General features: G+C 62.2%; 52 protein-coding genes, 3 pseudogenes and 1 riboswitch (2 of these 56 running past the window's edge). Of the genes and pseudogenes, 20 read left to right on the forward strand and 35 right to left on the reverse strand.

Going from position 1 to position 55,340, the window contains the following annotated elements:
- On the forward strand, positions 1-413 hold the end of the coding sequence (locus tag ACF8EA_RS21355; protein WP_330508941.1) for a sensor domain-containing diguanylate cyclase. Its footprint begins 1,078 nt before the window's first position; the window shows 413 of its 1,491 coding nt (coding positions 1,079-1,491); its start codon lies beyond the left edge, outside the window; it ends in the stop codon at positions 411-413.
- On the opposite strand, the gene ACF8EA_RS21360 is transcribed toward ACF8EA_RS21355, so the two are convergent.
- On the reverse strand, positions 410-886 hold the full coding sequence (locus tag ACF8EA_RS21360) for a PA2169 family four-helix-bundle protein (RefSeq protein ID WP_003247307.1): 477 nt from the start codon (positions 884-886) through the stop codon (positions 410-412). The two genes, ACF8EA_RS21355 and ACF8EA_RS21360, sit on opposite strands and share 4 nt — an antisense overlap.
- A 200-nt stretch (positions 887-1,086) precedes the next feature.
- Between ACF8EA_RS21360 and ACF8EA_RS21365 the strand changes: the two genes are divergently transcribed.
- Complete coding sequence (locus ACF8EA_RS21365) at positions 1,087-1,308, forward strand: DUF3820 family protein (RefSeq protein ID WP_021781730.1); 222 nt, start codon at positions 1,087-1,089, stop codon at positions 1,306-1,308.
- A 59-nt stretch (positions 1,309-1,367) separates the two neighbouring features.
- Here the strand turns inward: ACF8EA_RS21365 and ACF8EA_RS21370 are convergent, their stop codons facing one another.
- Genes ACF8EA_RS21370 through ptsP form a run of 3 tightly spaced genes read right to left on the reverse strand, consistent with a single transcriptional unit; the run spans position 1,368 to position 6,907 of the window.
- Positions 1,368-3,110: a PTS fructose-like transporter subunit IIB gene (locus tag ACF8EA_RS21370; RefSeq protein WP_103443503.1), complete on the reverse strand. Its 1,743-nt coding sequence runs from the start codon at positions 3,108-3,110 to the stop codon at positions 1,368-1,370.
- Entirely contained in the window at positions 3,107-4,054 is a 948-nt protein-coding gene (gene pfkB, locus ACF8EA_RS21375; protein ID WP_279934860.1) for a 1-phosphofructokinase, read from the reverse strand. Before pfkB ends, ACF8EA_RS21370 begins: the two co-directional genes overlap by 4 nt.
- Positions 4,055-6,907 (reverse strand): phosphoenolpyruvate--protein phosphotransferase, encoded by a 2,853-nt coding sequence (gene ptsP, locus ACF8EA_RS21380; protein ID WP_392523154.1) that lies wholly within the window; start codon positions 6,905-6,907, stop codon positions 4,055-4,057.
- A gap of 284 nt (positions 6,908-7,191) precedes the next feature.
- On the opposite strand from ptsP, the gene cra reads away from it, so the two are divergent.
- Together cra and ACF8EA_RS21390 are read left to right on the forward strand one after the other, a co-directional pair.
- A complete protein-coding gene (gene cra / locus ACF8EA_RS21385) occupies positions 7,192-8,187 on the forward strand; it encodes a catabolite repressor/activator (protein ID WP_021781726.1) in 996 nt (331 codons plus the stop codon).
- Positions 8,188-8,189: 2 nt separating this feature from the next.
- Complete coding sequence (locus ACF8EA_RS21390; protein ID WP_392523155.1) at positions 8,190-8,966, forward strand: TatD family hydrolase; 777 nt, start codon at positions 8,190-8,192, stop codon at positions 8,964-8,966.
- Positions 8,967-9,010: 44 nt separating this feature from the next.
- Here ACF8EA_RS21390 and ampE read toward each other — a convergent pair whose 3' ends face one another.
- The 3 genes from ampE to ACF8EA_RS21405 all read right to left on the reverse strand — a co-directional run bounded on the left by ampE (position 9,011) and on the right by ACF8EA_RS21405 (position 12,658).
- Positions 9,011-9,841 carry a regulatory signaling modulator protein AmpE gene (gene ampE, locus ACF8EA_RS21395; protein ID WP_021781724.1) on the reverse strand — a complete coding sequence of 277 codons (831 nt, stop codon included), beginning with the start codon at positions 9,839-9,841 and terminating at the stop codon, positions 9,011-9,013.
- Complete coding sequence (ampD, locus tag ACF8EA_RS21400; protein ID WP_021781723.1) at positions 9,838-10,410, reverse strand: 1,6-anhydro-N-acetylmuramyl-L-alanine amidase AmpD; 573 nt, start codon at positions 10,408-10,410, stop codon at positions 9,838-9,840. The genes ampE and ampD overlap by 4 nt, the downstream gene beginning before the upstream one ends.
- Positions 10,411-10,498: 88 nt before the next feature.
- Positions 10,499-12,658 carry a DUF1631 domain-containing protein gene (locus ACF8EA_RS21405; protein WP_392523157.1) on the reverse strand — a complete coding sequence of 720 codons (2,160 nt, stop codon included), beginning with the start codon at positions 12,656-12,658 and terminating at the stop codon, positions 10,499-10,501.
- 242 nt (positions 12,659-12,900) lie between these two features.
- On the opposite strand from ACF8EA_RS21405, the gene nadC reads away from it, so the two are divergent.
- On the forward strand, positions 12,901-13,749 hold the full coding sequence (nadC, locus tag ACF8EA_RS21410; protein WP_021781721.1) for a carboxylating nicotinate-nucleotide diphosphorylase: 849 nt from the start codon (positions 12,901-12,903) through the stop codon (positions 13,747-13,749).
- A gap of 75 nt (positions 13,750-13,824) precedes the next feature.
- Here the strand turns inward: nadC and trxB are convergent, their stop codons facing one another.
- The gene (trxB, locus tag ACF8EA_RS21415; RefSeq protein WP_003247318.1) at positions 13,825-14,787 is read right to left on the reverse strand and encodes a thioredoxin-disulfide reductase; all 963 of its coding nucleotides are present in this window, start codon (positions 14,785-14,787) and stop codon (positions 13,825-13,827) included.
- A gap of 330 nt (positions 14,788-15,117) precedes the next feature.
- Between trxB and cysZ the strand changes: the two genes are divergently transcribed.
- Positions 15,118-15,846 (forward strand): sulfate transporter CysZ, encoded by a 729-nt coding sequence (gene cysZ, locus ACF8EA_RS21420; RefSeq protein WP_103463248.1) that lies wholly within the window; start codon positions 15,118-15,120, stop codon positions 15,844-15,846.
- 45 nt (positions 15,847-15,891) lie between these two features.
- Here the strand turns inward: cysZ and ACF8EA_RS21425 are convergent.
- The 5 genes and pseudogenes from ACF8EA_RS21425 to ACF8EA_RS21445 all read right to left on the reverse strand — a co-directional run.
- Positions 15,892-16,509, reverse strand: a pseudogene (locus ACF8EA_RS21425) (GAD-like domain-containing protein).
- 342 nt (positions 16,510-16,851) lie between these two features.
- On the reverse strand, positions 16,852-17,475 hold the full coding sequence (locus tag ACF8EA_RS21430) for a GAD-like domain-containing protein (RefSeq protein WP_021783463.1): 624 nt from the start codon (positions 17,473-17,475) through the stop codon (positions 16,852-16,854).
- A gap of 91 nt (positions 17,476-17,566) precedes the next feature.
- Positions 17,567-17,797: pseudogene (locus ACF8EA_RS21435) on the reverse strand (glycine zipper family protein); the annotation flags it as partial.
- Between the two features lie 224 nt (positions 17,798-18,021).
- Positions 18,022-18,453 carry a methyl-accepting chemotaxis protein gene (locus ACF8EA_RS21440; RefSeq protein WP_370626866.1) on the reverse strand — a complete coding sequence of 144 codons (432 nt, stop codon included), beginning with the start codon at positions 18,451-18,453 and terminating at the stop codon, positions 18,022-18,024.
- Between the two features lie 156 nt (positions 18,454-18,609).
- Positions 18,610-19,359: pseudogene (locus tag ACF8EA_RS21445) on the reverse strand (PAS domain-containing protein); the annotation flags it as partial.
- 157 nt (positions 19,360-19,516) lie between these two features.
- Between ACF8EA_RS21445 and ACF8EA_RS21450 the strand changes: the two are divergent.
- Positions 19,517-20,707, forward strand: a complete 1,191-nt coding sequence (locus tag ACF8EA_RS21450; RefSeq protein ID WP_103443495.1) for a glycosyltransferase family 1 protein — start codon at positions 19,517-19,519, stop codon at positions 20,705-20,707.
- Positions 20,708-20,771: 64 nt separating this feature from the next.
- Here ACF8EA_RS21450 and ACF8EA_RS21455 read toward each other — a convergent pair whose 3' ends face one another.
- Positions 20,772-21,254 carry a glutathione peroxidase gene (locus ACF8EA_RS21455; RefSeq protein WP_003247324.1) on the reverse strand — a complete coding sequence of 161 codons (483 nt, stop codon included), beginning with the start codon at positions 21,252-21,254 and terminating at the stop codon, positions 20,772-20,774.
- 145 nt (positions 21,255-21,399) lie between these two features.
- Positions 21,400-21,885 (reverse strand): peptidylprolyl isomerase, encoded by a 486-nt coding sequence (locus ACF8EA_RS21460; protein WP_003247325.1) that lies wholly within the window; start codon positions 21,883-21,885, stop codon positions 21,400-21,402.
- Between ACF8EA_RS21460 and ACF8EA_RS21465 the strand changes: the two genes are divergently transcribed.
- On the forward strand, positions 21,884-22,186 hold the full coding sequence (locus ACF8EA_RS21465) for a DUF3565 domain-containing protein (RefSeq protein WP_103443494.1): 303 nt from the start codon (positions 21,884-21,886) through the stop codon (positions 22,184-22,186). The two genes, ACF8EA_RS21460 and ACF8EA_RS21465, sit on opposite strands and share 2 nt — an antisense overlap.
- A gap of 31 nt (positions 22,187-22,217) precedes the next feature.
- Entirely contained in the window at positions 22,218-24,305 is a 2,088-nt protein-coding gene (pta, locus tag ACF8EA_RS21470; RefSeq protein WP_274149826.1) for a phosphate acetyltransferase, read from the forward strand.
- Positions 24,306-24,384: 79 nt separating this feature from the next.
- Here pta and ACF8EA_RS21475 read toward each other — a convergent pair whose 3' ends face one another.
- The 8 genes from ACF8EA_RS21475 to ACF8EA_RS21510 all read right to left on the reverse strand — a co-directional run bounded on the left by ACF8EA_RS21475 (position 24,385) and on the right by ACF8EA_RS21510 (position 36,991).
- Positions 24,385-25,104 carry an OmpA family protein gene (locus tag ACF8EA_RS21475; protein ID WP_003247328.1) on the reverse strand — a complete coding sequence of 240 codons (720 nt, stop codon included), beginning with the start codon at positions 25,102-25,104 and terminating at the stop codon, positions 24,385-24,387.
- A 109-nt stretch (positions 25,105-25,213) separates the two neighbouring features.
- Positions 25,214-25,858, reverse strand: coding sequence for an MBL fold metallo-hydrolase (locus tag ACF8EA_RS21480; protein WP_021783470.1), 645 nt, complete (start codon positions 25,856-25,858; stop codon positions 25,214-25,216).
- Positions 25,859-26,195: 337 nt separating this feature from the next.
- Positions 26,196-26,888: a sensor histidine kinase KdpD gene (locus ACF8EA_RS21485; protein WP_021783471.1), complete on the reverse strand. Its 693-nt coding sequence runs from the start codon at positions 26,886-26,888 to the stop codon at positions 26,196-26,198.
- Complete coding sequence (locus ACF8EA_RS21490) at positions 26,885-28,492, reverse strand: tetratricopeptide repeat-containing response regulator (protein WP_021783472.1); 1,608 nt, start codon at positions 28,490-28,492, stop codon at positions 26,885-26,887. The genes ACF8EA_RS21485 and ACF8EA_RS21490 overlap by 4 nt, the downstream gene beginning before the upstream one ends.
- A 159-nt stretch (positions 28,493-28,651) precedes the next feature.
- On the reverse strand, positions 28,652-31,369 hold the full coding sequence (locus ACF8EA_RS21495) for a LuxR C-terminal-related transcriptional regulator (RefSeq protein WP_392523159.1): 2,718 nt from the start codon (positions 31,367-31,369) through the stop codon (positions 28,652-28,654).
- A 334-nt stretch (positions 31,370-31,703) separates the two neighbouring features.
- Positions 31,704-33,068 (reverse strand): DUF1329 domain-containing protein, encoded by a 1,365-nt coding sequence (locus tag ACF8EA_RS21500; protein ID WP_021783475.1) that lies wholly within the window; start codon positions 33,066-33,068, stop codon positions 31,704-31,706.
- Positions 33,069-33,093: 25 nt separating this feature from the next.
- Entirely contained in the window at positions 33,094-34,977 is a 1,884-nt protein-coding gene (locus ACF8EA_RS21505) for a DUF1302 domain-containing protein (RefSeq protein WP_103443491.1), read from the reverse strand.
- Between the two features lie 331 nt (positions 34,978-35,308).
- Entirely contained in the window at positions 35,309-36,991 is a 1,683-nt protein-coding gene (locus ACF8EA_RS21510) for a fatty acid--CoA ligase (RefSeq protein ID WP_103470144.1), read from the reverse strand.
- A gap of 274 nt (positions 36,992-37,265) precedes the next feature.
- Between ACF8EA_RS21510 and ACF8EA_RS21515 the strand changes: the two genes are divergently transcribed.
- The 3 genes from ACF8EA_RS21515 (at position 37,266) to ACF8EA_RS21525 (ending at position 40,136) form a co-directional block, all read left to right on the forward strand.
- Positions 37,266-38,231, forward strand: coding sequence for a 2-hydroxyacid dehydrogenase (locus ACF8EA_RS21515; protein ID WP_021783478.1), 966 nt, complete (start codon positions 37,266-37,268; stop codon positions 38,229-38,231).
- Between the two features lie 54 nt (positions 38,232-38,285).
- A complete protein-coding gene (locus tag ACF8EA_RS21520) occupies positions 38,286-39,284 on the forward strand; it encodes a class I SAM-dependent methyltransferase (RefSeq protein ID WP_021783479.1) in 999 nt (332 codons plus the stop codon).
- Positions 39,285-39,323: 39 nt separating this feature from the next.
- A riboswitch (yybP-ykoY riboswitch) is annotated at positions 39,324-39,463 on the forward strand.
- Positions 39,464-39,554: 91 nt separating this feature from the next.
- Positions 39,555-40,136, forward strand: a complete 582-nt coding sequence (locus ACF8EA_RS21525; protein WP_172402786.1) for a TMEM165/GDT1 family protein — start codon at positions 39,555-39,557, stop codon at positions 40,134-40,136.
- Between the two features lie 42 nt (positions 40,137-40,178).
- On the opposite strand, the gene ACF8EA_RS21530 is transcribed toward ACF8EA_RS21525, so the two are convergent.
- The 4 genes from ACF8EA_RS21530 to ACF8EA_RS21545 all read right to left on the reverse strand — a co-directional run bounded on the left by ACF8EA_RS21530 (position 40,179) and on the right by ACF8EA_RS21545 (position 42,258).
- Positions 40,179-40,997 carry a M48 family metallopeptidase gene (locus ACF8EA_RS21530; protein ID WP_021783481.1) on the reverse strand — a complete coding sequence of 273 codons (819 nt, stop codon included), beginning with the start codon at positions 40,995-40,997 and terminating at the stop codon, positions 40,179-40,181.
- A gap of 179 nt (positions 40,998-41,176) precedes the next feature.
- Complete coding sequence (locus ACF8EA_RS21535) at positions 41,177-41,797, reverse strand: SOS response-associated peptidase (protein ID WP_021783482.1); 621 nt, start codon at positions 41,795-41,797, stop codon at positions 41,177-41,179.
- A 15-nt stretch (positions 41,798-41,812) separates the two neighbouring features.
- Complete coding sequence (locus tag ACF8EA_RS21540; RefSeq protein ID WP_021783483.1) at positions 41,813-42,073, reverse strand: putative signal transducing protein; 261 nt, start codon at positions 42,071-42,073, stop codon at positions 41,813-41,815.
- A complete protein-coding gene (locus ACF8EA_RS21545; RefSeq protein WP_010951999.1) occupies positions 42,073-42,258 on the reverse strand; it encodes a CPXCG motif-containing cysteine-rich protein in 186 nt (61 codons plus the stop codon). The genes ACF8EA_RS21540 and ACF8EA_RS21545 overlap by 1 nt, the downstream gene beginning before the upstream one ends.
- Positions 42,259-42,380: 122 nt before the next feature.
- Between ACF8EA_RS21545 and ACF8EA_RS21550 the strand changes: the two genes are divergently transcribed.
- Positions 42,381-43,550 (forward strand): 1-acyl-sn-glycerol-3-phosphate acyltransferase, encoded by a 1,170-nt coding sequence (locus ACF8EA_RS21550; RefSeq protein WP_014589682.1) that lies wholly within the window; start codon positions 42,381-42,383, stop codon positions 43,548-43,550.
- A gap of 35 nt (positions 43,551-43,585) precedes the next feature.
- Here the strand turns inward: ACF8EA_RS21550 and ACF8EA_RS21555 are convergent, their stop codons facing one another.
- Positions 43,586-43,846, reverse strand: a complete 261-nt coding sequence (locus ACF8EA_RS21555) for a hypothetical protein (RefSeq protein WP_021783484.1) — start codon at positions 43,844-43,846, stop codon at positions 43,586-43,588.
- Positions 43,847-44,006: 160 nt separating this feature from the next.
- Between ACF8EA_RS21555 and ACF8EA_RS21560 the strand changes: the two genes are divergently transcribed.
- Positions 44,007-44,213: a hypothetical protein gene (locus ACF8EA_RS21560; protein ID WP_031322363.1), complete on the forward strand. Its 207-nt coding sequence runs from the start codon at positions 44,007-44,009 to the stop codon at positions 44,211-44,213.
- Between the two features lie 74 nt (positions 44,214-44,287).
- Here the strand turns inward: ACF8EA_RS21560 and ACF8EA_RS21565 are convergent, their stop codons facing one another.
- Entirely contained in the window at positions 44,288-44,872 is a 585-nt protein-coding gene (locus tag ACF8EA_RS21565) for a YajG family lipoprotein (RefSeq protein WP_021783486.1), read from the reverse strand.
- Positions 44,873-45,017: 145 nt separating this feature from the next.
- On the opposite strand from ACF8EA_RS21565, the gene ACF8EA_RS21570 reads away from it, so the two are divergent.
- On the forward strand, positions 45,018-45,251 hold the full coding sequence (locus tag ACF8EA_RS21570; protein WP_028698060.1) for a hypothetical protein: 234 nt from the start codon (positions 45,018-45,020) through the stop codon (positions 45,249-45,251).
- A 600-nt stretch (positions 45,252-45,851) separates the two neighbouring features.
- Entirely contained in the window at positions 45,852-47,360 is a 1,509-nt protein-coding gene (gene mqo, locus ACF8EA_RS21575; RefSeq protein WP_021783488.1) for a malate dehydrogenase (quinone), read from the forward strand.
- Between the two features lie 159 nt (positions 47,361-47,519).
- On the opposite strand, the gene ACF8EA_RS21580 is transcribed toward mqo, so the two are convergent.
- The 4 genes from ACF8EA_RS21580 to ACF8EA_RS21595 form a co-directional block, all read right to left on the reverse strand.
- On the reverse strand, positions 47,520-47,810 hold the full coding sequence (locus tag ACF8EA_RS21580) for a PA4642 family protein (protein WP_003247360.1): 291 nt from the start codon (positions 47,808-47,810) through the stop codon (positions 47,520-47,522).
- Between the two features lie 68 nt (positions 47,811-47,878).
- Positions 47,879-48,349 (reverse strand): hypothetical protein, encoded by a 471-nt coding sequence (locus ACF8EA_RS21585; protein WP_021783490.1) that lies wholly within the window; start codon positions 48,347-48,349, stop codon positions 47,879-47,881.
- 51 nt (positions 48,350-48,400) lie between these two features.
- The gene (locus ACF8EA_RS21590; protein ID WP_392523161.1) at positions 48,401-48,874 is read right to left on the reverse strand and encodes a WbuC family cupin fold metalloprotein; all 474 of its coding nucleotides are present in this window, start codon (positions 48,872-48,874) and stop codon (positions 48,401-48,403) included.
- Between the two features lie 2 nt (positions 48,875-48,876).
- A complete protein-coding gene (locus ACF8EA_RS21595; RefSeq protein WP_003247364.1) occupies positions 48,877-49,434 on the reverse strand; it encodes a hypoxanthine-guanine phosphoribosyltransferase in 558 nt (185 codons plus the stop codon).
- Between the two features lie 162 nt (positions 49,435-49,596).
- Between ACF8EA_RS21595 and upp the strand changes: the two genes are divergently transcribed.
- Both upp and ACF8EA_RS21605 read left to right on the forward strand, forming a co-directional pair.
- Positions 49,597-50,235 (forward strand): uracil phosphoribosyltransferase, encoded by a 639-nt coding sequence (gene upp / locus ACF8EA_RS21600; RefSeq protein WP_103470146.1) that lies wholly within the window; start codon positions 49,597-49,599, stop codon positions 50,233-50,235.
- Between the two features lie 2 nt (positions 50,236-50,237).
- A complete protein-coding gene (locus tag ACF8EA_RS21605) occupies positions 50,238-51,503 on the forward strand; it encodes a uracil-xanthine permease family protein (RefSeq protein WP_103443485.1) in 1,266 nt (421 codons plus the stop codon).
- Positions 51,504-51,538: 35 nt separating this feature from the next.
- Here ACF8EA_RS21605 and hemH read toward each other — a convergent pair whose 3' ends face one another.
- Both hemH and ACF8EA_RS21615 read right to left on the reverse strand, forming a co-directional pair.
- The gene (gene hemH / locus ACF8EA_RS21610) at positions 51,539-52,555 is read right to left on the reverse strand and encodes a ferrochelatase (protein WP_274118923.1); all 1,017 of its coding nucleotides are present in this window, start codon (positions 52,553-52,555) and stop codon (positions 51,539-51,541) included.
- Between the two features lie 13 nt (positions 52,556-52,568).
- A complete protein-coding gene (locus ACF8EA_RS21615) occupies positions 52,569-53,474 on the reverse strand; it encodes a TIGR01777 family oxidoreductase (protein WP_274118922.1) in 906 nt (301 codons plus the stop codon).
- A 186-nt stretch (positions 53,475-53,660) separates the two neighbouring features.
- On the opposite strand from ACF8EA_RS21615, the gene ACF8EA_RS21620 reads away from it, so the two are divergent.
- A complete protein-coding gene (locus ACF8EA_RS21620; RefSeq protein ID WP_021783495.1) occupies positions 53,661-54,647 on the forward strand; it encodes an NAD(P)/FAD-dependent oxidoreductase in 987 nt (328 codons plus the stop codon).
- A gap of 103 nt (positions 54,648-54,750) precedes the next feature.
- Positions 54,751-55,340, forward strand: the 5' portion of a protein-coding gene (locus ACF8EA_RS21625) for a DUF523 and DUF1722 domain-containing protein (protein ID WP_274118921.1). Its footprint extends 379 nt past the window's final position; only the first 590 of its 969 coding nucleotides appear in the window; the start codon lies at positions 54,751-54,753; the stop codon falls past the right edge of the window.

Consider the following 55,340-nt stretch of genomic DNA (forward strand, 5'->3'; position numbering starts at 1 on the left):
AACGTAACCGTAAACCACTGGCGGTACTGATGGTGGATGTGGACCACTTCAAGGCATTCAACCAGCGCCATGGTCACGCCGGTGGCGACCATGCCTTGCGCGAAGTGGCCAAGGCCATCGAGGCATGCATTCGCCGCCCGGCGGACCTGGCCGCGCGTTACGGTGGGGAGGAGTTTCAGGTCGTGCTGCCGGAAACCGATCTGGCCGGGGCCCAGCTACTGGCTGAACGCATCCGCGCCAGCGTCGAGGCGCTGGCGCCGTTTGCGGATGATGTCCACGCAGTAACCGTGAGCATCGGTATCGGTTTGTCCGACACCCAGCACGACCTTGGCAGGGTGCTGGGTGCTGCGGACGAAGCGCTCTACCGGGCCAAGGCCAAGGGCCGGAACCGGGTCGAGGGCCCGCTCGACTAGGAGCGGGCGCGAGCGGCGTTGCGCAGGGCCTTGACCTGGTCATGGTTGCGCTGCACGCCTTGCAGCTGCTTTTCCACCAGGCTGTAGGTCATGTCGCTGGCAGTGCGGCCCAGTTTCACCAGCTTCTCGCGGGCTTCCTTGTAGGCCTTGAGGGCGTGGTCCTCGCCACGCTCCACCTCGTTCAGCACCGCCTCTTCGTCCTTGCCGGTGACCATCGACTTGAGGTTGACCCAGCCGCGGTGCAGGTCGCCACTGATGCTGGTGGAGGTTTCCGGGTCGCCGCCCAAGCGGCGAACCTCGCCCTGCAATTCACTGGCAGCGTTAGCGCACTCACCCGCGCGCTGGACGAAGAACGCTTTCAGTTCGGGGTTCTTCACATCATCGGCAGAGGCCTTGAAACCTTTCTCGCCATCCTTGCTGTACTCGATCAGGTCGTTGAGTACGTCGATCACGTCTTTGTTGGGGTTGCTCATGGTCGAACTCCTTGGCAGGTGATAGTCCTCTAGGGAATTGCAGTGTTCGTGCCACGCTTACCACAAAAATAAATTACTTTATTTTCAATGAGTTATACAAAAGAGACGACAGCTGATAACGGCGTTCTGCATGATTGCCGCTTGGGGCTTCGTGCAGATTGCAGTATGGTCGGCGCCTTTCCACAGCCAGGTGCGCGACGATGAAGCCGGAAACCCTCGAACTACTGGTGACCCGCAGCATGCCGTTCGGCAAGTACCAAGGGAGGATCATTGCCGACCTGCCAGGAGACTACCTGGCGTGGTTTGCGCGCAAGGGCTTCCCGACAGGGGAACTGGGCGGGTTGCTGGCGTTGATGCATGAGATCGATCACAACGGGCTGGGTGATCTGCTGGTGCCGTTGCGGCAGAAGCATGGGCGCTGAGAGGTCAACGCGGCCTTTGTGGAAGCGACCTTGTGCCGCTCCCACAAAGTGGGGTCAGCTCAGGTACTTTTAACCGGCGTCACCGCCAGCTCCACCCGCTCGCTCTTCTTGATCACGGCATACACCACCGCAGTCAACAAGCTACCGGCCATGATCGCCAACAAATAAAGCAGCGCATGGTTGATCGCGTTGGGGATAAGCAATACGAACAAGCCGCCATGCGGCGCCATCAGCTTGCAGCCAAAGTACATCGACAATGCCCCGGTCAACGCACCACCGGCGATACTGGCCGGGATCACCCGCAATGGGTCCTTGGCGGCAAACGGAATCGCCCCCTCGGAGATGAAGCACAGCCCCAGCGCCAGCGCTGCCTTGCCCGCCTCGCGCTCGCTCTGGGCGAACTTGCGCCGGGCCAGGAAGGTGGCGATGCCCAAGCCAATCGGCGGCACCATGCCCGCGGCCATGGTCGCGGCCATTGGCGCGTAGCTCGACGAGGCCAGCAGCCCCACCGAGAACGCATAGGCGGCCTTGTTGATCGGCCCGCCAAGGTCGACGCACATCATGCCGCCCAGCAACAGCCCCAGCAGGATGGCATTGGTGGTGCCCATGCTGTCGAGGAAGTGCGTCAACCCTTCGAGCATCGCCGCTACCGGCTGGCCGACCACGTAGATCATCACCAGGCCGGTGAACAGACTGGCCAGCAATGGAATGATCAGGATTGGCTTGAGCGCCTCCAGGCTGCTGGGCAAGCGCGCCCATCGGGCAATGGCCTTGGCGCTGTAACCGGCAAGAAAACCGGCGACTATGCCACCGATGAAGCCGGCCCCCAAGGTGCTGGCCAGCAGGCCACCGATCATGCCGGGGGCCAGCCCGGGGCGGTCGGCGATGGACCAGGCGATATAGCCCGCCAGTAGCGGCACCATCAGTTTGAAGGCGGCTTCACCGCCAATCTGCATCAACGCCGCCGGTAAGGTGCCCGCCTCTTTGTAGGCCTCGATACCGAACACGAACGACAGAGCGATCAGCAGGCCACCGGCCACCACCATCGGCAGCATGAACGACACGCCGGTAAGCAAGTGTTTGTACACGCCGGTTTTCTCGCCCTTCGTCGGCGTGGTCGGCGCTGCGGCGTCGGCGCTGTTCTCCACCGTGGCCTGCGCCAAGGCTTTGTCCAGAGTCGCGCGAGCCTGCTTGAGGGCAATGCCGGTACCACAACGGTAAATACGTTTGCCGGCGAAACGTGCAGTGGGAACTTCAATGTCGGCGGCCAGCAAAACCACGTCCGCCGCGGCGATGGCTTCAGCAGACAAGGGGTTGCGCGCACCGACCGAGCCCTGGGTCTCGACGGTGAGCTGATAGCCCAGTTGTTGTGCTGCTTGCTGCAGGGCTTCTGCGGCCATGAAGGTATGGGCTACGCCGGTCGGACAGGCAGTGACAGCTACGATGCGGGTGCCAGCACTGCCAGCGGCGGCGGGGCCATCTGTCACTGCGACCAGCAGCTCGGCGTTGGCCGCCGCTTCGTCGAGAAAGCCTTCGCGATCAGCCAGCGCCTGGGATGGCGTGCTCTGGTACAGGCGTTTGCCGACGAAGCGGGCCAGGTCCACCGGCCCGGTGCTGACCACAAGCACCCAGTCAGCCTCGGCGATCTGCGCGGCGCTCAGTTGCCGCTCGGGATGTTCAGTATTCTGCACTTCGACGCTGGTGCTCCAGCCGCGCCGCTGGGCAGCGGCGGACAGCAAGCGTGCGCTCAGTACACTCGACACCTGGCCATTGGGGCAGGCGGTGACTATGGCAATGTTCATCGGCAACCCTCTTGTTGTTCTGTCAGTTGCACGGCCGCTTCCAATTGCACCAGGTGCACGCGGTCACGTATACCGAAGCCAACCTGGGTAACGGCCTGGGCGGCGATGGCAGTGGCTCGGGTCAACGTCTGCGCAGGCGCCTCGGCCAGCAACAGGCCGTGGACCATGCCGGCCACCAGCGAATCCCCCGCCCCCACCGTGCTGGCAACCCGTACCTTGGGTGGGCGGGCGTGCATGGCCAGGTCACGACTGAACCAACTGACGCCCTGCTCGCCCGCAGACACCACCACGTGTTCAACGCCACTGGCCAGCAGGCGCTTGGCGGCAGCCGTCTGTTGCGCCAGGTTATCCACAGGCAGGCCCAGCACTTCGCCCAGTTCTTCGGTATTGGGCTTGACCAGCCAGGGCGCGCTCTGCAAGCCGACACGCAGGGCTTCACCACTGCTGTCCAGGACAACCTTGAGGCCTTGAGCCTTCAACAGTTCGAGCAACTGGCGGAACCAGTCGGCACTGATCCCGCGCGGCAGGCTACCAGCCACCACCACGGCATCGTGACCTGGGGCAATCTGTTGCAGCCTGTGCAGCAAGGCGTTGCGTGCCGCCTCGTCGACCTCCGGGCCCTGCCCGTTGATATCGGTGACGCGGCCATCGGCCTCGACCAGCTTGATATTGCTGCGGGTTTCGCCCGGCACACGGACAAAGCAGTCGGTAAAACCGCGACCGTCGATCAGCGCCTCGAAGGGCTGCAGATTGTCGCGCCCGAGGAAACCGCCAACGGTTACGCTGTGCCCCAGATCGGCCAGTACCTGTGCAACGTTCAGCCCCTTGCCCGCGGCGTGACTGTGCTGCTCCTGGCTACGGTTGACCTGGCCTGGGCGCAGAGCGTCCAGGCCGATGGTGATATCCAGCGCCGGGTTCAGGGTGAGAGTGAGGATCTTGGCCATTCAGTAACGCTCCACCAGCGCGCGAACTGCTGCGGCGCTGTCCTGTTGCAGGGCCTCGCGCGCCAAGGCGCGGGCTGTCTGATGATCGGCCTGGCGAACCAGTGCCTTGACTTCGGCGATGCTGCGCGCGGAGACGCTGAGTTCGTCCACGTCCAGCCCCAGCAGCACGGCCACCGCTTGCGGGTCGGCCGCCAGCTCGCCACACACGCCCACCCACTTGCCGTGGGCATGGGCGGCGCGCACGGTCATGTCGATCAGGCTCAATACCGCCGGGTGCAGGCCATCGGCCTGTGCCGAGAGGCTGGGGTGGCCACGGTCGATAGCCAAGGTGTATTGAGTCAGGTCGTTGGTGCCGATGCTGAAGAAGTCCACTTCGCGCGCCAATTGCGCTGCCAGCAGGGCCGCTGAAGGCACCTCGACCATAATGCCCAGTTGCAGGTCGGCTACCGGGATTTCTGCGCGCAGGCGTTCCACCATGGCCCGAGCCTCACGCCACTCGTGCACCTGGCCAACCATCGGGAACATGATACGCAACGGGCGCTGGTCGGCGGCCCGCAGCAATGCGCGCAACTGGTCTTCCATCACTTGCGGGCGCTGCAGGGTCAAACGCACGCCGCGCACGCCGAGGAAGGGATTTTCCTCGGCAGCGATCGGCCAGTAAGGCAGCGGTTTGTCGCCGCCGACATCCAGGGTACGCACCACCAGCGGGCGCCCATCGAGGCCATCGAGCACGCGGCGGTACTCGGCTTCCTGGGTAGCCACGTCCGGCGCTTGAGGGTGGGCCATGAAAATCAGTTCGGTGCGCAGCAGGCCCACACCTTCGGCGCCCTGCTCCACCACCTTGGCAATACCGTTGCTGTCACCGATGTTGGCACACACCTCGACAGCATGCCCATCCTGGGTGATGGCCGGCTCGAAGCGGTTGGCCCAGGCGGCCTGCAGGCGTTGCTCGCGCAGGTCACGCTCGGCCAGCGCCTGCTGCAGTTCATCCGCAGGCGGTGCGACGCTAACCACACCACGCTGGCCATCGAGCAGCAGCGGCGTGCCACTGTCCAACAGCAGTATCGACGCACCGGCGCCGACCACTGCCGGTATGCCCAAAGCCCGGGCAACGATGGCACTGTGGGCCGTGGCGCCGCCCTGGGCGGTGACAATACCGGCAACCCGGGTGGGGTCCAGGCGGGCGACATCGGATGGACCGACTTCGGTCATCACCAGCACATAGGGTTGCTCGGGTTCAGCCTGCGCCTGCACACCACACAACTGCGCCAGCACGCGGCGGCCGATATCGCGCAGGTCGGCAGCGCGCTCGGCAAGCAGCGCATCGTGCAATGCCTCTTGCTGACGGGCCGCGGCGTCGATCACGGCCATCCACGCGGCCGCGGCGCTTTCGCCCTGGGCCAGGCGCTGCTCGACATCGTCGGTCAGGGCCGGGTCGGCAAGCATTTCCTGGTGGGTGACGAAAATTTCGCCAATGGCCTTGTCGCTGCGCAGGACCAAAGCCTGCAGTTCGCCATTGACGATGGCCAACGCTTCGCGCAGCTTCTGCCGCTCCTGGGCGCACGATTCACCCCGCAAGGGGTAGTCGAACTCACGCTCGACACAGACATGCGCCGGGCCGCTGGCAATGCCGGGGGCGGCACCCACACCCTGGATACGACTGCCGGCCGCAGGCGCTTGCAGCACTTCGGGTAGGTCATCGGCAATGGGCGTGACGCTCTGCGGGAGCGGTTCCACCTCCTCACCCAGGCCTTGTTCGATAGCGGCCAGCAACACCGGCAAGGCATCGGCAGCGATACTCGGCTCGGCGACCAGTTCCAGTGCCTGACCACGGCGGGCGCCGAGGCTGAGCAGCTTGCTGAGGCTCTTCACCGATACCGCTGGCTGCGCGCTATCGACCAGGCGCACTCGAATTTCCCCTTCAAAGCCTTTGGCCAGTTGTGCAAGCACCTTGGCCGGTCGGGCATGCAAGCCATGTGGATTGGCCAGCACGACACGTGCGCTGGGCCAGTCCGCCGGCGCCTCGCCGACCAGTACTTCCAGTACCGCACGGCTGTTGGTGGCCTGGTAGAGCATCTGCCCGCGGCCTTCGATCAGCACTTCGCAAAGACGCTCAAGCAGGGCCTCGTGAGCGGCGCCAAGGCTGGCCAGGCAGAACAGACCGTTGAGCGGCTGGTCGCGGTAACGCAGCGGCTGCTGCGGGGTGATGAAGGCGAGGCCCGGCTGACGAACCTGGCGCTCGCTGTGCAGCCACCACAGGCCCTCGCCCAGCGGCAGCGGTTCGGCCTGCTGGAGCACGGCGGCAAAGCCACTGTCGACACAGTCGGCACGTTGCAACAGGCGGGCACCGCGCCAGGCCAGTTCGTCGAAGTCTTCAGCCGGCAAGTTCAGCCCCACCAGCTGCGCATCCAGCGCCAACGCTTGTGGCGCGCCCTGCAGCAGCTTGAGCAGCACTTCGGCTGAGCTGGCCCGGCGCAAGGCTTCGGCCAGGTCGGTCTCGCCCAGCGCACGGGTCAACAGCTGCAGCAGGCGCAGGTGTTCGTCGGAGCGGGCGGCAATACCAATGGCCAGGTAGACCATTTGCCCGTCACCCCAGTCTACCCCCTCGGGAAACTGCAGCAGCCGCACGCCGGTGGCATACACCAGATCGCGTGTTTGCGGCGTACCATGGGGAATGGCGATGCCCTGGCCAAGGAACGTGGAGCCTTGTGCCTCCCGGGCCTGCAGCCCTTGCAGGTAACCCTCGGCGACCAGGCCGTCCGCAACCAGCCGATCCGCCAGAAGGCGCAATGCCTCGTCCTTGTCGGCGGCCTTCTGGCCCATGGCTATCTGCTCATTGGCGAGCTCGAGCATGACCTTCTCCTTTTGCAGTTCCCGTTCGGGTACTGGAGTATTGTTGTGAAATTCACATAAGGGGCCAGTTCAGCAGCCTTGCACGGGTGGCAGCCGAGGCAGAAAAATCGGCGGCTGAAACGTTTAATCTGACCAGGCGGCCACGTTACTCGATAATCTGCCCAGTAAAAAGCCCCATCCTGTCGGACAATTGCGACAATGGTCGTCTGCGCGTGATGCCTGTACCGGGTCAAACTACCCGGTCCGGCCTCACAGCCAGCCCCGGTAATAACAAGGAAAATTCGGTGAAACTCAGCGATATCGCCCGTCTGGCCGGTGTGTCCGTGACCACTGCCAGCTACGTCATCAATGGCAAGGCTGAACAGCAGCGCATCAGTAACAGTACTGTCGAGCGGGTACGCGCGGTGGTCGAAGCCCACGGCTTCACCCCCAACCCGCAGGCAGCTGGGCTGCGCAGCCGGCATACCCGCACCCTGGGCTTCATTCTCCCGGATCTGGAGAACCCCAGCTACGCCCGCATTGCCAAGCAACTGGAGCAAGGCGCCCGCGCCCGCGGCTACCAGCTTCTGATCGCCAGCAGCGACGACCAGCCAGACAGCGAGCGCCAACTGCAGCAGCTGTTCCGTGCGCGCCGCTGCGATGCGCTGTTCGTTGCCAGTTGCCTGCCGCCAGAAGATGACAGCTACCGCGAGCTGCAGGACAAAGGCCTGCCGGTGATAGCCATCGACCGCCGTCTGGACCCCGCACACTTCTGCTCGGTGATCAGCGACGACCGCGATGCCAGCCGCCAGCTGGCCGCCAGCCTGCTCAGCGCGGCACCACGTAGCATAGCCCTGATAGGCGCGCGCCCCGAGCTGTCGGTTAGCCAGGCGCGTGCCGGCGGATTCGACGAAGCCCTGCAAGGCTATACCGGCGAAGTGCGCCGCTATCAGGGCGAAGCGTTCAGCCGCGAGTGCGGCCAGCGCCTGATGCAGCAACTGATCGACGACCTGGGTGGCCTGCCTGATGCTCTGGTGACCACTTCGTACGTACTGTTGCAGGGCGTGTTCGACACCCTCCAGGCGCGCCCGGTCGACTCGCGCCAACTGCAGCTGGGTACCTTTGGCGACAACCAGTTGCTCGACTTCCTGCCGCTGCCGGTCAATGCCATGGCCCAGCAGCATGGCCAGATTGCCGCCACTGCGCTTGAACTGGCACTGGCTGCCATCGAGGAAAAACGCTATGAACCCGGCGTGCATGCTGTTGGCCGCACCTTCAAGCAACGCATCTCAGCGACCTGAACATGCGCCTGATCGACACCCACACCCACCTGGATTTCCCCGACTTCGACGCCGACCGCCCGCGCCTGCTGGCCAACGCGGCGGCGCGTGGGCTGGAGCGGATGGTGGTGCTGGGGGTGTACCAGGCGAATTTCCAACGGGTGTGGGAACTGGCCTGCGCCGAGCCGCGCCTGTTCGCCGCGCTTGGCCTGCACCCGGTCTACCTCGACCAGCATCGCCCTGAGCATCTGCTGCAACTGCGCGAGTGGCTGGAGCGCCTGCGCGACAACCCGCTGCTATGTGCCGTGGGTGAGTTTGGCCTGGACTATTACCTTCCAAACCTGGACAAGACTCGCCAGCAGGCGCTGTTCGAAGCGCAACTGCAGATGGCTTGCGACTTCGAACTACCGGCCCTGCTGCACGTGCGCCGCAGCCATGCCCAGGTGATTGCCACGCTCAAGCGCTACAAGCCCGCGCGGGCGGGGGTGATTCATGCGTTTGCCGGCAGCTACGAAGAGGCCCGCGAGTACATCAAGCTGGGGTTCATGCTGGGGTTGGGCGGTGCGGCTACCTGGCCGCAGGCACTGCGGCTGCGCAAGACCCTGGCGCGGCTGCCATTGGACAGCGTGGTGCTGGAGACTGATGCACCGGACATGGCACCGGTGATGTACCCGGGGGTACGCAACAGCCCGGAGCATCTGCCGGAAATTGCCGCGGCGCTGGCGCAAGTGATGGGACTGGATGTCGAGGTGCTGGCACAGGCCAGCACCCGCAATGCTTGCGCGTTGTTTGGCTGGTGAAACCCAGGTGAACGGGATTCCCGTGGGATGCGATTGGCCCGCAATCAGACCAGCACGGTCCACAGCGCAAACCCTGCATACCACAGCACTGCGCAGCGCAACAGCAGTTCCCACAGGCTGTCCAGCCGCCCCAACCCGCGCTGGCTGTCTTCTTCCTCGGGAATGTCATCGGCAATGCGCCCGACCCGAGCCACAAGGTGCCCGGCACTGATGTGCCAATTGAGCACCTCGTGCAGCATCACCCGAGTCACCGCGAGGAAGTTACCCACCAAGGCAAAGCTCAGCGCCAGCGCCCGCACCGGCAACCAGTCCATGATGTGCCGCAACTGCTCGGCACGTACCTTCAGCGCCGGCTGCTTGCTGTGTTCACCACACAGCGCCAACAGTCGATAAGCCAGCGCAGCGCCAGGGCCCAACACGAAATACCAGAAGATCACCGCAAAAAAGCCCTGGTACACCTGCCACAGCAAATTACCCTGCACCCGCACCAGCAGGCTGTGCGGTTCATCGGCCACCAGGCCCAGGTCGCGCTCGGCCACGTGCAGCGCCGCCTGATCGTCTCCCCGCCGCCAGGCATCACGAAACGCCCCCAGCGATGCCTTCGCATCGCCGCGACCCAGGCTGTAGATCAGCACCAGCAGGTGCACCGGCAATGCCAGCAAACCATAGGCCACCGGCTCCAGCACATGCAGCAGCAACACCAGCAGCGCTACTGGTGCCAACACCAGGATGGCCAACGTCCACCATGGGTGCACCTTGCCGTTGCGTTCCAGACGCACCAGTTCGCCAAGAAAGAACCCGTCGCGCTGCACCCGATGGCGCAGGGCTGAAAACTTCTCGACCCACAGCGCCAGCAACAACACCAGAAAACTCATGCCTTGTCCTCGTTGTGCTGCAGCGCCTGGCGGTAGCGCGGCCAGTCGAAGGCCGGGCCGGGGTCAGTCTTGCGCTGCGGGGCAATGTCGCTGTGGCCCTGAATGCGGTTCAGGTCGATGGCCGGCCAGGCATCGCGGATGTGCCGGGTGAGTTGTTCCAGCACCGCATACTGGGCATCGGTATAGGGCAGGTCGTCGGTGCCTTCCAGTTCGATGCCGATGGAAAAGTCGTTACAGCCTTCGCGCCCGTCAAAGCTCGACACACCCGCATGCCAGGCACGGTCATGCAACGACACGAACTGAGTCACCGCGCCGTCACGCTCGACGAACAGGTGCGCCGACACGGTCAGGTGGTTGATGCTGGCAAAATACGGGTGTTCATCAGGGGCCAGGCGGTTCTGGAAGAATTGCTGCACCTTGCCCGTGCCGAAACAGGCCGGGGGCAGGCTGATGTTGTGGATCACCAGCAGGGAAATCGATTCGCCTTCGGGGCGCGTATTGAAGTTCGGCGAGGGGCAGTGGGTGATTCCGATTCCGTGGAACCAGCCAGTGGCACGGTCCAATTGCATGGGCAGATCCTGAAAAACGCCGTGAACATGCCCACAGTATGCCCTGCCGTCAACGCCGTGTGCATGTGAATGATTGTAATGCGTCTGCCTATTGCGCCTGCCCTTGCCGCAAGCTATCAAGTACCGCCTCCAGCGCCCGTTCGAACAACAGGCGGTCATCCAGCACGCGCACTTCGTGCCGCTGAAATGCCTGGGCCAGGCTGACGCTGCTCCACTCGCGCACTTTCATGCCGGTGCGGTTGGCGAACACCAGCCTATCGCTGCTGTCGATGCGCGCGACCAGCTTGCAGCGCAGTGGTTCATCCTCGTCGAGTGCCTCGACCCAGGTGCCGATGCGCAGGCGTTGAGCCTGGCGCAGCGCTGCAGCCTGCCCCTCGGCAGCGTGCAGGGGCACGCAGGCGGGCTCTTCGGCAATCGCCAGCACAATCTCTTCGGCCACCAGCACGTCACCCAAGGATTGGCCCTCACCTGCCGGCAACGCCTCTTTACCTGCGCAGGCGCGCAGGTGCAACTGTTCCAGTTGCAGGAAGAACTCGCGGGTCGCCACCGCGTCCAGGGCTACGCTGGCCAGGCCATCGCGCAGCGCCTTGAGCAGGGCCGGCACCTGCTGCAACAAGGTTTGCGGCTCATGCGGCGGCGTGATGCTGACCAGCAGCATGTCCATCGTCTGCAATGCGTCGCGCCAGGCCTGTGAGGCCTCGCCCTGCTTCAGCCAAGCCAACAGCAGTACCTGGCTCCAGGCCTGCACCAGCATTTGCACCACCACCTGCGGCAATACCCGACCACGCAGGCGCTGGTTGAGCACATGCTGCACCTGCTGCCTGGCCTGCAGTGCCCGGGCACGGCCTTCTTCGGCGTCGCGAGTGCGTTGTTCCAGCAACTCGTTGCGTCGCCGTTCGTCCTGATTGAATGCCAGGAAGTCGTCGAGCAGCTCGGCGAACAGGCTTGCATCGTCGGCAAAATCATTGAGCAGGCGTTGGACGATACGCTCTACCCGCAAATGCAAGCTGTCACGCTGGCCTTCGCTGCCGCACTCCCAGCCAATCGCGGCGCCGGCGATTTCGTTGATCAGCCGGCGCGCCGGATGGCTACCCCGGCTGAACAGCCCCTTGTCCAGTAATGCCACCTTGAGCAGGGGAATATGAAGGCGCGCAATCAGCGCCCGCAGGCTGGCGGGCAGGTTGTCGTCGTTGTGGATGAATGCGAACAGCAAGCCAACCAGGTTGATCACGTCTTCGTCAGCCACTCCAAGGCGCCGACGCGTGCCGCTGCGCACACTCACCCGCAACAACAGTTGCTCAAGCTGCTGGCCGAGCTCGAAGTCATCGGCCTCGTGGGTGGCGGGCACGTAGCGCTGCAAATGCGAAAGGAGCCGGAGCAGGTCGGCGGTACTGATCGGCTGGGCGGTAGCCACCGCGTGCAACCGCGGAGCGAACTGCCCGCGTACCGGCGCCAGCAGTGCCTGCAACGAGTCGAAAAACGCCTGCCCTGCGGCGTCCGCCCCCACCTCCTGGCCAAGGTTCGCCGGCCCTGGGCGCGCACGCATGCGCCGGTCTTCGGCACGCCGGCGCGGCGCCGGTTGCAGTTCGGGCAGTATGCCGGCAGCGACCAGCAACTGGTTGGCTTCGCCATAGATCACATCGACATCGCGCAACACATAACGCTCGAACAGCTTCAGCAGCACCAGCTTGACCCGCAGGCCAACGCCCAGATTCCGCCCGGCATCGAGGAAGTAACGACACAGCGCGGCAGGCCCCAATGGGTTGTGCTGCTCGTACAGGGGCCGGTCGAGCAATGCCTGCAGGCGCAGACCCAGTTGCTGCAGGGCAATGCCATCGCGTGACAGCACCCGCGCCACCATGCCCTCGATGGCGGCGGCCCGCTCCATTTGAGCCTTGCTGCGCGGGTTGCCCGGCTGGGCCAGGTTTGCCAGCAAGTCGACCTGGCCGGTTCGGAGGAAAGCATCATGGAACGTATCCAGAAAACCACGCTCGATGCTCTTGCGCTTCAGACGCAGGTCACGCATGGCCTCGAAGTACAGGTTTTGGTCACCGCGGTCCAAGGCCTTGTCGGCCATTTCGAAGAGCGTGTCATCGGCATTGTCGAACAAGTCCTGCAGCCCCTGACGCAACTGCAACGCGGCCTTGTCGCGCACCTGCAGCAACAGGACCGGAAGGCAAGGCAGAGGCGTACGCCCCCCTTGGTCGATGGCTGCCGCCAAGGCCACCACCTTGCCTTCTTTTTGCATCCTGGACTCCTTGCAGGGTGTCTTGCCCGAAAGGGCTGAAAATCGTCAAAGCTATGACGCCAAATACTGGTCACCATTATCGGTAAAAAATCGTATGCCTGCCAGCGCCGTTTCGCTGGCTGGCTAATGACCCTGCTCTGCTCCGATTACTCACAATGCCCGACCAAAGGTCAGCACCAAGGCGGCTGTACACACAGGCCCCCTGCCCTATAATCGCGGGCACCTAGCTTGTGGAGCCGACCATGCCGAACCTACGCCTTGCCGACCTGACCGCTGAAATTGAAGCCAACGTGCGCCGCGCGCTGTTGGAGGACATCGGCAGTGGCGATATCACCGCGCAACTGATCCCGGCCGAGCGCCTGGCCAAGGCGACCATCATCACCCGCGAAGACTGCGTGGTCGCCGGTACCGCCTGGGTCGATGCCGTGTTCCGCCAGCTCGACCCGCGCGTTGCTGTGCACTGGCAGGTGGCCGACGGTGAGCAGGCCACTGCCAATCAACCGTTGTTCCACCTGGAAGGCCCGGCCCGTTCGCTGCTCAGTGGTGAGCGCAGCGCACTGAACTTCCTGCAGATGCTGTCGGGGGTCGCCACCCGTGCGCGCTTCCTCGCCGACCTGGTAGCAGGCACCCAGGTGCGCCTGCTGGACACCCGCAAAACCCTGCCCGGCCTTCGCCTGGCGCAAAAGTACGCGGTTACCTGCGGTGGTTGCGACAACCACCGCATAGGCCTGTACGACGCCTTCCTGATCAAGGAAAACCACATCGCCGCCAGCGGCGGCGTGGCCGAGGCAGTGGCCGCAGCGCACCGCATTGCGCCGGGCAAGCCGGTGGAAATCGAGGTCGAAAGCCTGGATGAACTGCGCCAGGCACTGGCCGCTGGCGCGGACATCATCATGCTCGACGAGCTGAACCTGGACGAAATGCGCGAAGCCGTGCGCATTACCGCTGGCAAAGCCAAGCTTGAAGCCAGCGGCGGCGTAAACGAAACGACCCTGCGGGTGATTGCCGAGACAGGGGTGGACTACATCTCGATTGGCGCCATGACCAAGGATGTGAAAGCGGTGGACCTGTCGATGCGACTGAGCCTGTGAGCTGATTGCAGGCAATAAAAAACCGGCGCTTGGCCGGTTTTTTATTGGGGGCGCTTTGCACCCCTTTTTCTCAGATCAGAACGAGGCGTTGGCCAAACCGTCCAGGTAGCGCTCGACATCCAGCGCCGCCATGCAGCCCGCACCGGCCGACGTGATGGCTTGGCGGTAAACGTGGTCAGCCACGTCGCCAGCGGCAAACACACCCTCGACGTTGGTAGCGGTGGCATTGCCTTCGCGGCCGCCGTTGACCACCAGGTAGCCGTCTTTCAAGGTCAGCTGGCCTTCGAACAGCGAAGTGTTCGGGGTGTGGCCAATGGCGATGAACACGCCGTCGACCTTGATTTCGTCGCTGCTGCCGTCGTTGTTCTTCAGACGCGCACCGGTTACGCCCATGTTGTCACCCAGCACTTCGTCCAGGGTGGCGTTGAGCTTGAGCTCGATCTTGCCTTCGGCCACACGGGCGTTCAGCTTGTCGACCAGGATCTTCTCGGCGCGGAAGGTTTCGCGACGGTGTACCAGGGTCACTTTGCTGGCGATGTTGGCCAGGTAAAGTGCCTCTTCCACGGCAGTGTTGCCACCGCCCACCACGGCGACCGGCTTGTTACGGTAGAAGAAACCGTCACAGGTGGCACAGGCCGAAACACCCTTGCCCATGAAGGTTTCTTCCGACGGCAGGCCCAGGTAGCGAGCGCTGGCGCCAGTGGCGATGATCAGCGCATCACAGGTGTACTTGCCGCTGTCACCCTGCAGGGTGAACGGCTTGTTGGCCAGGTCGACAGCGTTGATGTGGTCGAAGACGATTTCGGTTTCAAAACGCTCGGCGTGCTCTTGCATACGCTGCATCAGAGCCGGACCGGTCAGGCCGTGGGGGTCGCCCGGCCAGTTGTCGACTTCGGTGGTGGTGGTCAGCTGGCCACCAGCCTGCATGCCGGTGATCAGCAGCGGCTTGAGGTTGGCACGGGCGGCATACACCGCAGCGCTGTAACCGGCAGGGCCGGAACCGAGAATGATGACGCGCGAATGACGTACTTCAGACATGTCGAACTCCTGTCGAGCGGGCCGCAGGGCCGGCATCGGTGTACCGGCTGCGCCAGCCAAGAAAATAAAAAGGACCCACGCAGCACTTGGGGAAGGCTAAAACGCGCAGGCCCGCAAAGCGAAAAGTTGAGCGCACTGTAGCGAGGTCGCAAAGATTAAGGAAATATCCTTAGACAATCCACCTCATAGGCATCGCCTATGCTGCGATTTCATCGATAAACACGCGCTGCGCGCTTTTGTTACATCCCGTTTCCCGCCCACTGCGTGCCTTTCGTCGGCGCGGCAAACTCGGTAAGGTCAGCGCGTTTTCCTTCTCTGCGGAGTATCTAGATGCAAGCCCCTGTCCTCTCTGGCCCCCAATACCTGCGCGAAGGCCTGAAACTGGTGCTGAGCCCCAACCTGCGGTTGTTCGTGCTGCTGCCACTGGCGGTCAACCTGTTGCTGTTCGGTGGCCTGATCTACTTCGCCGGCCACCAGTTCGGCCTGTGGCTCGATGCCCTGATGCCAACGCTGCCTGACTGGCTGAGCTTCCTCAGCTACATCCTCTGGCCGCTGTTCGTTGCCTTGCTGGTGCTGATGGTGTTCTTCACCTTCACCTTGGTGGCCAATATCATTGCCGCGCCGTTCAACGGTTTTCTGGCGGAAAAGGTCGAGGTGGTAGTGCGTGGCGAAGACACCTTCCCAGCCTTCAGCTGGGGCGAGCTGGCAGCCATGGTACCGCGCACCTTCAGCCGCGAAATGCGCAAGCTGGGCTACTTCCTGCCACGCGCCATCGGCCTGTTCGTCCTGTCGCTGATCCCGGTGGTCAACGTGGTGGCTGCGCCGCTGTGGCTGATCTTCGGCGTGTGGATGATGGCCATCCAGTACATCGACTACCCGGCGGACAACAACAAGATGACCTGGCAGGACATGCTCGCCTGGTTGCGGCAGAAGCGCTGGCAGAGCCTGGGCTTTGGCGGCATCACCTACCTGGCGCTGATGATTCCGGGGGTGAACGTGCTGATGATGCCGGCGGCGGTGGCCGGGGCTACGCTGTTCTGGGTGCGGGAGCGGAGCTGAAGGAGCGTGGGGCTGCAGGGCAGCCCCTTTTTGCAGATTGTTTTTTTAGAAGTCGGAGAAACTGTAGGGTTCGAGGGTGGCAATCTGAGAAAGCAGTATTAGATGCTCCACTGCCTTAACCTTCTCGAGGTTAGCAAGGTCGCTTGACCCGCCGAACGCCAAGGCTGGAACGAACCCATACATTTCATCATGCTTTAGCATACCCAGTTTTTTCTTTGCTGGCTCGAACATGCCATCAAAGTCAACAGACGCCTTCTCTTTGCCAAGGAAGAAACCTTGCACTTCCCTGTCCATATCCGCCGCCGTCAACTCATATTCACTGCCCCTGTATCGTGAAATATGAGCCAAAATCTTTACTGAGAAACCCGTTTGCTCTCCAAAGAGATACAGGTCACCAAATGCGCCGCGAGCGATCAGGTGGTATCTATCTCGCTTCTCCAATATTGTGCCTTCGATAAGCGAGGCAGTTACCCCTTCATATTCCTGGGGATTGACAGTCCAAAATATCCCGTCACCATACCCGCACCAACCGTGCTCACTCCAATACTCTAACAATTTGTTCGGCAAGATGCCTCTGTATCAATCCAGACTTGAGGGAGGAACCTCCTGTCGAAAAAACGGCTCACCAACTTGCTCTACAAACAGGGAAAAAACCTCATCCACGGCGAAAACCTCAAGCGACTAGCATTCATGGATTGTGCAAAGCTGCTAGAGATGACAGGGTTTCCTTTGCCTGCTTCACCGAGAGCTTTCTAGCTTCAATGGCATTCATAGCTATCATAAGATCTCTCTGAATTCTCTCCTGTAACTTAGAAGTTCAGCTGCTCAGTTGTTACCGTGGGTGGGGCTGGAGATTTTTATCGTTCTTTAGATCGAGCGCCGCGCAGGCGAAACTCGATCCCATGGCCATTACAAATTATCAAAGACTCAACCGACTGGAAAACTGTTCCACCACGTCCATCACACGGGCGATTTCCTCGGTGGCGGTGCTGGTTGACTGCGGCATTAATCTGGCTGCTCGGAAAAGGAGTAAGGTTGAAGATCTGTCAATTGCGCCAGAAAGATCAAGTGTTCAACAGCGCTGACTTTTTTAAGATGTTGCAGGGAGTCAGCCCCGCCCAGCATGAGCGCGGGGAAAAAGCCGTACATCTCGTCATGTTTAAGTCTACCCAGTTTTTCCTTGGCGGGATTGAAGAGACCATTGAAATCCATTGACTCCACTTCTCTTGACAAAATAAAGCCTTGAAGCTCAGTATTTAGTTGTTCCTTTGTGAACTCAGTTCGATAAAATATGTACTGAGAGCCCACGCTTGTTATCTCCAATGAAAAGCCAGTTTTCTCTCCCCAAAGATACAAGTCTCCGAAGGCACTTCTCGCAACCAAATGATAGTTGTCGTACGAAGCAAGTGCCGTGCCTGCAATCCAACAGGAAACTACGGCGTCATATTCTTGCGGATTGACTAGCCAGAATATGCCCTCACCGTAGCCCCCCCACCCATGCTCGGACCAATATTCCAAAAGCTTGGGAGGAAGCTTGTCTCTGTATTTTTCGATTGTGGAGCCAGGTACTTCCCGGCGGTCAATCGGCGGACCGAAATTCTCAATTAAATTGGCAAATACTTTATCCACTTCAACTTTCTCACCTTAGCACTTATGTAATTTGACATTCATGCGGATTGAGCCTCTGGACTCCAGCGGTACCCTTTCGGCCGCTTTCTTTAATGCTGTTGATGTCGAGGCCGGCGAAGCGCTGGCGTAGCATGTGCGCCGCGTGCCATTCGGCGTGGTAGAAGGCTGTGCGGACAGCGTCGACCCGGCGCAGGTTGAGGCCCAGCGAGGCGACCTCTTCATTGAGGCCGGTGCGGAACTGGCCACCGCTTGGGTAGCCCACCATGGCGATGACACGTGACTCGATCTCGTGCCAGGAGGGCACGAGGTAATCCAGGTACATGAGGTGTCTCCCTGACAACGTGTGCAGGGGGAAATCCCATCATGGATTCGGATCGGAGGTTTCTGAGTCAGTTGTAGGAAAGTGCGACTTCGTTTCCGGCATGCTCGGCGAAGTTCAGCTGTTCAGTTGCTAGCGTGAGTAAGGCTGAAATTTTTATCGTTCTTGAGATCGAGCGCCGCGCAGGCGAAGCTCGATCCCATGGCCATTACAAACCCCAAGCCATATCAAAGACTCAGCCGGCTGGAAAACTGCCCCACTACGTCCACTACCCGCTTCGCCCCGTCCTGGATCTCGACAATCACGCTGCCCGTCTCATCCGCCAGCGCCAGCCCCTGTTCGGCCTGGCGCTTGCTGGTATCGATGATCGACACTGCCGCCTGCGCCAGTTGTTCGTTCTGCTGTACCACCCGGGCGATTTCTTCGGTGGCGGTGCTGGTGCGAGAGGCCAGCTGGCGCACTTCGTCGGCAACGACGGCAAAGCCCCGCCCTTGCTCGCCCGCGCGGGCAGCTTCGATGGCCGCGTTAAGGGCCAGCAGGTTGGTCTGCCCGGCAATGTCGCTGATGGTCTTGATGATCGAACCGATCACCCGCGACTGGGTATCCAGCGCCTGGATGCCGTCGGCCGCCTCTTGCATCGAAGCCTCCAGGCCACGCATCACAGTGACAGTCTGGGTGACCACTTCGGTGGCCTTGCGAGCACTGACATCGGTACCCAGCGAGGTGTTGTAGGCGACATCCGCCGCCTCGGCCACTGCCTGCTCCTGGTTGACCTGATCGGTGATCACGGTGGCGAACTTGACCACCTTGTACAGCACATCGTGGGCATCGAAGATCGGGTTGTACGAGGCCTCCAGCCAGATCACCCGGCCATGGGCATCGATGCGCTTGAAGCGCTCGGCAACATATTCGCCACGGCGCAGCCTGTCCCAGAACGCTTGGTAGCCGGCCGAGTTGACCTCCTGCGGTTCGCAGAACATGCGGTGGTGCTTACCGCGAATCTGCTCCAGGCGATAGCCGACAGTGGCCAGGAAACGTTCGTTGGCAGTGAGAATGATGCCGTCGAGGTCGAACTCGATCACCGCAGTAGAACGCATCAGCGCCTTGATCAGGCTTTCGTGCTCGCGTGAGGTCTCGATGGTTCGGGTAAGGTCGCTGGAATGCAGGGTGAAGTACTTGATGCGCCCCTCGCTGTTCTTCACCGGCTGCAGGATCGAGCGCAGCCAGGCTTCCTGACCATTGCCGCGCAGAAGACGGAACGCACCGTTCAGGTGTTCGCCACGGCTGATCGCGCTTTTCATGCGCTGGTAGAAGTCCAGTGACTTTACGTGGGCGGGGACGATGTCCTCGATATTGCGTCCAAGCAATTGTTCGGCACGGTAGAGCATCTCGCTCTCGAAGTTGCCGTTGACCATCTCGATCCGTCCCTGAGGGTCGAGCTGCAGCACCAGCATCTCGCTGTCGAGACTACTCTTGACCTGTTCGATGGACATCAGGTCTTCGCGCAGTTGCCGGATTTCTTGCTTGAGCTTGTTGTTGAACATCACCGCTCTCCTGGAGCGCATCACGTAGTCGAATGCATCTTCATCGGCTGCCGGCGACACCTTCTTGAGTGCTGTGCGAGGAAATATTCATAGAGGCAAAAATGCCGGCGATCAGGCGTCATATTTACGTCATAAGGCAGTCACATTAGCGCAACCCGGCAGGCGGAAACTTTTTGTCATGAATACACCCGCGCTACGCATCACCCTGGTCAGCGAAACCTTCCCACCCGAGATCAACGGCGTGGCCAACACCCTTGGCCGCCTCAGCGAAGGGTTGCGCCTGCGCGGCCATGAGGTCGAGGTGGTGCGCCCGCGCCAGGCCGACGAAGGGCACGCGCACAACGACCCGCACCTGATGCTGTGCCGGGGCTGGGCGCTGCCTGGCTACCCGGGTTTGCAGTGGGGCGAGGTGTCGATGCACAAGCTGTTGCGCCGCTGGCGCCGACAGCGCCCGGATGTACTGTACATCGCCACCGAGGGGCCGCTGGGGCTCAGCGCCCTTCGTGCGGCCCGTCGCCTGGGGGTGGCGGTGGTCAGTGGTTTCCACACCAACTTCCCGCAGTATTCCGGCCAGTACGGCCTTGGCCTGCTGGCGCGCCTGCTCACCCACTACTTGCGCTGGTTCCATCGGCGCACGGCAATCACCTTGGTGCCGAGCGCCAGCCAGCGCCTGGAGCTTGAGCGTCGCGGTTTCGAGCGCCTGGAACTGCTGGCGCGAGGGGTCGATGCCTGCCTGTTCAATCCGGCCCGACGTAGCCAGGCCTTGCGCGAAAGCTGGGGGCTAGGCCCGGAGGATATCGCCGTCTTGCACGTCGGGCGGCTGGCGGCGGAAAAGAACCTTGGCTTGCTACGGCCTTGCTTTGAGGCATTACGCAAGACGTATCCACAGAAGCGTCTGCGCCTGATCATGGTCGGCGACGGGCCTCAGCGCGCCAGCCTTGAACAACAGATACCGGACGCCGTGTTTTGCGGCGCCCAGCGCGGTGAACGACTGGCCGAGCACTACGCCAGCGGCGACCTGTTCCTGTTCCCGAGCCTGACCGAGACCTTTGGCAATGTGGTGCTCGAAGCCATGGCCTCAGGGTTGGCGGTGGTTGCTTATGACGAGGCAGCCGCAGCGCAGCATATTCGCCATGGCCACAGCGGCGCGCTGGCCATGCCAGGGGACCAGGCTGCGTTTGTCGACGCTGCTTGCTGGTTGCTGGAAGAAGTGGAGACGTTGCGCAGGGTACGCCTGAATGCGCGACAACACGCCAGCCGCCAGGGTTGGCCGGCGATTGTCGAGCAGTTCGAGGAGTATCTGGATAGCGCCTGTCGAAATGTCAGTGCTGCGGCTGGTCGTTCGACGCAGTATGTGCAGCGCCTGTGAGAGTGAGCGCCGCGCAGGCGGCGCTCACTCTCACAGGCGCCACAATGATCGCGCCCGGTACTATTCAGACCAGTGCTTTTTCAATGGCCTGCACCACTGCCGGGTCATCCGGTGCCGTGCGGGGTGAAAAACGCGCCAGCACCCGGCCATCTTTGCCTACCAGAAACTTCTCGAAATTCCAGGTAATGTCACCGGGGAACTCGGCCCCCTCGCCTGCCAGCAGGCGGTACAGCGAATGGCGCTGCGGCCCGTTGACCTCCAGCTTGCCCCCCAGCGGGAAGCTGACCCCGTAGTTGAGGCTGCAGAAGTCCTGGATTTCCTTTTCGCTACCCGGCTCCTGCCCCGCAAACTGGTTGCACGGCAGGCCAAGCACATTGAAACCCTTGTCCTTGTAGATCTGGTAGAGGTTTTCCAGGGCCTTGTATTGCGGCGTCAGGCCACATTTGGAGGCAACGTTGACCACCAGCACCACTTGGCCCTTGAAGGGTGCGAGGGGCAGCTCTCCGCCGTTCAGCGCTTCCAGTTTCAGGTCGTGAAATGCACTCATGATGAAATCCCCTCTCAGGTTCCCGGTTGCCGTGCAGGCGAATTTCGCCCACTAAAAAGGCGCTCGTCCAAACCGTTCACCTCCCGTAGGAAGGCAAATCGGCTTGCCCGAGCGCCTGGCGACTTTCTGAGCTTAGCGCAGAAAATCAGTGGTGATGGCCACCTTCACCGTGGATGTGACGGTGAGCGATTTCTTCGTCGCTGGCGTCACGCACGTTGACAACCTTGACCTGGAAGGTCAGGCGCTGACCGGCCAGCGGGTGGTTGCCATCAACGGTAACGTCGTCGCCGTCGATGTCGCGGATGGTGACGATCTGCATCTGGCCGTCCGGTGCCGAAGCGTGGAACTGCATGCCCACTTCCAGCTCGTCGACACCTTCGAACAGGCTACGGTTCAGGGTGCTGACCAGTTCGGCCAGGTACTCGCCATAGGCCTCTTCAGGTTCGATGGAAACGTTCAACTCGTCACCAGCCTGCTTGCCTTCCAGGGCTTTTTCCAGGCCCGGGATGATGTTGCCGGCACCGTGCAGGTAAACCAGCGGCGCGCCACCGGCGGAGCTGTCGATGGTCTCCCCGGCGTCGTTGGTCAGGGTATAGTCGATGGAGACAGCCTTGTTGGCGGCGATCAGCATGGGGCAAGACCTTTTGCAAAAGAATGTAGAGCGCACAAGTGTAACCAAGCCATCGTCCGATTGCGAACGAACTGCGGACGAGCAACGGCCCATCAGTCGGATCAACGGCTTTCATCAGGACGAAGAAGGCCACTGGGTGGCGGAACTTTCGTGCGGCCATACCCAGCACCTGCGCCACCAGCCGCCGTGGCAGGCACGCCCGTGGGTGCTCGACCCGGCACAACGTGCGCAACACATCGGCCAGCCTTTCGCTTGCGGCTGGTGCGCACAAGGGGCCGATAGCGCTACCCTTGACCGTTAATTTCTTGCACCGCTTATTTCGAGAAGCACGCATGCAGACATTTTTCATTGCGCCGACCGACTTCGGTGTCGGCCTGACTTCGATCAGCCTGGGCCTGGTGCGCACCCTGGAGCGTGCCGGCCTGAAGGTCGGCTTCTTCAAGCCTATCGCCCAGCCCCACCCGGGTGACACCGGCCCCGAGCGCTCCACCGAACTGGTCGCCCGCACCCACGGCATCAAGCCACCGGTCCCACTGAGCCTGGCCCACGTCGAGCGCATGCTCGGCGATGGCCAGCTGGACGAGTTGCTTGAAGAAATCATCCGCCTCTACCAGCAAGCCTGCGTCGGCAATGACGTGGTTGTGGTCGAGGGAATGGTGCCCACGCGCCACGCCAGCTACGCAGCGCGGGTCAACCTGCACCTGGCCAAGAGCCTGGATGCCGAGGTAATCCTGGTATCGGCCCCGGAAAACGAAGTGCTCAGCGAGCTGTCTGGGCGGGTCGAACTGCAGGCCCAACTGTTTGGCGGCCCACGCGACCCGAAAGTGCTCGGGGTGATCCTCAACAAGGTGCGCACCGACGAGAGCATGGCGGACTTTGCCACCCGCCTGCGCGAGCACTCGCCATTGCTGCGCGGTAATGACTTCCGTCTGCTTGGCTGCATACCCTACCAACCCGAGCTGAACGCACCACGGACCCGCGATGTGGCCGAGCTGCTCGGCGCACAGGTGCTCAATGCCGGCGACTACGAGCAGAGGCGCATGAGCAAGATCATCATCTGTGCGCGCACGGTGGCCAACACGGTCCCGCTACTGACCTCGGGTACCCTGGTGGTAACCCCGGGCGACCGCGACGACATCATCCTCGCTGTCAGCCTGGCAGCGATCAATGGCGTGCCACTGGCCGGCTTGCTGCTGACCAGCGACAGCAAGCCTGACGAGCGTATCCTTGGCCTGTGCCGCGGTGCACTGCAGGCCGGCCTGCCGATCCTGTCGGTCAGCACCGGCTCGTACGACACCGCCAACCAGCTCAACTCGCTGAACCGCGAAATCCCGGTGGACGACCGGGAGCGTGCCGAGTTCATCACCGACTTCGTCGCCAGCCATCTCGACGCGGCCTGGCTGCACCAACGCTGCGGTACGCCGCGCGAACTGCGCCTCTCACCGGCAGTGTTCCGCTACCAGCTGATCCAGCGTGCGCAGCAGGCCAACAAGCGCATCGTCCTGCCAGAAGGCGCCGAGCCACTGCTGGTGCAGGCTGCAGCCATCTGCCAGGCCCGCGGCATTGCCCGCTGTGTGCTGTTGGCCAAACCCGAAGATGTCGACGCAGTGGCCCGCGCCCAGGGCATCACGTTGCCGCCGGGGCTGGAGATTCTCGACCCCGAACTGATTCGCGGGCGCTATGTGGAGCCCATGGTCGAGCTGCGCAAAAGCAAGAACCTCAACGCACCGATGGCCGAGCAGCAGCTGGAAGACCCGGTGGTGATCGGCACCATGATGCTGGCCCTGGACGAAGTGGACGGCCTGGTCTCGGGCCTGGTGCACTCCACGGCCAACACCATCCGCCCGGCCCTGCAACTGATCAAGACCGCACCCGGCTCGAGCCTGGTCTCGTCGGTGTTCTTCATGCTGTTTCCTGAGCAGGTGCTGGTGTACGGCGACTGCGTGATGAACCCGCACCCAAGCGCTGCCGAGCTGGCAGAGATTGCCCAGCAGAGTGCCGAATCGGCGCAGGCCTTCGGCATCGCGCCACGGGTGGCGATGATCAGTTATTCAAGCGATTCGGCCAGCGATGAAGAAGTCGAGAAAGTACGCGAAGCAACACGCCTGGCACAGGACGCGGCGCAGGGGCTGCTGATCGACGGGCCGTTACAGTATGACGCGGCGGCAAACCCGGCGATTGCCCGAGAGCTGGCGCCGGCTAGCCCGGTGGCCGGGCGCGCCACGGTATTCGTGTTCCCCGACCTGAATACCGGCAATACCACGCACAAGGCGGTGCAGCGCAGTGCCGACGGGGTCAGCCTGGGGCCGATGCTGCAGGGATTGCGCAAGCCGGTGAACGACTTGCCGCGTGGGGCGCAGGTTGACGATATCGTGCACACCATTGCCCTGACGGCGATTCAGGCCAGCGTGGCGCGCTAAAAGCAGCCGCTTCTTTGCAAGCCTTGTGGGAGCGGGACTGCCCGCTCCCACAAGGCCGCAAGGCGGCCCTTAAGGTCAATCAGGGATACTGCTGAACCTGACCTTGCTGCTCATACTGCTGACCCGGAATCGGCTTCAGGTTCACTTCCACACGGCGGTTCTGCGCACGACCATTGGCGTCAGCGTTGCTGGCGATCGGCTGGTCCGGGCCCATGCCACGTACAGAGATACGCGAGGCATCCACACCCTGCGAAGTCAGGTAGGTGCTGACCGCCTGCGCGCGGCGCTGGGACAGGTCCATGTTGTGCTGGCGGCTGCCAGTGCTGTCGGTGAAGCCGACCACTTCGATGGTGTTCTGGTTGAACTGCTTGAACGAGCCAGCCAGGTTGTTCAGCGGCGAGTAGAAGCTTGGGGCGATGTTGGCCGAGTCGGTGGCGAAGGTGATGTTGCCCGGCATGATCAGCTTGATCTGGTCACCCTGACGCTGTACTTCCACCCCCGTGTTGGCCATTTGCGCGCGCAGCTCGGCTTCCTGCTTGTCGGCGTAGTAGCCATAACCGGCTGCAGCGGCACCCACTGCGGCAGCACCAATCAGTGCACCCTTGCCACGGTTGTTGTGGTCGATCGCAGCACCGGCGATGGCACCGGCCAGCGCCCCCAGGCCGCCGTACTTGGCGGTTTTGCTCATCCCTGTGGAGCCCTGCGCCTGACCCTGGTTGTCGTAAGGATTCTGGCCGGCGCAGCCGGTCATCAGTGCTGCGGCAGTTGCGACGATAATCAGACGACGCATGGTGAACATGGACAAGCTCCTACTGAAATTCATAAATGCGGCAGATCTCGAAGGGATCTATGCCAGCCTTGGATTGCATCGGCAACGAAAAATTCCATGAAAGTGCCTTCATGTGCCATCAGGCACGCACGAACGGGTTTTCGCGCATCTCGTCGCCCAAACGGGTGTCGGGCCCGTGGCCGGTCACCACGATGGCCTCTTCGTCCAGCCGGTACAGCCGCTCCTTGATGGAGCGCACGATTGCCCGCTGGTCGCCACCCCACAAATCAGTGCGGCCAATACCCCGACGGAACAGGGTGTCACCGGCAATCAACAATTTGGCATCGGCAAACCAGAAGCTCATCGAGCCCGGGGTATGGCCAGGCGTATGCAGCGCCACCCCGCAGCCGCAGGCGAGTTCTTCGTCATCGCCCAGCCAGCGGTCCGGTGCCGGTACCGGGGTGTAAGGTACACCGAACATCTGGCACTGCATCTCGAGGTTGTCCCACAGCACTTGGTCGTCCTTGTGCAGGTGCAGCGTGGCACCCGTCAGCTCCTTGAGCTTGCCTGACGCGAGGAAGTGGTCGAAGTGCGCATGGGTGTGGATGATGCTCACCAGCGTCAGGCCGTGGGCCTGCAGGCGGGCAAGGATCTTGTCCACGTCACCACCCGGGTCGACGACAATGGCTTTCTTGGTCAGGGGGTCGCCGATCAGCGTGCAGTTGCACTGCAAGGGGCCGACGGGGAAGGTTTCGCGGATGAGAGCAGGCGGGGCTTGGGTCATGGTGTTCTCGCAGGTGAAGCTGGGTTCTGCTGGGAGCCTGACAGGAAAATGGGGTGGGTGCACGAGGTTCATGTATTGAGCGAAGTGGCGCCTGTGAGATCGAGCGCCGCCCGCGCGGCGCATCGCGAGCAAGCTCGCTCCTACATTTGTTTCGGGCCAGTTATTCCTGAGGCGGAGGTGCGCGCCACCTTGGTGCCCACCTCGTCGATATTGCGTGGAACAAACAAGGCGGTCGCGCGCGTGGGTGCAGGCAATACTGGCCCGAAACAGATGTAGGAGCGAGCTTGCTCGCGATGCGCCGCGCGGGCGGCGCTCGATCGCCCAGGCACCCAATACCTCAAGGCAGGAATAACCTGAACAACCCGCCCCCAAGCGCCCCGCCGTTGGATATCTCGATCCGCCCGCGCGCACCACCGCTTTCATGCAACGCTGCAATCCGCGCCGCAAAATACAGCCCAAGGCCAGTGCTGCCGCTGGTCGAGTCAATGCCCTGGATGTACTCCTCCTGGCGCTCGAGCATGTGCTTTGGATAACCCGGGCCGTCATCATTGACGCAAATGGCCAACTGGTTATCGGCCTCTTCGATGGTGATCAGCAAGGCGTGCCCGGCAAAGCGGGTGGCGTTGGTGATAACGTTGGAGATCACCGAGGCCACCAGTTCGCGGTCGAAGAAACCCAGCGGGTTATCGGTGTCGATGCGCCAGGTGGCGAGAATGTCGTTGTGCTTGAGTACTTCCTCGTGCGCCGCCAGCTGGGCTTCGATGAAATCATCCAGCTCATGGTAGTCCGGGCATACCGGCAACTGGTTCACACCCAGTTTGTATAAGCCCAGCAACTGCACCAGCATGCCGTTGAGGTGACGAAATTCATGCTCCATGATCCCTTGTTCGGCACCGCCACGCAGCTCCTCGGGCAAGCGTTCCACCCACTGGCTGTGGGACTGGATCAGCGCCGACAATGAACTTTTGAGGTCGTGCACGGTGGAGGCGATCACCGTGGAAAAATCCAGCCCCTGATTGTCTTGATTCATGCGCCGAACACTCGGATATGCAGTTTGCGGTAACGGTCATAGCGATTGTCGCTGGCAGGGATACCGGCCACGCTGGTGAGGGCGTCGCGGCACTCCTGCATGATCGCAGGCTGAGGGTTGTCACCGCCGATGCGCAGCAGCGCCTGGGCGGTGTTGAGGGCGATGCTGATGTTCTTCGGCTGTAAACCCAATGCCTTTCGGAACATCTGCAACGCCTCTCCAAGCTGCCCTCCCTGGTAACTGCGTACCCCCTGACGATTGAGGGTGACGGCTTCGGTAATGGCGTTGAGCACGCTGGGGTCATCCGTCAGCTTGCCCACTTTCTCCATGACCTTGGGGTCATCGCCATAACTTTCCACACAACTCCTCAGCACGCCGATGGCAGCGGCTTCCTGCCCCATTGCCTGCAATTGCGCAGCGACGGTCAGGGCTGAATCGACCGAGAAGAACTGGTTCATCTTGTCCAGGCGCTGAATCGCCTGTTCTGTCAGTTTGCCGGCCGTTTCCGGGTCGCCGGCCTGCTGCAGGCTGGCAGCCTTCATCATCCGCGCACGCACCTGCAGGCCTTGGTCCTCGGGGTTTTCCTTGGCTACCTCGCTGAGCGTGGTGTTGATCTCGACCCGGGTACGGGCGTCCAGGCCGAAGCCTGCATTCTTGCTCATCAACGCCTGGACCAGGCCAAGGTTGTTTTCGGCATCCTTGTAACGCGAACTTTGCCCTTGGTTCACCGCATGGCGAAACGCCTTCGATGCGCTCTCGAAGTCTTCGTTCTCCAGCGCCAGCTTGCCCAGCGTCGACTGCCGACGCACCGACAAAGGCGACAGGCGCACGGCTTCTTCAAGCAAGTTCTGCGCGCGCCGGGTATCGCCCTGAGCCACCAGCACCTCGGCCATGCCATCGTACAGGCCTGGCATGATCGGGAACGCCTTGAGCGCCTGCTCGTATACACCCTGGGCCTGGGCATTCTGACCACGCTTGTGCATCAGTGCCCCCAACGCGGCGTAAACCCACGGCTGCGGGCGGCTGGCCAGGATGGCCTTGAGGAACTTTTCCAGTTCCTCGAAGCGGTTGAGGTTGCGCAGGGCATCGGCCCGGTAGCGCAAGCACAATGGAGCCAGGCGCGGATCCCTCTTGCACAGCTCGGCGCAGGCCGCCAGTACTTCGGCCGGGCGGTTGCGGTCCAGCGCTTGCAGGATCGGCTTTAGCAACGTCTTGCGCTGGAACAGTTTCTCGACGCGCTGGGCCAGGCCAACCCGGTTGAACGGTTTGGTCAGGTAGGCATCGGGCTCGTGCTCGATGGCGCTGAGGACAATCGCCTGGCTGCTCTCGGCGGTGACCATGATGAACACGCATTCATGGCTGATGTGCTTGTCGATGATCAGGTCTTCAAGCACCTGTTGCCCGTTCTTCTTGCCATCGCCCAGATGGAAGTCCTGCAGGATGAAGTCATAGCGCTTCTGCGCGCACATGCGCAGCGCCTGCTCGCCGCTGTCAGCGGTGTCCACGTCGCGCACGCCCAACTCGCGCAGCATGGAACGGGTCGACGTACGAAAGTCGGTAAAGTCGTCGACGATCAGAAAGCTCTTTTGCCCGTACTGCAGCATCAACACGACCTGCCTTGGAATGATTGAAAAATCGCGCGAGGCGATGCCACCGATAGCTGTATCGGCAGCTGGTCGGGAAAGATGAGGATAGAGCATCGCCGGCCACGAACCATGGCGCCAGGCCATCGCTTTAACGAACCATGACCTACAGAGCCAGTATCACGCCAGCAACCCCAGGGATTTGGCCTTGGCCACCGCCTGGGTGCGCCGCTCCACGCCCAACTTGCTGTTGATGTGACTGGCGTGGGTCTTCACCGTGTGCAGGGAAATGAACAGCCGCTCGCTGATCTGCTGATTGGAACAGCCCTGGGCAATCAGTTCGAGCACGGCCAACTCACGACCACTCAGCGCTTCGCCGTTGCCCGTACTGGCGATTGGCACTGGCGGCAGATGCTTGAGCAGTTCAGCCTGCACCGGGCAAACGGCACCTGCCTGCAGTTGTTCATGAAGCCATTGCGGGTGTTTTTCCAGTAGTGGCTGCATCGGCTGCATCACGCCGCCATGAGCCGCCTCCAGCAAACTGGGCAGCAACTGCGCGGCCTGCCCTTCCTTGCCTTCGTCCAACAGCAGGGAAAGCCATTGGCACAGGGCGCTTACGGCGAGCATCATGCCGCCACTGGCCTGGCCGCGCTCTACCAGGCAAGCCAGGCGTTGCACGGCATCGTCGCTACGCAACTGGATACGATCGAGCAATGCCTGCTGCAACGCAATGTGCAAAGGCAGCAGCGGATGGAATTCCGGTGGCACCGCCGGCTGCTCGCCACCATAGGTCTGGCCCAGGCGCTGCAGCCAGGACTCCGCCAGGTCGGTACGCCCCTGGGCCAGCCACAGTTCGCATTTGACCAGGGTAATCATGGCCAGATAGTAGACCGGGGGCACATCCCATATATGCATCAAACGCTCGGCCTCGGCCAGTTCGGCAAAGGCCTCGGCAAAGTGACCTTCCCTGCCATCGAGCGTGGCAATCACGCAATGGCCGATGAGCACACTGATGTCCCGGCACGCCCGCGCCTCACCCAGCCCCGCGCGCAAACGCGCCCGGCCCTGAGCCGGCTGCAGGCGCGAGACCAGCAGGTAACCTTCGTAAAGCGTCAGGCGCGCACGCACGGCATACAGCCGCTGCGCCGAAAGCCCTTGCAGACGTTGCAGCCCTTGGCGCACTTCGTCCAAGGCGCGCAGCACCTCGCCACGGGCATGCAGCACCCGCGCCCGGTCGTAATGAGCCAGCGCCTCGAACAAGGGGTTGCCGACACGCTGGGCCAGTTCCAGGGCTTCACGGTTCCAGCCTCGGGCACGCCAGAAGTCACCATCGGCAATGGCCAGGTTGGACAGCGTCGACAAGCACACCAGGCGTTGGCCATAGCGCTTGCTCGGCAGGCTTTGTAGCGCTTCGCCGCAATAGGCCAAGGTGCGCTCGCGATCGCCACGGCCACGGGCAATGACCCCACTGAGTGCCAGCCATTGGGCCAGCATCGACTTCTGCGCAGTCGCCGAAGGCGCGGGCAAAAAGCGACTGAGGTAGCCGGCCAGTTCCTCGGCAGCATCCAGCTGGCAAGCCAGGCCCAACGCCCAGCTGTACAGCACGATCAGCCGCGGCGTGCTGATCAACAGGCTGTCGGGCAGGTCCATCTTCCAGCGCAGCAACATGCCGACGTTCTGCTCGGCCAGCAGTTGCTCCTCGGACAGGCTCTGCACCAGGTCGGCGGCAACATCGAGGTGGCCGGCACGCAAAGCCTGCTCCACCGCCTCATCCAGCAGGCCCTGGGCTTCAAACCAGCGGCAGGCTCGCAAATGCAGAGCCACCAGTGATTCGCTGGCCTGGCGGCTGCGCAGCAGGTCGGAGAACAAATGGTGGTAGCGGAACCAGTGCCCATGCTCGTCCAGCGGCACCAGGAACACCTGATGCGCCTGCAGGAAGCTCAGGACGGCGGCACTGTCATGGCGGCCACGCAGCGCATCGCAAAGTGGAGCGCAGAAACGCTCCTGGCAGGCGGTTTCGTCCAAGAAGGCCTGCACGTCTGCAGGTAGCCTGTCGATGACCTCTTCAAGCAAGTAGTCGCGGATCAGGCCCTCGCCACCATGCAGCGCCTGGGGCAAGGCTTGCTCGTCAGCGCTGTCGCTGGCCGCCAGCTGCCAGAAACGCAACCCGGCCACCCAGCCGTCGCTGCGCTGGATCAGGTTGTCCAGCGCCTGGCCGCGCAGGCCGGTAGGCTGGCGGCCGATCACGGCCAGCGACTCATCTGCGGTGAGGCGCAGATCCTGTTCGTTAAGCTCGACCAACTGCCGGGACAGGCGCAGGCGCGCCAGGTGCCAGTCTGGCCGCTGGCGGCTGGTCACCAGCAACACCAGGCCGGGGGGCAGGTGATTGAGGAAGAACTGCAAGCAGCGGTCGAGCACCGGCCCCTGGGCCAGGTGATAGTCGTCCAGTACCAGCAGCAGCGGCGTATCAGCCTGCAGGTACAGCGCCAGCTCATCGAGCAGGCCATCTAGCCACTCTTCAAAGGCAAACGGCTGGTGGCGCTGGCGCATTTTCAGCAGGCCCATGGCCTGGCCGCCCAGGGCCGGGCAGTACTGCTGCAGGCCTTCAAGCAAGCGCTCAAGGAAGCGGCCAGGGTCGGCATCCCGCTGGCTCAGGCCCAGCCACAGGCTGCGCCAGTGCTCGGGCAATGTTTCGCAAAACTCGATGGCCAGGGAGCTTTTGCCGAAACCCGCCGGGGCATTGACCAGCAACAGTCGCCCGCCCAAGCCGGCTTCCAGCCGCTGGCACAAACGCAGGCGCGGCACATGGCCATCCGGCAGCGGCGGCCGGAAGAAACGCCCGTCCCGCAGGCCAAGGGCCTGACTCGCGAATCCATGCGTACGGGACAAATCTGTCATGGCCGGCTCGTTCTGGTTGGAAGACAACGGCGGTATGGATGCTTGCGAGACTAGCGGGTAATGCGGCGCATTTGAAGATGATGGGCGCATTTGCCATGGAAAAGACTGCGACAAAAAGCAACATGACTGATGGACAGGGGCTGGGGCGGGGGTTTGGGGAGGTATTCAGGAGGTTTATTGCCTTGTCCGGCCTCTTCGCGGTTGAACCCGCTCCTACAGGGCTGCGCGGAACCTGTAGGAGCGGGTTCACCCGCGAAGAGGCCGGTTCAGGAAATAGAAACGCCCCGGCGAGCCGGGGCGTTCTGGGGATCACACGGATTTCAGTGATTTCAGCTTAGCGAATACCCGACTGACGCAGCGCCGCTGGCTGGAAGTCGGCCTTGCTGGCACTGAAGCCAAAATCGTAGGCGCGTTTCTCTTCGTTCTTCATGCCCAGGGCCAGGTAACGACCGGACTGCAGGTCGTAGATGGCTTCCAGGGTGTACCAAGGCACTTCCACGTTGTAATAAGGCTGAGCGTGGGCCTCGGACACGCGCCACAGTTGGCCACGGCCGTCGTACTGGTCGATCACTGCTGCCTGCCAGGTGTCCTCATCGATGTAGAAATCACGCTTGGCATAGATGTGCCGCTGGCCCGGCTTGAGGGTTGCAACTACGTGCCAGACGCGGCGCAGCTCGTAACGGGCCAGGTCCTGGTTGATGTGCCCGGCCTTGATGATGTCGGCATACTTGAGCTTCGGATCATCCAGTTTGAAGGCGTTCGATGCGATGTACAGTTCCTTCTTGCCTTCCAGCTTCCAGTCATAACGATCGGGTGCACCGTTGAACATGTCCAGGTTGTCCGATGTACGCAGGCCGTCTGCGGCGGTACCCGGGCCGTCATACGACACTTGGGGTGCCATGCGCACACGGCGTTGGCCGGCGTTGTAGATCCACGCCTTGCGCGGCTCCTTCACCTGGTCGAGGGTTTCGTGCACCAACAGCACAGTCCCGGCCAGGCGCGCAGGCGCAGTGACTTCCTGCTTGAAGTAGAACAGGATGTTGCCCGGGTTGTTCGGGTCGTAGTCCTTCATCTTGTCGCGGAAGACGAACTGGTCGGAGAAGTACACGGGGTTGAACGAGCCGTTCTGCTGCGGCGTGGCCTGGGTCACCAGGCGGCTGACACTGCCGCCGCGGTAGCGGGTGATGTGGTTCCAGATCACCTCCAGGCCGCTTTTCGGGATCGGGAACGGCACCGCCGTGCGGAAGTTGCTCAGGCCGTTACCGCCCTCCACCAGGGTGGTTTTGGTAGCGTTTTCCTTGATGGCCGCGAACACATCGGCCGGGACGGTTGCGCCGCGATGGGTCTTGAACACCGGGATCTTGTAGGTGCTCGGGTAGCGTTTGAGCATGGCCATCTGGCCCGGCGAGAGCTTGTCCTTGTACTGGTCGGCATTTTGCGCCGTGATGGTAAACAGCGGCTTTTCACTGCCGTACGGATCGGACAGGAAGCCCTTGCCGTCGACGCTGCCTGCGGTCTTCGACAGCGGCTCCCATGGGCCGATGGAGCCGTCGGCGTTGCCGGCCTTCTCGGCGCCCATCGGGGTCAGGGTGCTGCCCAGCTTGGCCGCCTCGTCGGCGGATACCGCAGCCATGACGCTGGTCGCCAGCAGGGACAGGCCCAGCACACCGGCTTGCAGCAGACTTCTGGTCTTGTTCATGTCGTGTCGTCCTGGATCTGTATGCTTAGAAGTTCACACCGAAGCTGAGGGCGACGAAGTCGCGGTCATCCACTGTGGTGTACTTGCCGTCAAAGAAGTTGGTGTACGACAGGCTCGCCGTGTAGGTGTTCTGGTACTCGGCGTCCAGGCCCAGGCTGACTGCCTTGCGGCCTTCCTCGAAGTTGCCGCCAGGGCCGGGCGAGTAGCCGGAGACATCATGGGACCAGGCCACGCTTGGTTTGAGGTTGACCCCGGCGAATACGTCGTTGTAGTCCCAGATGGCACGGGCGCGGTAGCCCCAGGAGGTCGAGGTGGTAAAGCCGTCGTTTTCGCAGTTGCGATCAAGGTTCGCGGTTGAGGAGCCAAGCCCCGAACCGACGATGGTGGCACCGTTGAGAGTGGCGCAGGTGCCGTTTGGCAATGGGCCCGGGCCATAGACCGGGTCACGCCCGTAGCGCGCCTTGCTGTTGCTTTCCAGCCCACCCACATGGGTAACGCCGACTTCGCCGACCACGGTAAGGCGGCTGGCACCCATGACCTGGTCGAAGAAGTGCGTGAAGGTGGTCTGGAACTGGGTGACCTCCTTGCGCCGGTAGCCGTGCAGGTCTTGTCCTGGAGTGCCAGTCAGCACCGAGGCATTGTTGTAGGGCGGTCTATCGATCGGCCTTACACCGGCAAACAGAATATCTGTGGAGTTGAGTTGCACTGGAGCGTTAGGGCGGTAGCTAAGTTCGCCGCTCCAGGCCGTGCCAGTAGGCAATGTGGTGGAGAAGCTCAGCCCGTACAGACGGATGTCTTCCGGATACTCGACGAAGTACTGGGAGTTGCCTGCAATGATCAACGGCGCCAGCGCTCGTACCGCAGGTGACGCGAGTGGGTTGTTCACCAGGTTGAACAGCGCCTGCGGCGCCCCGGTAGCACTGAAGATCGGTGCCCGGCTATGGTAGTTCATGAAGTAGGCACCGAACTCGGTATCCAGCGGCTCGAACATGTAGCGGAACGCGACGCCGAACTGGCCGCTGTCACGCGCATCGCGGTCGGCGCCACGCGGTACTTTCACACCCTCGCTGTTCACGTCCACACCAAATGCCGACAAACCGGCAAGCGCCTGGGGCGACAACGCCCTGCTACTGTTCAACACCCGCAGATTGTCACTGCAACCATCGGCAATGATGTCCGGCTGCGAGAAGAAGGTGCCGCAGTTGTCGACGACCGTCTGGTCCCATTCGATCTGGTAGAAGGCCTCGGCCGACAGGTTGTCGGTCAGGCTTTGCGACACATAGAACATGTTGACCGGAATCAGGCCTTCCTTGATTTCGGCCCCAGGGCGGCGGAACGCCGACACGTCGATGGGGTTGATCGAGTTGATGCCGCCGCCGATGAAGGTACTTTCGCCCCAGCTCACCACCTGCTTGCCAAAACGCACCGAGCCAGGCTGATCGCCGATGGCGTAGTTGTGGTAGACAAAGGCGTCGAGCAGCTCGGCGCCGGACGACTTGGCGCCTTCCTTGCGGTTGGAGTCGCTGATGTCCTTGAACTCGCGGTTTTCGTCCTTCAGTTCGAAGTCGTACCAGTACTTGCCACGGACGAACACACCGGTGTCGCCGTACTTGAGCTCCAGGTCATGAATGCCTTTGAAGATCTTGGAGAAGGTTTCGCCCTTCTTGAAGTTCAGGTGGCCATCGTCGGATGTCTGTGACAGGCCCTTGCCGCCGTTGTTAACCCCTATCAGGTTCTTGTTGGGGTTGGCCGTCGACCAGCTGGCGCCGATGGAGAGCGAGGAGTCGAACTGGCCTTCGATTTCACCAATGTTGAAACTGACAGCGAAAGCAGGACTTGCGAGCGTGGAAGCAAGGCTGACGGCCAAGGGCAGCTTGGCCCGGCGCCAGAACAGGTTTGCAGATTTCATCGACGCTACTCCATGTACTTTTTTGTTATGGCAGTGAGTCCTTTCAAGAACGGCCCGAGCGACCGGTTTGCAGGCTTGCACCTGCGGCGACACAGCTTGCGCATGTCGCCCTCCCCCATTCCTGAAAATCCCCTGGCCCCGACTATAGCCAGCAGGCACAGGCGCTTGATCCCTCTAAAGTGTGATTTGCGCTCCATGCCACCAACTCGCTGCCGTTTTGCTCCGGTTGCGGGCTGGCAGTGCTCAAGGATGGCGCATTTCTGCCGTTTGGCAAGGCGGCGGGCTCTCTAGCATGCGGGTCGCGCCCTGACGTACGCGACCCGCACAAAGGTTACAACGTGGAAAGAAATGCGCTGTTGCTGGCCTGCCACTGGACGATGTCCTGGCGGATGCGTTTCTTGTCGAGCTTGCCGACACTGGTCTTGGGAATTTCAGTAACAACGGCGATCTGGCTTGGAATCGCCCACTTATTGATATGACCTTGCTCGACGAACGGCTTGAGGTGTTCCTTCAGCGCCTTGGCGTCGATATCGTGGCCGTCCCGTACCACCAGCAGGGCAAACGGGCGCTCACCCCACTGCGGGTCCGCCACCCCCACCACCGCCACTTCGCGCACGGCCGGATGGCGGCTGATCAGGTCTTCCAGGTCGAGCGAGGAAACCCACTCGCCGCCGGTCTTGATCACATCCTTGATGCGGTCGCGGATGTCGATGTAACCCATGCCGTCGAGGGTGGCGACGTCACCGGTGTGCAGCCAGCCTCCCAGCCACAGCTCCTCGCTCTTCTCCGGTTCCTTGAAGTAGCCCATGGTCAGCCACGGCGCACGCAGTACCAACTCGCCCTGGGTTTCACCATCGGCGGGCAGGAAGTTGCCTTCGCCGTCGACGATGGCCGCTTCGACCAACGGCACCGGCACACCGGCCTTGATTCGATAGGTGACGCGCTCATCCTCGCTGCCGGCCTGCAGTTCATCGTTCAGGTGTGCGGCCGAGATCAGCGGGCAGGTTTCCGACATGCCGTACGCGGCGGTCAGCTGGATGCCGCGTGCCAGGGCGGCCTGGTACAGCGACCGGTTGAGCGAACTGCCGCCGATGATGATCTTCCAGCCGCCGAAGTCCTGCTCCTGGGCGTTCGGGCAGTTGAGCAGCATCTGCAGGATGGTCGGTACGCAGTGGGAGAAGGTGACCTTCTCTTCGCGCCAGAGCTTGACCAGCATGTCTGGCTCGTAGCGCCCCGGGTACACCTGCTTCATGCCGAGCATGGTGGCAGCGTAGGGGATGCCCCAGGCATGTACGTGGAACATCGGGGTGATGGGCATGTACACGTCGTTGCTGCCCAGCAGGCGCACGCTGTCGATACTGCCGGTGACCGAGGCTTCGGCCAGTGTGTGCAGTACCAGTTGCCGATGGGTGAAATACACGCCCTTGGGGTTACCGGTGGTGCCAGTGGTGTAGAAGGTGGTGGCTACCGAGTTCTCGTCGAAGTCCGGGAAGTCGTAGCGCGGGCTGGCGGCAGCCAGCAGCTGCTCATACTCGCCGACCAGGTCGGGCAGTTCGGCAGTCTTGTCCGGGCCATCAGTCAGCAGCAAGGTCTTGTCGACAGTGGTCAGCTGCCCGGCAATGGCCTGGTACAGGCCGACGAAGTCGCTGTTGACCAGCACCACTCGGTCTTCGGCGTGGTTCATGGTGTAAAGGATCTGCTCGGGCGACAGGCGCACGTTGATGGTGTGCACCACGGCACCGATCATCGGGATGGCGAACATGCATTCCAGGTAACGATGGCTGTCCCAGTCCATCACCGCCACGGTGTCCCCGGCCTTGACCCCGGCCTCGGTCAGCACATTGGCCAGGCGGGCAATGCGCTCGTTGAGCTGTGGATACGTCAGCCGCAACTGGTCGCGATAGACGATTTCGCGGGTCTTTTCATAGCGGCTGCCGGACATCAGCAGGCGCTTGATCAGCAATGGATAGGCATAGGCGCCCTCGGCGGGCTTGATGATGCGCGTCTGCAACATGGGTATCCCTTTTCTGAAAAGCGGGCCGGACAAGTCTGGGGATTACTGTAGTCCGCCAATATGACGGCTAAATCAGCCGAAGGAATGATTTGCGTGGCAGAGGTATGAGTGGCGGGCGTTGACGGGCGGCAAGGTTGAGCTAGACACTGCGGCGTCGGCTTCAGTTTTGTGCCGAAGCTGAGGGCCTCTTCGCGGGCAAGGCCGCTCCCGCAAGGGTTGTAGTGCCCGCGAATGGCCACAACACCCTTATCCCTCCCTGCCACCGGAGATCTTCATGCCCAGCCCGCGTCGCGCCGTGTTTCTCGATCACCAGTCCCTGGACCTTGGCGACCTCGACCTTTCACCCCTGAAGCAGCAGTTCGACGCGTTCGAACTGTTCGCCGCGACCCGCCCGGAACAGGTTGCAGAACGCTTGCAGGGCGCCGTGGCAGTGGTCAGCAACAAAGTCATGCTCGATGCCGCGACCCTGGCCGCCAACCCGCAACTGAAGCTGATCCTGGTGGCCGCTACCGGCACCAACAATGTCGACCTGGCCGCCGCCCGCGCCCAGGGCATCACCGTATGCAACTGCCAGGGCTACGGCACGCCGTCTGTCGCCCAGCATACCCTGGCCCTGCTGCTGGCCCTGGCCACCCGGCTGTGCGATTACAACCAGGCGGTAGCCGAAGGCCAGTGGGCCAAGGCCAGCCAGTTCTGCCTGCTGGACTTTCCTATCGTCGAACTGGAAGGCAAAACCCTCGGCCTGCTCGGCCACGGTGAACTGGGCGGCGCCGTGGCGAGGCTGGCCGAAGCCTTCGGTATGCGCGTACTGAGCGGGCAGATCCCTGGCCGCCCGGAGCGCGCCGACCGGCTACCGCTGGACGAGTTGCTGCCGCAAGTCGACGCCCTGACCCTGCACTGCCCGCTGAACGAGTACACCCGGCATATGCTCGGTGCCCGCGAACTGGCCCTGCTCAAGCCCAATGCGCTGGTGGTCAACACCGCCCGTGGCGGCCTGATCGACGAACAGGCGTTGGCAGACGCCCTGCGCGGTGGTCACTTGGGCGGCGCGGCCACCGATGTGCTGAGCGTGGAACCGCCGGTCAACGGCAACCCGCTGCTGGAGCCCGGCATCCCGCGCCTGATCATCACCCCGCACAGCGCCTGGGGTGCCGTGGAGTCGCGCCAGCGCATCGTCGGCCAGCTCAGCGAGAACGCCCAGGCCTTCTTCGCCGGGCAGCCACGCCGCGTGGTCAGCTGAGCCAGGCGCCCGCCTCTGCTACACTGCGCCACTTTTTTCCAGGAGACGTCGTCCATGGACCCGCGCAGTGAAGTGTTGCTCCGCCAGGCAGAGCTGTTTCAGGGGCCGCTGCTGATCGCCGGCGCCCCCGCCGACGACCTGCTCGGCCAGTTGCCTCAGGCCCAGGCCTGGACTTGGCATGCCGGCGATCAGGCCATGCTCGAAAGCCGTTTCGCAGGCCGCAGCCATTACGGCGTCGAGGCCCCTGAAGCAGCATTCGACAGCGCCGTGCTGTTCCTGCCCAAATCCCGCGAGCTGGCCGCCTACCTGCTCAACGCCCTGGCGTCGCGCCTGGCTGGCCGCGAGCTGTACCTGGTCGGTGAGAAGCGCGGCGGCATCGAGGGCGCGGCCAAGCAGTTGCAGGCCTTTGGCAAGCCACGCAAACTCGACAGTGCCCGGCACTGCCAGCTGTGGCAAGTGACCATCGACCAGGCGCCACAGGCAAAACCGCTGGAAAGCCTGGCCGAGCGCTTCGAGCTGGCCCTGGAAGACGGCCCGCTTCAGGTGGTCAGCCTGCCTGGGGTATTCAGCCATGGCCGACTCGACCGAGGTACTGCCCTGCTACTGAAGCATCTTGACGGCCTGGCCGATGGCCACATGCTGGACTTTGGGTGCGGTGCCGGGGTGCTGGGTGCCACGCTCAAACGCCGATACCCACAAAGCCGGGTGACCTTGCTGGACGTGGATGCCTTCGCCGTGGCCGCCAGCCGCCTGACGCTGGCTGCCAACGGCCTGGAAGGCGAAGTGATCAGCGGCGATGGCATTGACGCAGCCCCTACCGAACTGAGCCTTATCCTGAGCAACCCGCCGTTCCACACCGGCGTTCATACCAACTATCAAGCTTCAGAAAACTTGCTGAAAAAATCGGCCGTTCATCTGCGAAAAGGTGGCCAAATACGCTTGGTGGCCAACAGCTTCCTGCGCTACCAGCCACTGATCGAAGGGGCATTGGGCAACTGTCAGGTACGTGACGAGGCCGACGGCTTCCGCATCTACCAGGCAACTCACGGATAAAAACAGCGCTTGCCGAAAGCGTTTTGCCTAGGCAGAATCCGCACCGTCCTAGGGGAGTAGTCTCCCGCGAGCACCCAGCTCGCCCGGTACGCGTCAACATACTTGGTCCACAGACCATGGCGCGTGCGACCCACCATGCAAGCCTGCATGGCGAGATCCGCATAGACGGATCGAGGGTTTGACAAGACCTATGACACGCACACCTTACCCGGGGCGGGAAGGCTGTACGTGTCATAGCCGTGTCGACCCGCCCCCGTAGGAATCCTGATGCTGGAATCTCTGTTGGTCCCCACCGCTATCGTTGCCTTGGCCGAGATCGGCGACAAGACGCAACTGCTCGCACTCATTCTCGCTGCCCGCTTCCGCAAACCCTGGCCGATCATCGCCGGCATCATCGCCGCCACCCTGGCCAACCATGCCGCGGCTGGTGCCGTGGGGGCTTGGGTCGGCAGCTTCTTCAGCGAATCGGCGCTGCACTGGATCCTGGCCGCGAGCTTTACCGCCACCGCACTGTGGACCCTGGTGCCGGACAAAATGGATGACGACGAGAACCCGGCTCGCCGTTTCGGGCCGTTCCTGACGACACTGATTGCGTTCTTCCTGGCCGAAATCGGCGACAAGACCCAGGTCGCTACCGTGATGCTGGCCGCGCAGTATCCGCACCTGATCATGGTCATTATCGGCACTACCCTGGGCATGCTGATTGCCAACGTGCCGGTGGTGCTGGCGGGCAACTTCGCGGCTGACAAACTGCCGTTGACGCTGATTCGCCGCCTGGCGGCAACGGCGTTCTTCGTGCTGGCGATCGTGGCCGTCTATTCGGCAATGAAGACCAGTGGCTGGATTGGGTAAAGGGAAAGCGGGGGCTGCCATGCAGCCCCTGCATTCAGGCAGTTACGGTTTGGCTGCAGCCTGATACAGCGGCATCACCTTCGGAATCGCCGCCTGCAGCGAAGCAATGCGGCTCGCGGACGCCGGGTGAGTGCTCATGAACTCAGGCGGTGCACCTTCGGAAGCCTTGCTCATCTTGTTCCACAAGGTGATCGCGGCATTCGGGTCGTAGCCGGCACGGGCCGACAGCTCCAGGCCAATGAGGTCGGCCTCGTTCTCGTTGGCCCGGCTGTTGGGCAAGGTCATGGCGTAGTTCACCACCGTGTCGGCCATGGCCATGCTGCTCTGGCCGAGGCCGAAGATGGCACCGGCACCCTGGCGAGCCATTTCCACACCGTATGCCTTGGACATGGCCTCGCGGCTATGCTCACGCAAGGCGTGGGCAATCTCGTGCCCTACCACTGCGGCAATTTCCGCATCGGTGAGCTTGAGCTGATCGATCAGCCCGGTGTAAACGATGATCTTGCCGCCCGGGCCGCAGTTGGCGTTCAGTTCGTCACTCTTGATCACGTTGACTTGCCAGTCCCACTGCGCGGCATCCGGGCGGAATTTGGGCGCCTGGGCAATCAGGCGGTTGGCAATGGCCTGCACACGCCTGGCATCGGCACTGGACTTGTCGAGCACACCCTTGCTCGATGCTTCACCCAGGGTCTGCTGATACGACTGGGCGTACATCTGATTGACCTCGTCGGTCGAGAGCATGCTGAACATGTACTGCTGGCGCTCGACGCCAACAGCACCGCCGCTGGTGGTATTCACCGCCTGGCAGCCGGCCAGCAGGATGCCAGCACTCAACAGGCTGACGACAAAAGACTTACGCATGAAAACACTCCCTTTTTACATGCGCCGTATCCTAGGCCGAGTCGCCAGTGGCTGCCATAGCCGCAGGGAAGATTTTCGTCGCCTGTACCGATCCCTTCGCAGGCAAGCCCGTCCGCACAGGGGAACACGACCGTTGTAGGAGCGGGCTTGCCCGCCAAAGGACCGGCGCAGACAACCTATCAAGCCGGGGTCAAACACTCCGGCGCATCCAGCTTCGGGTCATTGACGAAATTGGCCAAGGCTCGCTCACGCAACGTCGCCGGCGGGCTGGCCAGCAGCTCGTGCAAACGGGCAACCGGCGTGTCCGGGTCAAGCCAGGCCGCCTGCCCCGCTTCGTCGAGGATGAGCGGCCGGCGCTGGTTCATGGCGGCCTGGGTCACCACCGCGCAACTCAGCCATACCTGGTCCTGCACCGGGTAGGCTTCCCAAACCGCCGCAAAGTACAACGACGCCCCCTCCCCCGGGGTCAACCAGAACGGGCGTTTGCGCACGTTGCCACGCCATTCGTAAAAGCCGTTGGCCGGCATCAGGCAGCGACGCTGGCGAAATGCATCGCGAAACATTGGCTGTTCGGCCAGCGTTTCGGCCCGGGCATGGGCGGGGGTACGGGACAGGTCGGTGAGCCAGGCCGGGGTCAACCCCCAGCGCGCCTTGGCCAGTTGCTGTTGGCCGTCAAGCTGACGCTGGATCAGCACCGACGCCCCAGGCGATATATTCCATTGGGCCGGCTGGCCGACGGGGAAGCCCGGCAGACTGGCAAGGGCCTGGGGCCAGCGAAACAGGGCGTAACGTCCACACATGGGCGAATTCAGAACCTAGCAGATCAAGGTACCGGGGACATCCTCCGGTTCGTCGCCAACCAATGGCTGGGCATCATTGTACGCATCGATCAGACGCCGTGCGCATTCGGCCTGCTCATCAGCGACAATGAGCCCCAGCAGCCCCTGCAAAGGCAGCTCGCCGGCGGCACCGAGCAGGTCACGGCCGACCACATGTACCTCGATCCCTTCGCTGGCAAGCATGCCCGCCAGCATTTGCGCCTCGAGCAGGCTTTCCGGTTCATAGATGCGCTGCATCAGGTGTCGTCCTCGCGGCGGACTTCAAGCATCCATTCGTCACCGTGCACCTGCAGAATGCACACCACAGGCTGGCAGCACACCTGGCAATCCTCGGTATAAACCTGGTCGCCAGCAGATAGATCGACGGTAGTTTCCACACGTTCGCCACAATAAGGGCAATCATAGAAGTCGGTTTCCAGCATCGCGGCCTCCGCAGTGACTTATGCGTATAATTGCCGGTCTGTTTACAGGGCCTGTGTGCGTCCGAGCCGTTTTTCGGAGCCCGTCCCTACCTTATTACCCTAGCCGTTTCCAACAAGAGAGCATGATGGGCGAATTCGATGCCATCCGACCGTACGACGACGCTGAGGTCCCTGCCGTTCTGGCACGCCTGCTCAGCGACCCGGCATTCCTCGATATCCTCACCCACTTCCGCTTTCCGCGGGCGGCCGGTGCTCTCGGCTGGTTGCTCAAGCCCTTGATTGCACGCCGCCTGCGCAAGGAATTCGCCGGCGTTACCTGTGTCTCGACCTTGCAGGACAAAGTCGAGTACTACGTCGACCAGACCATCGATCGCGCCACCGACGGCGTCACCTACTCGGGTGTGGAACAGCTCAAGGCCGGCACCGCCTACCTGTTCCTGGCCAACCACCGTGACATCGTCATGGACCCGGCCTTCGTCAACTATGCGGTGTACCACGCCGGCCTGCCCACGCCGCGCATCGCCATTGGCGACAACCTGCTGCAAAAGCCCTTTGTCAGCGACATGATGCGCCTGAACAAGAGCTTCATCGTGCACCGTTCGATCAGCGGGCGACGCGAAAAACTGGCTGCTTACCAACTGCTATCGGCCTACATCAACCACTCGATCCGTAACGATGCCACCTCGATCTGGATCGCCCAGGCCGAAGGTCGGGCCAAGGACGGTGACGACCGCACCGACTCGGCGATCCTCAAGATGTTCCACATGAGCCGCAAGGACGAGCCGTTCGGTGCAGTGATCCAGAGCCTGAACCTGACCCCGGTGTCGATCAGCTACGAGTACGACCCGTGCGACCAGGCCAAGGCCCGGGAGCTGTACATCCGCGCCACCACCGGCACCTACAAGAAGGCGCCGGGCGAAGATGACAACAGCATTGCCAAAGGCATTACCGGCTACAAGGGCCGCGTGCACATCAACTTTGCGCCGCCAGTAACCGAATACCACGAAGACACCAAGCAGCTGGCTGCGGAGATCGACCGGCAGATTCTGGGGGGCTACCGACTGTTCCCGGTGCATTACCTGGCGTATGCGATGTGGGAGGGCAAGGACGAAGCCCTGCAGGTGCCAAGCGCTGAGAAGGTGTTCCCGGCGGATGAGCTGGCCAAGGCCAAGGAAGAATGGCAACGGCGTCTGGATGCCTGCCCGCAAGAGCAGCGGCCTTACCTGGTGTTGCAGTATGCGACGCCGGTGCGCAACCAGTACCAGGTCAGACAGCAGGCACCTGTAGCCTGATCAGGTTCGGGGCTGCCTTGCGGCCCCGATGGTTCTCAGACCCAGGTGCTGAACCAGGACAGCAGCAGCGCCATCGCCAGGCACGAAAAGCCAAGAATGTAGAAGTATTTCGGCACCCGAAGGTCGAACGCGTCCACGACCCCCTCGTCTGCTGCCATGTACTCGCGGGTTTCGGCCTCGCGCCGCCGCGCACTGTGCAGCAGCAAACCGCCCGGGCAGGTCAGCAGCAGCGCCAGCAGGTTGATCAGCTTGGTGGGGTGGGCGGCCAGGAACCCCCAGAGCACTTGCAAAGACATCACGCAACCTCGGTGTGAGCAACGGCAAAGGCCAGCATTCTACCCAAGTCGCACCTTGGTGCCCGGCTTTGGCGACAAACTGTCATTAAATTTCATCTGTCATCCGCCCGTCATCAATACAGGCGACCCTGTCGGCCTTTTCATGGCCCGGAGCCTTTTCATGTTGCACGCCGAAAACCAGGACCGCCTCTACCTCGTTGCCCAGAGCGATGAACAACAGGCGTTGATCGATGGTTTTGCCATCAATGTGCAGGACCGCCAGTGGCTGGTCTACTGTGCGCTTGGCGGGCACGCGCATGAGGATTTGCCCGAAGTGCATGCAGGCACAGGATTCAGCTTGCTGGATTTCCACATAGAAGCTGCGTGAGCCTGCGCCGACCGGACAATAAAAAACCCGCGGCCTGTCACTCAGGCAGCGGGTTTTCTTGTACAACCTGAAGCTTACTGACCGAGCACCTGCCCGATGCTCGGGTCCTTGAACAGGCGGGTCAGGGCATCGCTCAGCACATCACCCACCAGCTGGTTATTGGTGTCCTGATTCGGCGCCATGCCGAAACGCTGGTCCAGCGAAGCGCCATAACGGCCGCTGTAACGGCGGCCACCATTGGTCACATCAGCACGGAAGGTGGCGCCGATGGTGGCCTCGGTCACGTAAAGGTTGTCTTTGGGCGACTGGTACTTCAGCTCAGCCAGGGTCACGGTCAGCTGCGGTGCATTGCCGGCGTTCGGGGTCGGGGTGAAGCCGAGCAGGCGCACAGCCGCTTCAGCCTGAGCCTGCAGCTTGGGCACCACGTCATTACCGCTGACACTGATGGTGCTGGTCTCGGGGTACATGCCACCGCGGGTACCCAGGGACTGCGAAGGCCGCCCATCCACTACCCGGACCACTACCGGCTGGCCATGGCCGACCGGGGCCAGCTGGGCCTTGAGCGTGGGTTGCGGATTGAGTTGTTGCGGGCTGTGGGCACAACCGACCAGGCTGAGGCTGGCCACGGCGATCAAACCGAACAACAGACGTTGCAACATGCGCGTTTCTCCAGAAAATGCGGCAAAGGCCCACAGTATACCCAGCCAGGCACAGACCAGTCATCGGCCCGCCCCGGTTGTCACAATCGTTTCATGGCCACTCCCTTATCCTTGCGCCAAGCCCTAACGCAAAGGACTCGCCGCCATGGCCTCGCTCTGGACTCTGCTCTTCCAACGGCCGCGCCACAACGCTTATGCCCGCCTTGACGCTGATGGCAAATGCCTGGCCTTCAAGCAATGCAGCCAGGCACCAAGCGGCATCGACTGGGTGCAGGTCAGCGAAATTCAGCTAGCCTGGCTGGGGCGCGAGCTGCCCATCGAAGCCCGGGTTTGCGCCCGCGCAAGCCGCCGTTGGCACCAGCGCCTCCTCGCTGTCTGACAAACGCTGCAATAAAAACCACGAATGGCGACATTTCTGCCCGCGACATCGCTATAATCTCCCCCCGATTATAAGGACGTCTCCTGATCGGGCCCCGCATCCGCCGATTGACCCCGGCAACTTCACCGCTTCGCCCACAGAGAGCCTTCCACTCAGGTCTTGCATCGGCTGTCGTGCCTGTTTTTCCGGCCCTTCACACTGCATGAACCTGCGGGTTGCCATCGCGCAGTCCCCTTTTGAGGTTCACGTCTCCAAAAGAGCGTGAAAAAACGGTTTTCACAACTTCACAAGAGTGTGGCGAGCAAATGAACAGTCTGGCATGTGCAAAAGCGGCAGATGTGTCCCGAACAGCCCTGAACAGGCGGCAGATGCGCTCATCCTGTATGAGTGTCTGAACCGTTCCATAACGCACGCACGACACCTTGACCATAAGTCGAATTGCCGCACCTGTGGCAAACGGCGTTCAATACCCGAACCCGAAGACTGATTGGCGGTGTCCGCGGAAGTTGCAAGAACTGCGAAAAGTCGGACATGGCGACCCTGGCAACCCCAGGTCCTATGCTGTCAATTAGGTAGCTGTAGATTGTGGAGACGCGTTAAATGGCGCAGAACGAATCGGTTGATGTGGTACTGGTAGGCGCGGGCATCATGAGTGCCACCCTGGCCGTACTGCTGAAGGAGCTTGACCCGACCCTGAAGCTTGAGGTCGTCGAGGCGATGGACTCCGGGGCCGCGGAAAGCTCCAACCCCTGGAACAACGCAGGCACCGGCCACGCCGGCCTGTGCGAGCTGAACTACACGCCGCAGGCCGCCGATGGCAGCATCGACATCAAGAAGGCCGTGCACATCAACACCCAGTTCGAGGTTTCGCGCCAGTTCTGGGCCTACCTGTGCAAGAAGGGCAACTTCGGCTCGGCGCGTGCCTTCATCAACCCTGTCCCGCACCTGAGTTATGTCGAGGGTGACAAGGGTGTTTCCTTCCTCAAGAAGCGCTTCGAGCTGCTCAAGCAGCACCATGCCTTCGCCGAGATGGAATACACCGAAGACAAGGCCGTGATGAACGACTGGATGCCGCTGATGATGCCTGGCCGCCCGGCCGACCAGCACATCGCCGCTACCCGCGTGGCCAAAGGCACCGACGTGAACTTCGGCGCACTGACCAACAAGCTGCTCAAGCTGCTGGGCGACTCGCCGGACGCGCAGGTCAAGTACAGCAAGAAGGTTGTTGGCCTGCGCCGTAACGGCAGCGGCTGGACCGTGAGCATCAAGGACGTCAACAGCGGCGGCAGCCGTGAAGTCGACGCCCGCTTCGTCTTCCTCGGCGCTGGTGGCGCGGCCCTGCCGCTGCTGCAGTTGTCCGGCATTCCGGAAAGCAAAGGCTTCGGCGGCTTCCCGGTCAGCGGCCAGTGGCTGCGCTGCGACAACCCGGAAATCGTCAAGCAGCACCAGGCCAAAGTGTATAGCCAGGCCGCCGTAGGCGCCCCGCCGATGTCGGTACCGCACCTGGACACCCGCGTCGTGGACGGCAAGACTTCGCTGCTGTTCGGCCCCTATGCCGGCTTCACCACCAAGTTCCTCAAGCACGGCTCGCTGATGGACCTGCCGCTGTCGGTGCGCATGGGCAACATCGGCCCGATGCTGGCTGTGGCCCGCGACAACATGGACCTGACCAAGTACCTGGTCAGCGAAGTGATGCAGTCGATGGAGCAGCGCCTGGAAGCCCTGCGTCGCTTCTATCCGCAGGCCAAGGCCGAGGACTGGCGCCTGGAAGTGGCTGGTCAGCGTGTGCAGATCATCAAGAAAGACCCGAAGAAAGGCGGCGTGCTGCAGTTCGGTACCGAGCTGGTCTCGGCCCAGGACGGCAGCCTGGCCGCACTGCTCGGCGCATCGCCGGGTGCCTCGGTAACCGTATCGATCATGCTGGAACTGATTGAGCGCTGCTTCCCCGAGCAGGCCAAGGGTGCCTGGGCTGCCAAGCTCAAGGAAATCTTCCCGGCTCGCGAGAAGACCCTGGCAACCGATGCTGCGCTGTACCACAAGATCAGTGCCGATAACGACGCGGCCCTGGACCTGGCAGAAAGCAGCCCGGCGGCCAAGCATTACGCCTGAACTGCCTGCTAACGAAAAAACGCCCCTCGGGGCGTTTTTTTGTGCCTGGGTGTTTGTCAGCCTGTGCCGGCCCTTTCGCGGGTAAACCCGCTCCTACAAGGACCGCATATCCTTTGTAGGAGCGGGTTTACCCGCGAAAGGGCCGGGACAGGTTACCAATCAGCCACGGGCTTTATCGATGATCTCGATGTACTCAGGTGCATTGCGCTGGTCGGCAATCTGCTCGACGAAGGTTTTGCCGTGCTCGTCCTTGCCATCCAGGTCCAGACCAGCTTCGACGAAGAAGCCTACAAAGCGCTCGAAGTCGTCAACGCGCAGGCCACGGTAGGCCTTGACCAGCTTGTGCAGCGACGGCGAAGTCACACCATCGGCCGGCTCGAACTGAAGGAACGACTTGATGTAGTCGTCGCTGATTTCGTCACCGATTACCTGTTTCTTGTCTTTACGCATTGCCGACTCCAACTGGACCATCACTGAATTTCGAAGGCCGGCAGTTTACCCCCCGCAGGCTTCGCGCCTCAACGCGTACGTACCGTCCCGGTGTGCAGGTCGGCCCAGATGTGGCCGTTGCCATAAGTCAGAAACTGCACGTATAGGGTTTCGTTACGCAGCAGGTCCATGACCACCCGGTAGTTGCTGACCGGGTAATTCAGGCTCAAGGTACGGGTTTTAGCGTCATACACAGGCTTTTTCAGGCTTTTGGCCGCTTCACCATCGAACGTCAGCAGCACCTGGGCAATGGTCGCACCCTTGCTCAGCGGCTTGCCCTTCAGACGCACCTGCAATGACGATGTGATCGGGATCGGTTGCTGATCGGACTGGCGCTGGGCCCCTACGACCACCGAATAGTCAGTCACCTGCAGCAATTGCTGGCTGGTCGGCGCTTCCTGGCGCAGGGACTGGTCATCAGGTGGCAGGAACTGACTGTGCAGCGGTGCGGCAGCGAGCGGCATACTGACCGCCAGCAGGAGGGGAAGAATCGCACGCATGTGAGGCTCCTTGTCTGAAGGAGCACTCTAGCACGCCGGGTACAGCCGATATCAATCGAAAAGCGCGCGCATCCAGGCCTGGTAATCGGCCACACCGGCTTCACCCTCGCGCGGCGCCCAGTGTGCGTGCTCACCCTCGCCCACCGGTCGGTATGGCCCAGCCTTGCACTCGAACAACATACTGTCCGGCTCCAGCACCACCAAGCCATGGTAGGTACCAGGCGCCAGATCCACCCCCAGACAGTCGCCACCGGCCTGCAGCACCCGCTTGTCAGTGACCGCGCCTTGCTCATCGAAGATCAACAGGCCAAAGCGCCCCTTGAGCGCTATCAAGGTTTCAGCCTTGTCGGCGCTCAAATGGCGATGCGGCGGAATGTAGGTGCTCGGTTGCAGCCCGACCGCCATGCGATGGCACGGCTCTTCCATTTCATGGAAGGTGTGATGCTGCCGCCCGCGCGGGTTGGCAGTAGCCTTTTCGGCCAGCCCGGCGAACAGCGATTGGTCGATGAACGCAGGCTGGCGCACGGTTACAGCCCCTTTACGGCGAAGATGCCGTTAGCGTTGCGCCAGTAACCTTTGTAGTCCATGCCGTAACCGAAGATATAGCGATCAACGCAAGGCAGGCCCACATAGTTGGCCTTGAGGTCAGGGCTTGCCTTGCGGTCGTGGTCCTTGTCGATCAGCACAGCGGTGTACACCGAGCGGGCGCCGGCATGCTTGCAAAACTCGATGATGGCGCTGAGGGTGTGCCCTTCGTCGAGGATATCATCGACGATCAACACGTCACGGTCGATGAACGACACTTCCGGCTTGGCCTTCCAGAAAAGCTCGCCACCGCTGGTCTGGTTGCGGTAGCGGGTAGCGTGCAGGTACGAAGCTTCCAGCGGGAACTGCAGGTGGGTCAGCAGTTTGCCGGAGAAGATCAGGCCGCCGTTCATCACGCAGAACACAACCGGGTTCTTGTCGTGCAGGTCCTTGCAGATCTGCTCGCCGACTTTGGCGATGGCCGCTTCGACTTCGGCTTCGGTGTACAGGCAGTCAGCTTCACGCATGACTTGACGGATATGCTCGAGATCGGCGGACATGGCGCTCTCCGGGGGGTGCATTTTGGAAAAGCGGGCAAAGGTACGCATCCGCTCGTCACAGATCAAGCATTTATGGACTAACGTCCAGAATGACCAGACGACAGCAAAGGCTGAATAGATTAATCTAGCGCGGTTTTTTTGCCCGCCTTTCGGAGCCCCCCTATGCCCACTCGTGAGATCCGCCATCCGCTGATCCGCCACAAGCTCGGCCTGATGCGCCGTGCCGATATCAGTACCAAAAACTTTCGCGAACTCGCCCAGGAAGTCGGCGCGCTCCTGACGTATGAAGCCACCCAGGACCTGCCCCTCGAAACCTACGAGATCGACGGCTGGTGTGGCAAGGTCTCGGTTGAAAAAATCGCCGGCAAGAAGATCACTGTAGTACCGATCCTGCGCGCCGGCATCGGCATGCTCGACGGCGTGCTCAGCCTGATTCCGGGTGCCAAGGTCAGCGCCGTCGGCGTTGCCCGTAACGAAGAAACCCTCGAAGCCCATACCTACCTGGAAAAGCTCGCGCCGGACATCAACCAGCGCCTGGCCCTGATCATCGACCCGATGCTGGCCACCGGCGGCTCGATGGTTGCCACCATCGACCTGTTGAAAAAGGCCGGCTGTAAAGAGATTCGCGCCATGGTCCTGGTCGCCGCGCCAGAAGGCATCGAGGTGGTGGAAAAAGCCCACCCGGACGTGAAGATCTACACCGCCTCGATCGACCAGCACCTGAACGAACACGGCTACATCGTGCCTGGCCTGGGCGATGCCGGTGACAAGATCTTCGGCACCAAGCAAAAGGACGCCTGACCATGCAGGACGGCTTCAACGACCCGCTCTGGCGCCAGGTCGTTTCGGGCGCGCAGATGCTCTTCGTGGCATTCGGCGCGCTGGTGCTGATGCCCCTGATCACCGGCCTCGACCCGAACGTCGCGCTGTTCACCGCCGGCATCGGCACGCTGCTATTCCAGCTGGTCACCGGTCGTCAGGTACCCGTGTTCCTGGCCTCGAGCTTTGCCTTCATTACGCCGATCATCCTCGCCAAAGGCCAGTTCGGGCTTGCCGAGACCATGGGTGGTGTAATGGCTGCTGGCTTCGTGTACACCTTCATGGGGCTGATGGTCAAAGTCAAAGGCACCGGTTTCATCGACCGCATGCTGCCGCCGGTCGTGATCGGCCCGGTGATCATCTCCATCGGCCTGGCCATGGCACCGATCGCCGCCAACATGGCGATGGGCAAAGGTGGGGACGGTACAGCGCTGATGCCGTACAAGACGGCCATGCTGATCTCGATGCCAGCGCTGCTGACAACCTTGATCGTTGCCGTATTCGGCAAAGGTATTTTCCGCCTGGTTCCCATCATCTCCGGCGTGCTGGTGGGCTTTGCCCTGTCGTTCGCCTTTGGCGTGGTCGACACCGCCAGGATCGCTGCCGCACCGTGGCTGGAAATCCCCAATTTCACCGCCCCTGCGTTCAACTGGCAGGCCATTCTGTTCATCGTCCCGGTTGCTCTGGCGCCGGCGATCGAGCACATCGGCGGGGTGATCGCAGTGGGCAGCGTGACCGGCCGTGACTACCTGAAAAAGCCCGGCCTGCACCGCACTTTGCTGGGCGACGGCCTGGCCACCACTGCTGCCGGCCTGTTCGGCGGCCCGCCCAACACCACCTACGCCGAAGTGACCGGCGCGGTGATGCTGACCAAGAACTACAACCCGAAGATCATGACCTGGGCGGCGGTCTTCGCCATTACCCTGGCCTTCATCGGCAAGTTCGGCGCGCTGCTGCAGAGCATCCCGGTGCCGGTGATGGGCGGCATTTTGTGCCTGCTGTTCGGCTCGATTGCAGCGGTGGGCATGAACACCATGATCCGCCACCAGATCGACCTGGCCGAAGCACGCAATCTGGTGATCGTCTCGGTGACACTGGTGTTCGGTATCGGCGGCGTGCTGATCGGCAGCGGTGACGGCCCGGATGACTGGGGCCTGAAGGGCATCGCCCTGTGCGCCATTGTGGCTATTGCCCTGAACCTGATTCTGCCGGGCAATGATGGCTGGAAGCACAAGAAGCTGGATGTATAACCGGTCGGAAGGGGCCGCAACACGGCCCCTTTGATTCAGGCCTTTTCACACATATCAGCCAACACCCTGACCCACTCCGGGTGATCATTCAGGCACGGCACCAGCACCAGCTCCTGGCCGCCAGCCTCGACAAACTGCTCGCTGCCACGCATGCCAATCTCTTCCAGCGTCTCGATGCAATCCGCCACAAACGCAGGGCACATCACCAGCAGCTTCTTCACCCCGGCCTTGGCCAGCTCATCCAACCGCGTCTCGGTGTAGGGTTCGATCCACTTGTCCCGCCCCAGCCGCGACTGGAACGATACCGACCATTTGCCATCAGGTATGCCCATGCGCTGCGCAAAGGCCTTGGCCGAAGCCAGGCATTGCCCGCGATAGCAAACCGAACGTACTTCGGCGGGTGCACCGTGGCAGCAATCGGCAGCACGCAGGTCGTGCTTGACCCCCTTCGGAAACAGCTTCTTCAGGTGCCGTTCCGGCAAGCCATGGAAGCTCAGCAGCAGGTGGTCGTAACCCTGCTCCAGGTATGGCCGGGCGCTGGCTGCCAGCGCCTCGATGTACGCTGGGTGCTCGTAGAACGGCTGCAGCACGCGCATCTGCAACGGCAACTGCCGCTCGCTGACCGTCTGTTTTGCCTGCTCGACCACAGTGGTCACCGTACTGTCGGCGAACTGTGGATAAAGCGGTGCCAAAGTCACCTTGCGCACACCTTGAGCGGCCAACCGCGCCAACACATCAGGCAAGGCCGGCTGGCCGTAGCGCATGGCAATTTCCACCGGGCCATGGGGCCAGTGCTCAACCATCGCGGCCTGCAGGCGACGGGTCAGCACAACCAAAGGCGAGCCCTCCTCCCACCAGATCGAAGCGTAGGCATGTGCCGACTGCTCCGGGCGCTTGATCAGGATCAGTGACACCAGCAAGCGCCGCACCGGCCACGGCAGGTCGACCACGTACGGGTCCATGAGGAACTGGTTGAGGTAGCGGCGCACATCGGCCACCGAGGTGGAGGCCGGGGAACCCAGGTTGACCAGCAGCAGGGCGTGATCGGTCATGCAGCGTCCTATGTCAGAGGCGACTGGACAGGTTGTCCAGCGCCGATTGCAGATCGTTGAAGCGGAAGGTGAAGCCGGCTTCGAGCAAGCGTACCGGGCGCGCCCGCTGGCCTCCCAGCAGCAAGGTCGACATCTCGCCAAGCCCGGCCTTGAGCAGCAATGCCGGCACTGGCAGCAGCGCCGGCCGATGCAGGGCGCGGCCCAGTCGCCTGGCAAACTCACGGTTGCGCACAGGCTCCGGGGCACAGGCATTATAAGGACCGCTGGCATCCTTGTGCTGCAAGAGAAAATCAATCAGGGCGACCTGGTCATCTATATGAACCCAGGGCATCCACTGCCGCCCGTTGCCCAAAGGCCCGCCCAGCCCCAGCTTGAAGGGCACGCGCAGGCGCGACAAAAAGCCGCCGTCACTGGCCAGCACCAGGCCGGTACGTACCAGTACCACGCGGATCCCCTGTGCTTGCGAACGCTGGGCGGTCTCTTCCCAGGCAATACACAACTGGCTGGCGAAATCTTCACGCACCGGGGGTGAAGCCTCGGTCAGTTCACGTTCGCCGCCGTCTCCGTACCAACCTACCGCAGAGCCGGAGATCAACACCTCCGGGCGCTGCTCACGGGTGCCCAGCCAAGCCAGCAATTGCTCGGTAAGGGTGACACGGCTGGCCCACAACAAGTTGCGCCGGGCGGCCGTCCAGGGCCTGTCGGCAATCGGCGCACCGGCAAGGTTGACCACCGCATCAAGATGATCATCGGCCTCCAGCTGCTCCAGGCGGGCGATGCCACGTACCCCGCTACCACAAATCTTCGCCACCTGTTCAGGACGCCGACTCCAAACCGTAAGTCGATGCCCTTGGCCAAGCCAGTACTGGCATAGATGCTTGCCAATCAAACCGGTGCCACCTGTCAGCAATATATGCATGGCTGTGTCCTCGCAGAATGCGGCGGTGGTCTATTTTTAACATCAAGGCACTTTTTTGACCCGACGCTCTCGGATAAACATAGGCCAACCTGTTCGCCACACGGAATAACCTTATACATAATTTGTGCATTGTACAGGTTTGCCTGACAGCGTAGTCTGCTCACAGCAAGGTTTGAAGAGGCCATCATGACAGTACCTATCGCCATCATCGGGGCCGGCATCGCCGGCTTGTCAGCCGCCCAGGCCTTGCAGAAGGCCGGGCAATCCGTGCACTTGTTCGACAAAGGCCACGGCAGTGGCGGGCGCATGGCCAGCAAACGCAGCGAGGCCGGCGCCCTCGACCTCGGAGCCCAATACTTCACGGCCCGTGACCGCCGCTTTGTCGATCAGGTGCAGCAATGGGTGGCCGCTGGCTGGGCCGAGCAGTGGAAGCCTCAGCTGTACAACTACCTTGATGGCGAACTCACCCCCTCCCCCGACGAGCAGACGCGCTGGGTAGGCGTGCCACGCATGAGCGCCATCACCCGAGGCTTGCTCAAGGACGTCACCGTCAACTTCGGCTGCCGCATCGCGGAAGTGTTTCGCGGCAAGCAGTACTGGCACCTGCAGGACACCGAAGGTTGCAGCCACGGCCCCTACAGCCGTGTAGTGATCGCCGTCCCGGCACCGCAGGCCACGCCACTTCTGGCCGCCACACCGAAGCTGGCTGCCGTGGCCGCTGGCGTGCAAATGGAACCTACCTGGGCCGTCGCCCTCGCCTTCGAGGCACCGCTGGATACGCCAATGCAAGGCTGCTTCGTGCAGGACAGCCCGCTGGGCTGGCTGGCCCGCAATCGCAGCAAGCCCGGCCGCGATGAGCACCTGGACACCTGGGTACTACACGCCACGTCAGACTGGAGCCGGCAGCACATCGACCTGCCCAAGGAAGAAGTCATCGAACAGCTGTGGGGCGAATTCGCCGAGCTGGTCGGCTGCGTGGTACCGCCGCCCACCTTCGCCCTCGCCCACCGCTGGCTCTATGCCCGCCCCAGCAGCAACCATGAGTGGGGGGCACTGGCGGATGCTGACCAAGGCTTGTACGCCTGTGGGGACTGGTGCCTGTCCGGCCGCGTCGAGGGCGCCTGGCTCAGTGGCCAGGAAGCAGCTCGGCGCTTGCTCGAACACCTTGAGTGATGCAGAACTATACAAAAATACTAGTTTGCATAACTTCAGCGCTGTGCTGAAATAAACCTGTACAAGATTTGCGTCACGTACAGGTTTATTTTCGGAGGCAGCCATGCACGACCCTTCCGTACACAGCAAGCCACGCATCGCCATCAGCGCCTGCCTGACCGGGCACAGCGTGCGCTACAACGGCGGCCACAAGGCTTCCGACCTGTGCCGTAAACAGCTGGAACATCACTTCGACTGGCTACCCGTGTGTCCGGAAGTGGCAATCGGCCTGGGTATTCCCCGTGACCCGATTCGCCTGGTCGGCAACCCCGAACAGCCCGAAGTGGTCGGCACCCGCGACCGCGGCAAGGACCTGACCGACCCGCTGCGCACCTATGGTGAGCAGATGGCCAACGAACTTGACGACATCTGCGGCTACATCTTCATGCAGAAGTCTCCTTCTTGCGGCCTGGAACGGGTAAAGGTCTATCAGGACAATGGCCACCCGGCCGTGCATGGCGGCCGTGGTGTCTATGCCCAGGCTTTCTGCGCGCTGCGCCCGGACCTGCCAGTAGAGGAAGAAGGTCGGCTGCATGACCCCGTGCTGCGCGAAAACTTCATAAGCCGCGTTTACGCCTACGCCGACTGGCAGCGCCTGTTGGCCGAAGGCCTGAACCGTGGTGCTCTGGTGCGCTTTCATTCGCGCTACAAGTA

The organism is Pseudomonas sp. YQ_5, from assembly GCF_043103305.1.
In the GTDB taxonomy this organism is placed as follows: domain Bacteria; phylum Pseudomonadota; class Gammaproteobacteria; order Pseudomonadales; family Pseudomonadaceae; genus Aquipseudomonas; species Aquipseudomonas putida_Y.

What these genes read in the sequence shown, in the direction of transcription:
- ampD (WP_021781723.1), bottom strand. Translation starts at nt 10,410, where the DNA reads ATGCAATTGGACCGTGCCACTGGCTGGTTCCACGGAATCGGAATCACC.
- ACF8EA_RS21360 (WP_003247307.1), bottom strand. Translation starts at nt 886, where the DNA reads ATGAGCAACCCCAACAAAGACGTGATCGACGTACTCAACGACCTGATC.
- ACF8EA_RS21570 (WP_028698060.1), top strand. Translation starts at nt 45,018, where the DNA reads ATGGCCTCGCTCTGGACTCTGCTCTTCCAACGGCCGCGCCACAACGCT.
- ACF8EA_RS21465 (WP_103443494.1), top strand. Translation starts at nt 21,884, where the DNA reads ATGGGGCAAGACCTTTTGCAAAAGAATGTAGAGCGCACAAGTGTAACC.
- ACF8EA_RS21485 (WP_021783471.1), bottom strand. Translation starts at nt 26,888, where the DNA reads ATGAATCAAGACAATCAGGGGCTGGATTTTTCCACGGTGATCGCCTCC.
- ACF8EA_RS21595 (WP_003247364.1), bottom strand. Translation starts at nt 49,434, where the DNA reads ATGTCCGCCGATCTCGAGCATATCCGTCAAGTCATGCGTGAAGCTGAC.
- ACF8EA_RS21605 (WP_103443485.1), top strand. Translation starts at nt 50,238, where the DNA reads ATGCAGGACGGCTTCAACGACCCGCTCTGGCGCCAGGTCGTTTCGGGC.
- ACF8EA_RS21540 (WP_021783483.1), bottom strand. Translation starts at nt 42,073, where the DNA reads ATGCAGCGCATCTATGAACCGGAAAGCCTGCTCGAGGCGCAAATGCTG.
- upp (WP_103470146.1), top strand. Translation starts at nt 49,597, where the DNA reads ATGCCCACTCGTGAGATCCGCCATCCGCTGATCCGCCACAAGCTCGGC.
- hemH (WP_274118923.1), bottom strand. Translation starts at nt 52,555, where the DNA reads ATGACCGATCACGCCCTGCTGCTGGTCAACCTGGGTTCCCCGGCCTCC.
- pta (WP_274149826.1), top strand. Translation starts at nt 22,218, where the DNA reads ATGCAGACATTTTTCATTGCGCCGACCGACTTCGGTGTCGGCCTGACT.
- ACF8EA_RS21585 (WP_021783490.1), bottom strand. Translation starts at nt 48,349, where the DNA reads ATGCGTGCGATTCTTCCCCTCCTGCTGGCGGTCAGTATGCCGCTCGCT.
- ACF8EA_RS21370 (WP_103443503.1), bottom strand. Translation starts at nt 3,110, where the DNA reads ATGAACATTGCCATAGTCACCGCCTGCCCCAATGGCCAGGTGTCGAGT.
- ACF8EA_RS21460 (WP_003247325.1), bottom strand. Translation starts at nt 21,885, where the DNA reads ATGCTGATCGCCGCCAACAAGGCTGTCTCCATCGACTATACCCTGACC.
- ACF8EA_RS21440 (WP_370626866.1), bottom strand. Translation starts at nt 18,453, where the DNA reads ATGCGTGGCCTGGAGGCTTCGATGCAAGAGGCGGCCGACGGCATCCAG.
- ACF8EA_RS21510 (WP_103470144.1), bottom strand. Translation starts at nt 36,991, where the DNA reads ATGTTGCAGACGCGCATCATCAAGCCCGCCGAGGGCGCCTATGCCTAT.
- ACF8EA_RS21405 (WP_392523157.1), bottom strand. Translation starts at nt 12,658, where the DNA reads ATGCAAAAAGAAGGCAAGGTGGTGGCCTTGGCGGCAGCCATCGACCAA.
- ACF8EA_RS21455 (WP_003247324.1), bottom strand. Translation starts at nt 21,254, where the DNA reads ATGAGTGCATTTCACGACCTGAAACTGGAAGCGCTGAACGGCGGAGAG.
- ACF8EA_RS21555 (WP_021783484.1), bottom strand. Translation starts at nt 43,846, where the DNA reads ATGTCTTTGCAAGTGCTCTGGGGGTTCCTGGCCGCCCACCCCACCAAG.
- nadC (WP_021781721.1), top strand. Translation starts at nt 12,901, where the DNA reads ATGCCGAACCTACGCCTTGCCGACCTGACCGCTGAAATTGAAGCCAAC.
- ACF8EA_RS21580 (WP_003247360.1), bottom strand. Translation starts at nt 47,810, where the DNA reads ATGCGTAAAGACAAGAAACAGGTAATCGGTGACGAAATCAGCGACGAC.
- mqo (WP_021783488.1), top strand. Translation starts at nt 45,852, where the DNA reads ATGGCGCAGAACGAATCGGTTGATGTGGTACTGGTAGGCGCGGGCATC.
- ACF8EA_RS21530 (WP_021783481.1), bottom strand. Translation starts at nt 40,997, where the DNA reads ATGCGTAAGTCTTTTGTCGTCAGCCTGTTGAGTGCTGGCATCCTGCTG.
- ACF8EA_RS21480 (WP_021783470.1), bottom strand. Translation starts at nt 25,858, where the DNA reads ATGACCCAAGCCCCGCCTGCTCTCATCCGCGAAACCTTCCCCGTCGGC.
- ACF8EA_RS21505 (WP_103443491.1), bottom strand. Translation starts at nt 34,977, where the DNA reads ATGAAATCTGCAAACCTGTTCTGGCGCCGGGCCAAGCTGCCCTTGGCC.
- ACF8EA_RS21490 (WP_021783472.1), bottom strand. Translation starts at nt 28,492, where the DNA reads ATGCTGCAGTACGGGCAAAAGAGCTTTCTGATCGTCGACGACTTTACC.
- ACF8EA_RS21500 (WP_021783475.1), bottom strand. Translation starts at nt 33,068, where the DNA reads ATGAACAAGACCAGAAGTCTGCTGCAAGCCGGTGTGCTGGGCCTGTCC.
- ACF8EA_RS21495 (WP_392523159.1), bottom strand. Translation starts at nt 31,369, where the DNA reads ATGACAGATTTGTCCCGTACGCATGGATTCGCGAGTCAGGCCCTTGGC.
- ACF8EA_RS21390 (WP_392523155.1), top strand. Translation starts at nt 8,190, where the DNA reads ATGCGCCTGATCGACACCCACACCCACCTGGATTTCCCCGACTTCGAC.
- ACF8EA_RS21550 (WP_014589682.1), top strand. Translation starts at nt 42,381, where the DNA reads ATGATGGGCGAATTCGATGCCATCCGACCGTACGACGACGCTGAGGTC.
- ACF8EA_RS21615 (WP_274118922.1), bottom strand. Translation starts at nt 53,474, where the DNA reads ATGCATATATTGCTGACAGGTGGCACCGGTTTGATTGGCAAGCATCTA.
- ACF8EA_RS21475 (WP_003247328.1), bottom strand. Translation starts at nt 25,104, where the DNA reads ATGTTCACCATGCGTCGTCTGATTATCGTCGCAACTGCCGCAGCACTG.
- ACF8EA_RS21515 (WP_021783478.1), top strand. Translation starts at nt 37,266, where the DNA reads ATGCCCAGCCCGCGTCGCGCCGTGTTTCTCGATCACCAGTCCCTGGAC.
- ACF8EA_RS21565 (WP_021783486.1), bottom strand. Translation starts at nt 44,872, where the DNA reads ATGTTGCAACGTCTGTTGTTCGGTTTGATCGCCGTGGCCAGCCTCAGC.
- ACF8EA_RS21535 (WP_021783482.1), bottom strand. Translation starts at nt 41,797, where the DNA reads ATGTGTGGACGTTACGCCCTGTTTCGCTGGCCCCAGGCCCTTGCCAGT.
- ptsP (WP_392523154.1), bottom strand. Translation starts at nt 6,907, where the DNA reads ATGCTCGAGCTCGCCAATGAGCAGATAGCCATGGGCCAGAAGGCCGCC.
- ACF8EA_RS21450 (WP_103443495.1), top strand. Translation starts at nt 19,517, where the DNA reads ATGAATACACCCGCGCTACGCATCACCCTGGTCAGCGAAACCTTCCCA.
- ACF8EA_RS21560 (WP_031322363.1), top strand. Translation starts at nt 44,007, where the DNA reads ATGTTGCACGCCGAAAACCAGGACCGCCTCTACCTCGTTGCCCAGAGC.
- ampE (WP_021781724.1), bottom strand. Translation starts at nt 9,841, where the DNA reads ATGAGTTTTCTGGTGTTGTTGCTGGCGCTGTGGGTCGAGAAGTTTTCA.
- cysZ (WP_103463248.1), top strand. Translation starts at nt 15,118, where the DNA reads ATGCAAGCCCCTGTCCTCTCTGGCCCCCAATACCTGCGCGAAGGCCTG.
- ACF8EA_RS21520 (WP_021783479.1), top strand. Translation starts at nt 38,286, where the DNA reads ATGGACCCGCGCAGTGAAGTGTTGCTCCGCCAGGCAGAGCTGTTTCAG.
- ACF8EA_RS21365 (WP_021781730.1), top strand. Translation starts at nt 1,087, where the DNA reads ATGAAGCCGGAAACCCTCGAACTACTGGTGACCCGCAGCATGCCGTTC.
- pfkB (WP_279934860.1), bottom strand. Translation starts at nt 4,054, where the DNA reads ATGGCCAAGATCCTCACTCTCACCCTGAACCCGGCGCTGGATATCACC.
- trxB (WP_003247318.1), bottom strand. Translation starts at nt 14,787, where the DNA reads ATGTCTGAAGTACGTCATTCGCGCGTCATCATTCTCGGTTCCGGCCCT.
- ACF8EA_RS21620 (WP_021783495.1), top strand. Translation starts at nt 53,661, where the DNA reads ATGACAGTACCTATCGCCATCATCGGGGCCGGCATCGCCGGCTTGTCA.
- ACF8EA_RS21545 (WP_010951999.1), bottom strand. Translation starts at nt 42,258, where the DNA reads ATGCTGGAAACCGACTTCTATGATTGCCCTTATTGTGGCGAACGTGTG.